At 64.0% G+C, this 57,671-nt stretch carries 47 protein-coding genes and 1 tRNA gene (2 of these 48 only partly in view); 15 read left to right on the forward strand and 33 right to left on the reverse strand.

Features of this window, described 5'->3' with window-relative positions:
* On the reverse strand, positions 1-296 hold the 5' end (the start) of the coding sequence (locus NTZ26_00500) for an MFS transporter (GenBank protein ID MCX6558967.1). Its footprint begins 1,036 nt before the window's first position; the window shows 296 of its 1,332 coding nt (coding positions 1-296); it begins with the start codon at positions 294-296; its stop codon lies off the left edge, out of view.
* Between the two features lie 52 nt (positions 297-348).
* A complete protein-coding gene (locus tag NTZ26_00505; protein ID MCX6558968.1) occupies positions 349-756 on the reverse strand; it encodes a hypothetical protein in 408 nt (135 codons plus the stop codon).
* A gap of 344 nt (positions 757-1,100) precedes the next feature.
* Here NTZ26_00505 and NTZ26_00510 point away from each other — a divergent pair, with 344 nt between their 5' ends.
* Positions 1,101-2,819 (forward strand): hypothetical protein, encoded by a 1,719-nt coding sequence (locus NTZ26_00510; protein ID MCX6558969.1) that lies wholly within the window; start codon positions 1,101-1,103, stop codon positions 2,817-2,819.
* 75 nt (positions 2,820-2,894) lie between these two features.
* Here NTZ26_00510 and NTZ26_00515 read toward each other — a convergent pair whose 3' ends face one another.
* From NTZ26_00515 to speB, 10 genes are all read right to left on the reverse strand, one after another.
* Complete coding sequence (locus tag NTZ26_00515) at positions 2,895-3,662, reverse strand: hypothetical protein (GenBank protein ID MCX6558970.1); 768 nt, start codon at positions 3,660-3,662, stop codon at positions 2,895-2,897.
* 160 nt (positions 3,663-3,822) lie between these two features.
* Positions 3,823-5,907 (reverse strand): hypothetical protein, encoded by a 2,085-nt coding sequence (locus tag NTZ26_00520; GenBank protein ID MCX6558971.1) that lies wholly within the window; start codon positions 5,905-5,907, stop codon positions 3,823-3,825.
* 737 nt (positions 5,908-6,644) lie between these two features.
* Positions 6,645-7,406 (reverse strand): Spy/CpxP family protein refolding chaperone, encoded by a 762-nt coding sequence (locus NTZ26_00525; protein MCX6558972.1) that lies wholly within the window; start codon positions 7,404-7,406, stop codon positions 6,645-6,647.
* Positions 7,407-7,861: 455 nt separating this feature from the next.
* Positions 7,862-8,929 carry a GHMP kinase gene (locus NTZ26_00530; protein MCX6558973.1) on the reverse strand — a complete coding sequence of 356 codons (1,068 nt, stop codon included), beginning with the start codon at positions 8,927-8,929 and terminating at the stop codon, positions 7,862-7,864.
* Positions 8,930-8,973: 44 nt separating this feature from the next.
* A complete protein-coding gene (locus NTZ26_00535) occupies positions 8,974-9,942 on the reverse strand; it encodes an ABC transporter permease (GenBank protein ID MCX6558974.1) in 969 nt (322 codons plus the stop codon).
* A gap of 4 nt (positions 9,943-9,946) precedes the next feature.
* Positions 9,947-11,452: a sugar ABC transporter ATP-binding protein gene (locus tag NTZ26_00540; protein ID MCX6558975.1), complete on the reverse strand. Its 1,506-nt coding sequence runs from the start codon at positions 11,450-11,452 to the stop codon at positions 9,947-9,949.
* Positions 11,449-12,453 carry a substrate-binding domain-containing protein gene (locus tag NTZ26_00545; protein MCX6558976.1) on the reverse strand — a complete coding sequence of 335 codons (1,005 nt, stop codon included), beginning with the start codon at positions 12,451-12,453 and terminating at the stop codon, positions 11,449-11,451. Before NTZ26_00545 ends, NTZ26_00540 begins: the two co-directional genes overlap by 4 nt.
* Before the next feature lie 96 nt (positions 12,454-12,549).
* Entirely contained in the window at positions 12,550-12,747 is a 198-nt protein-coding gene (locus NTZ26_00550) for a hypothetical protein (protein MCX6558977.1), read from the reverse strand.
* A 178-nt stretch (positions 12,748-12,925) separates the two neighbouring features.
* On the reverse strand, positions 12,926-13,207 hold the full coding sequence (locus NTZ26_00555; protein MCX6558978.1) for a DUF3467 domain-containing protein: 282 nt from the start codon (positions 13,205-13,207) through the stop codon (positions 12,926-12,928).
* 234 nt (positions 13,208-13,441) lie between these two features.
* Positions 13,442-14,287, reverse strand: a complete 846-nt coding sequence (gene speB, locus NTZ26_00560; GenBank protein ID MCX6558979.1) for an agmatinase — start codon at positions 14,285-14,287, stop codon at positions 13,442-13,444.
* A gap of 578 nt (positions 14,288-14,865) precedes the next feature.
* Here speB and NTZ26_00565 point away from each other — a divergent pair.
* The 6 genes from NTZ26_00565 to asnB all read left to right on the forward strand — a co-directional run bounded on the left by NTZ26_00565 (position 14,866) and on the right by asnB (position 22,369).
* The gene (locus NTZ26_00565) at positions 14,866-15,783 is read left to right on the forward strand and encodes an ABC transporter ATP-binding protein (GenBank protein ID MCX6558980.1); all 918 of its coding nucleotides are present in this window, start codon (positions 14,866-14,868) and stop codon (positions 15,781-15,783) included.
* The gene (locus NTZ26_00570; protein ID MCX6558981.1) at positions 15,780-16,547 is read left to right on the forward strand and encodes an ABC transporter permease; all 768 of its coding nucleotides are present in this window, start codon (positions 15,780-15,782) and stop codon (positions 16,545-16,547) included. Before NTZ26_00565 ends, NTZ26_00570 begins: the two co-directional genes overlap by 4 nt.
* A 3-nt stretch (positions 16,548-16,550) precedes the next feature.
* Positions 16,551-17,390, forward strand: a complete 840-nt coding sequence (locus NTZ26_00575) for a hypothetical protein (GenBank protein MCX6558982.1) — start codon at positions 16,551-16,553, stop codon at positions 17,388-17,390.
* Positions 17,378-18,475 (forward strand): A24 family peptidase, encoded by a 1,098-nt coding sequence (locus NTZ26_00580; protein ID MCX6558983.1) that lies wholly within the window; start codon positions 17,378-17,380, stop codon positions 18,473-18,475. The genes NTZ26_00575 and NTZ26_00580 overlap by 13 nt, the downstream gene beginning before the upstream one ends.
* 209 nt (positions 18,476-18,684) lie before the next feature.
* Entirely contained in the window at positions 18,685-20,460 is a 1,776-nt protein-coding gene (locus NTZ26_00585) for a hypothetical protein (GenBank protein MCX6558984.1), read from the forward strand.
* A gap of 1 nt (position 20,461) precedes the next feature.
* Positions 20,462-22,369, forward strand: a complete 1,908-nt coding sequence (asnB, locus tag NTZ26_00590) for an asparagine synthase (glutamine-hydrolyzing) (protein ID MCX6558985.1) — start codon at positions 20,462-20,464, stop codon at positions 22,367-22,369.
* On the opposite strand, the gene tilS is transcribed toward asnB, so the two are convergent.
* Positions 22,370-23,356, reverse strand: coding sequence for a tRNA lysidine(34) synthetase TilS (gene tilS, locus NTZ26_00595; GenBank protein MCX6558986.1), 987 nt, complete (start codon positions 23,354-23,356; stop codon positions 22,370-22,372).
* A gap of 86 nt (positions 23,357-23,442) precedes the next feature.
* A tRNA-Met gene (locus tag NTZ26_00600) sits at positions 23,443-23,516 on the reverse strand.
* 103 nt (positions 23,517-23,619) lie between these two features.
* Here NTZ26_00600 and NTZ26_00605 point away from each other — a divergent pair.
* Complete coding sequence (locus NTZ26_00605; protein ID MCX6558987.1) at positions 23,620-24,723, forward strand: hypothetical protein; 1,104 nt, start codon at positions 23,620-23,622, stop codon at positions 24,721-24,723.
* 72 nt (positions 24,724-24,795) lie between these two features.
* Here the strand turns inward: NTZ26_00605 and NTZ26_00610 are convergent, their stop codons facing one another.
* The gene (locus NTZ26_00610) at positions 24,796-25,752 is read right to left on the reverse strand and encodes an NGG1p interacting factor NIF3 (protein ID MCX6558988.1); all 957 of its coding nucleotides are present in this window, start codon (positions 25,750-25,752) and stop codon (positions 24,796-24,798) included.
* Between the two features lie 101 nt (positions 25,753-25,853).
* Between NTZ26_00610 and NTZ26_00615 the strand changes: the two genes are divergently transcribed.
* Entirely contained in the window at positions 25,854-26,450 is a 597-nt protein-coding gene (locus NTZ26_00615; GenBank protein MCX6558989.1) for a hypothetical protein, read from the forward strand.
* 3 nt (positions 26,451-26,453) lie between these two features.
* Here NTZ26_00615 and NTZ26_00620 read toward each other — a convergent pair whose 3' ends face one another.
* Together NTZ26_00620 and NTZ26_00625 are read right to left on the reverse strand one after the other, a co-directional pair.
* A complete protein-coding gene (locus NTZ26_00620; protein MCX6558990.1) occupies positions 26,454-28,289 on the reverse strand; it encodes a Na+:solute symporter in 1,836 nt (611 codons plus the stop codon).
* A 13-nt stretch (positions 28,290-28,302) separates the two neighbouring features.
* Positions 28,303-31,362 carry a DUF5107 domain-containing protein gene (locus NTZ26_00625; GenBank protein ID MCX6558991.1) on the reverse strand — a complete coding sequence of 1,020 codons (3,060 nt, stop codon included), beginning with the start codon at positions 31,360-31,362 and terminating at the stop codon, positions 28,303-28,305.
* An 81-nt stretch (positions 31,363-31,443) separates the two neighbouring features.
* Between NTZ26_00625 and NTZ26_00630 the strand changes: the two genes are divergently transcribed.
* Positions 31,444-32,340 (forward strand): alpha/beta hydrolase-fold protein, encoded by an 897-nt coding sequence (locus NTZ26_00630; GenBank protein MCX6558992.1) that lies wholly within the window; start codon positions 31,444-31,446, stop codon positions 32,338-32,340.
* A 41-nt stretch (positions 32,341-32,381) separates the two neighbouring features.
* Here the strand turns inward: NTZ26_00630 and NTZ26_00635 are convergent, their stop codons facing one another.
* Positions 32,382-34,502 carry a prolyl oligopeptidase family serine peptidase gene (locus NTZ26_00635; GenBank protein ID MCX6558993.1) on the reverse strand — a complete coding sequence of 707 codons (2,121 nt, stop codon included), beginning with the start codon at positions 34,500-34,502 and terminating at the stop codon, positions 32,382-32,384.
* Positions 34,503-34,623: 121 nt separating this feature from the next.
* On the opposite strand from NTZ26_00635, the gene NTZ26_00640 reads away from it, so the two are divergent.
* Complete coding sequence (locus NTZ26_00640) at positions 34,624-34,983, forward strand: hypothetical protein (protein MCX6558994.1); 360 nt, start codon at positions 34,624-34,626, stop codon at positions 34,981-34,983.
* A gap of 380 nt (positions 34,984-35,363) precedes the next feature.
* Entirely contained in the window at positions 35,364-36,497 is a 1,134-nt protein-coding gene (locus NTZ26_00645) for a hypothetical protein (protein ID MCX6558995.1), read from the forward strand.
* A 12-nt stretch (positions 36,498-36,509) separates the two neighbouring features.
* Here the strand turns inward: NTZ26_00645 and NTZ26_00650 are convergent, their stop codons facing one another.
* The 12 genes from NTZ26_00650 to NTZ26_00705 form a co-directional block, all read right to left on the reverse strand.
* Complete coding sequence (locus NTZ26_00650) at positions 36,510-37,832, reverse strand: class II aldolase/adducin family protein (GenBank protein ID MCX6558996.1); 1,323 nt, start codon at positions 37,830-37,832, stop codon at positions 36,510-36,512.
* Positions 37,829-39,691 (reverse strand): aldehyde ferredoxin oxidoreductase family protein, encoded by a 1,863-nt coding sequence (locus tag NTZ26_00655; GenBank protein ID MCX6558997.1) that lies wholly within the window; start codon positions 39,689-39,691, stop codon positions 37,829-37,831. Before NTZ26_00655 ends, NTZ26_00650 begins: the two co-directional genes overlap by 4 nt.
* A gap of 70 nt (positions 39,692-39,761) precedes the next feature.
* Positions 39,762-40,037 carry a MoaD/ThiS family protein gene (locus tag NTZ26_00660; protein MCX6558998.1) on the reverse strand — a complete coding sequence of 92 codons (276 nt, stop codon included), beginning with the start codon at positions 40,035-40,037 and terminating at the stop codon, positions 39,762-39,764.
* Positions 40,021-40,551: a hypothetical protein gene (locus NTZ26_00665; protein MCX6558999.1), complete on the reverse strand. Its 531-nt coding sequence runs from the start codon at positions 40,549-40,551 to the stop codon at positions 40,021-40,023. Before NTZ26_00665 ends, NTZ26_00660 begins: the two co-directional genes overlap by 17 nt.
* Before the next feature lie 105 nt (positions 40,552-40,656).
* A complete protein-coding gene (locus tag NTZ26_00670) occupies positions 40,657-42,804 on the reverse strand; it encodes a cohesin domain-containing protein (GenBank protein ID MCX6559000.1) in 2,148 nt (715 codons plus the stop codon).
* Positions 42,801-43,322, reverse strand: coding sequence for a hypothetical protein (locus NTZ26_00675; protein ID MCX6559001.1), 522 nt, complete (start codon positions 43,320-43,322; stop codon positions 42,801-42,803). The genes NTZ26_00670 and NTZ26_00675 overlap by 4 nt, the downstream gene beginning before the upstream one ends.
* On the reverse strand, positions 43,312-43,872 hold the full coding sequence (locus NTZ26_00680; GenBank protein MCX6559002.1) for a hypothetical protein: 561 nt from the start codon (positions 43,870-43,872) through the stop codon (positions 43,312-43,314). The genes NTZ26_00675 and NTZ26_00680 overlap by 11 nt, the downstream gene beginning before the upstream one ends.
* Positions 43,856-44,419, reverse strand: a complete 564-nt coding sequence (locus NTZ26_00685) for a hypothetical protein (protein ID MCX6559003.1) — start codon at positions 44,417-44,419, stop codon at positions 43,856-43,858. The genes NTZ26_00680 and NTZ26_00685 overlap by 17 nt, the downstream gene beginning before the upstream one ends.
* Positions 44,416-45,366, reverse strand: a complete 951-nt coding sequence (locus NTZ26_00690; GenBank protein MCX6559004.1) for a hypothetical protein — start codon at positions 45,364-45,366, stop codon at positions 44,416-44,418. Before NTZ26_00690 ends, NTZ26_00685 begins: the two co-directional genes overlap by 4 nt.
* 3 nt (positions 45,367-45,369) lie before the next feature.
* Positions 45,370-46,980: a GspE/PulE family protein gene (locus tag NTZ26_00695; GenBank protein MCX6559005.1), complete on the reverse strand. Its 1,611-nt coding sequence runs from the start codon at positions 46,978-46,980 to the stop codon at positions 45,370-45,372.
* A gap of 1 nt (position 46,981) precedes the next feature.
* The gene (locus NTZ26_00700) at positions 46,982-48,187 is read right to left on the reverse strand and encodes a type II secretion system F family protein (GenBank protein ID MCX6559006.1); all 1,206 of its coding nucleotides are present in this window, start codon (positions 48,185-48,187) and stop codon (positions 46,982-46,984) included.
* A gap of 405 nt (positions 48,188-48,592) precedes the next feature.
* A complete protein-coding gene (locus NTZ26_00705) occupies positions 48,593-49,210 on the reverse strand; it encodes a hypothetical protein (protein MCX6559007.1) in 618 nt (205 codons plus the stop codon).
* Between the two features lie 213 nt (positions 49,211-49,423).
* Here NTZ26_00705 and NTZ26_00710 point away from each other — a divergent pair, with 213 nt between their 5' ends.
* The 3 genes from NTZ26_00710 (at position 49,424) to NTZ26_00720 (ending at position 53,971) form a co-directional block, all read left to right on the forward strand.
* On the forward strand, positions 49,424-49,648 hold the full coding sequence (locus NTZ26_00710; protein MCX6559008.1) for a hypothetical protein: 225 nt from the start codon (positions 49,424-49,426) through the stop codon (positions 49,646-49,648).
* Between the two features lie 77 nt (positions 49,649-49,725).
* Positions 49,726-52,581, forward strand: coding sequence for an ATP-binding protein (locus tag NTZ26_00715; protein ID MCX6559009.1), 2,856 nt, complete (start codon positions 49,726-49,728; stop codon positions 52,579-52,581).
* 4 nt (positions 52,582-52,585) lie between these two features.
* Entirely contained in the window at positions 52,586-53,971 is a 1,386-nt protein-coding gene (locus NTZ26_00720) for a sigma-54 dependent transcriptional regulator (GenBank protein ID MCX6559010.1), read from the forward strand.
* On the opposite strand, the gene NTZ26_00725 is transcribed toward NTZ26_00720, so the two are convergent.
* The 3 genes from NTZ26_00725 to NTZ26_00735 form a co-directional block, all read right to left on the reverse strand.
* Positions 53,972-56,608: a M1 family aminopeptidase gene (locus tag NTZ26_00725; GenBank protein MCX6559011.1), complete on the reverse strand. Its 2,637-nt coding sequence runs from the start codon at positions 56,606-56,608 to the stop codon at positions 53,972-53,974.
* A 153-nt stretch (positions 56,609-56,761) separates the two neighbouring features.
* A complete protein-coding gene (gene speD, locus NTZ26_00730; GenBank protein ID MCX6559012.1) occupies positions 56,762-57,205 on the reverse strand; it encodes an adenosylmethionine decarboxylase in 444 nt (147 codons plus the stop codon).
* A gap of 404 nt (positions 57,206-57,609) precedes the next feature.
* Positions 57,610-57,671 carry the 3' portion of an Lrp/AsnC family transcriptional regulator gene (locus NTZ26_00735; GenBank protein MCX6559013.1) on the reverse strand. Its footprint extends 382 nt past the window's final position, so the window shows 62 of its 444 coding nt (coding positions 383-444); the start codon falls outside the window, past its right edge; the stop codon is at positions 57,610-57,612.

Below are 57,671 nucleotides of genomic sequence, written 5' to 3' on the forward strand. Positions count from 1 at the left end.
ATGAGCACCAGGACCGAGAACAGCAGGCTGGCCTTGCGCGTCCCGAGCTTGTCGATCAGCATGCCGCCGAGCAGGACGGCCATGATGGCGGCCACGCTGTAGGCGGTAAAAAAGGCCCCGACCGTGCCCCGCGAGGCACCCAGCTTTTCGACCAGCGTGGGAGCAATGGCGCCCACGATGTCGTAGGCGAAGTAGCTCCCGAAGGAGAGCATGGCCACGAAGATGAGCAGGCTGAAACGGTAGAGGGGCTTGGTCGGATGGAAGGGGCCGCCGATAGCGGTCGGGATTTCGCTCATGGGATATCCTTGCCGAAGAGCGTCCCGGCGCGGGACGCCTGTCCAGTCGCGGTTACTTCTTCGTCCCGGTCACCGGCACCGTCATCCCCATTTCCTCGATGGTAAGGGTGCCGACGAGCTTGGCCTGGTCGAGCTTGAATTCGAACTTGCAGATCCGCTCGGCCCCATCCGGCGGAGTGGGGATCTTGGCCGCGAACTTGAGGGTTACGCCGTCCCACTCGAAATTGGTCAGAGGAACGTTCGTGAACATCCCGCTCTGTTCGCTGACCCCGCCGGCCAGCTTCTCTTCGACTAATTTCAGCTCGAGCGGCAGGAAGTAGGATTCGCCGCCGGCGTTGACTTCGAGCAGCCAAGTGCCCAGCAGGGGGGCCGGGCTCGGTTTGGTCTGGGCCGCGAGGCCGGCCGCCAGGACGACCGCGAGAAGCGCGACGAGAAGAGCTTTTTTAGCGAGTGTCGGCATGTCAACCTCCAAATAAATATCGGAACCATAGATCAGGCCACCCTAATATGGGGTTTTCGGGAGGAATAATCAAGCCCTCGCGAGGACGTTCGAAGCGATGTCCCGACAAGGACGATCAAAGCCTCGCCCTCATAGGGATATGCGAGGCGCCGTCCCAGTGAGGACGATCAAAGCCTCGCCCTCGTCGTGACGGGTGAAGCGCTGCACTCGCGGGGACTCTCGAAGCGATTGTCCCAACGAGTACGACCAAAGCGTCGCCCTCGCGGGGTCTGTTCCGACATGGTCGAGCCAAGCCCCGCTCTCCCGTTGAAAAACGGCCCGGCCCGGATTACAATCGGGCGGACATGAACGCATCCGATCTCCGCTTGGCCGGCGTCCCCTCCCCGCCCTTGGATCAGTCCCTGCGCGAGGCCCTGGCCGGCCTGGACGCCGAGAAAGCCGTCGACCGGGTCTGGGCCAAGGACTTCACCCTCTGGAAGAACCGGGACGAGGAGATCTCGAACCGGCTCGGCTGGCTGGACGCCGCCGTCGAGACGCAAGTCGCCGCCGCCGATCGCGAAGGGTTCGTCCGGGAACTCCGGGCGGAAGGATTCACCCATGCCCTCGTCCTGGGCATGGGCGGCTCGAGCTTGGCGCCCGAAGTCTTCGCCCGCGTCTACGGCCCCTCCCGCGGCGGCCTCAGCCTGAGTGTGCTCGACAGCACCGATCCCGCCGCGGTTGAGCGCATGCGGTCCGCCCTGCCGATCAACCACACCCTTTTCATCGTCTCTTCCAAGTCGGGCACGACGCTGGAGACAAGCTCCTTCCTGTCCTATTTCTTTGCCGAGACGGCCTCCGTCGTCGGGCCGGAGCAGGCGGGACGGTCGTTCATCGCCGTCACCGATTCCGACACGCCTCTAGCCCGGCTGGCGGAGAGCCTTGCCTTTCGCCACATCTTCCACGGCGATCCGAACGTCGGCGGCCGATTCTCGGCCCTGACCCCGTTTGGACTGATCCCGGCGGCGCTGCTGGGTGTCGATATCGTTTCGCTCCTCCTCTCGGCCAGGACGGCGGCGCGGGCCTGCCGGATCGCGGAATCCGACCGCAACCCAGGCGCCTATCTGGGGGCCATCTTGGCAACAGCGGCCCGCCGGGGAATCGACAAGCTGGCTTTGTTCCTTCCCCGTCGCCTGGAAAGCCTGGGGGCATGGATCGAGCAACTCGTGGCCGAGAGCACCGGCAAGGAAGGCCGCGGCATCCTGCCCCTGCCGGGCCGGCGGCCGGAAGACGAATCTGGCGCCGGAGGGCTTCTCGCGGGCAGCGCCGATGTCCTGCCCGTCTTTTTCGAAGATGCCGACGACCGGAGCTGGACGGGGGTGAAGGATCGGGCCCTGCAATCCGGCCGGCCCTGCCTCCTTCTGCGGACAGAGGGCGAGGCCGGGCTGGGCGGACAGATCTTCCTCTGGGAATTCGCCACGGCCGTAGCCGGCCGGCTGCTGGGCGTCAACCCGTTCGATCAGCCGGATGTCGCCTCGTCCAAGAAGAGGACCATGGAATCGCTGGCCGAGGCGATCCGGGAAGGCCGGGTCCCGATGGAGGCCCCTACGGTCCGAAACGCCGATGTCTCGCTCTGGGCCGGATTCGAAGCCGCCGACGCGATCGACGCCCTGCGGCGCCTGAGCGCCTCGGTAGAACCGGGCGGCTATGCCGTGTTCCAGGCCTTCCTGCCGCCCCAGCCGTCCGTCCGGGACGCGCTGCGGGCCCTGGCCTTCCGCTTCCAAGCCCTGTCCGGCCATCCCTCCGCCTTCGATTTCGGGCCCCGCTTCCTCCATTCCACGGGGCAGCTTCATAAAGGAGACCAGGGCCGGGGGATCTTCATCCAATTCACAGCCGATCACCCCCGCGACTTGGCCGTTCCCGGGACCCCGGGCGGGCCCGCCTCGTCCTATTCCTTCGGCACCCTGATTGATGCCCAGGCCGCCGGCGACCGCCGAGCGCTCTTGGAAAAAGGCCGTCGCGTTCTCTCCGTCCGCTTCCACGGCGATCCGGCCGCCGGCCTCAAGGCCCTAGCCGAAGCCCTATAGCCGGCGCACGAAAAAAAAGAGCCGATCCCCGCAAGGGAACCGGCTCGTAGCGTTCGGGTCGGATCGGGTCCGGGCTCAGTAGAGGCCGGCGAAAACGACGTCGGCGTGGAAGACTTCCTTGGCCTTGCCGCGGAGATTGGCCGCGACACTTTCCTTGACCGTCAGGTAGAAGTAGAACTTGTCGAACAGGCGGAGCTTTTTGAGATAGAAGTTGGAATACTCGCTCATCGTGTCGACAAGGACCTTGGCGGTCTCTTTGCCCTTGTCGTCCAGAACGGAGATGGCCGCGGCCGACTTGTCGGCGGCCGGGAGGTATTTTCCATAGAGCTTGACCTTGCCCTTGCCTTCCCAGTCCGCGGCTTTCATGATGTTGGCGATCTTGATCTCGGCGAACTCGGCCCGGGCCTTCTGATCGAAGAAATCCTCGGGCGAGGCGGGCGAGGCGGCCGTGAAGACGTTGGCGAAAGCGCCGCCATCCTGCTTGACCTCGATGCTCTGGGCCAGCAGCAGGGAGGGCCGATCGCGGTGGAACTCGGCCTTGACCTTGACTTCCTTATCGACCAGGGTGGCGGCATCGAACTGACCGACGGCGGCCAGATCGAATCCGGGCATCTGGGAGATATAGAAGTACTTGCCCAGGGCGCTCTTGACCGTGCCGGCGATATCGTTCACGCCTTCCTTAATGCTCATCTCCTGCGAGACGGGAGCAACAACTTCACCCCCGGCGGGAGCAGCGCCTTCCGTCCCGGCTTTCTTGCCGGAACAGGCCATATTCCCGAAGAGGGCGAGCCCGGCGGCCAGGGCGAGGACGAGGAATAGCCCGGTATGTTTCTTAATCGACATGACGGATACCTCCATGGACGAAGTCATTCCGAAAGACGAAGAAAGATTTATACCATTGGACGCCCGAAAAGTAAAGGGCGGGAGGGGTAAAAAGGCGGCGGCCGGGCGCCGCTCTCGAGACGCCCGGCCGCCTATGATGAAAGGAGGCTTCGGAACCGTATCAACGCCGCCGGGACGAACCCCCCGAGGAGCGGGAGGACGATCCCGACGAGCTGCGGGAGCTGCTACCGCCGCCCGAAGACCTGGAAGAGGAACCGGAGGACGAGGAGCTCCGGGACGGAGCGCTATAGCTGCGCGAGGAAGAAGAAGAGCTGCGGGAAGGCGCACTGTAGCTCCGCGAGGACGAGGACGGCGCCGAGTAGCTGCGCGAGGAAGACGAGGAGGACGGGTACTCGCGGCTGGACGAACGGGAAACCGCGCCCGAGGACGAGCTTGAGCTCCGCGAAGAGCCCGAGCTGATCCGGGAAGCTGACGAGGAGCTTCGCGAGGACGAGGAGGACGGGTACTCCCGCATCGAGGAGCCCGAAGCACGGGAAGAGGTCCCGCGGGACGAGCTAGAAGACGAGCTCGAGATTCGCGAGGAACCCGAACTATTCCGGGACGAAGAGGATCCGCTCGACGGGTAGCTGCGGATCGTCCGGGCGGAGGAGGACGAAGCAGCGCTGCGCTCGTTGCTGCGGATAGCGCCGCTCGAACTTATCCGGTTCTCGGAACCGGACTCGATCCGTCGAGTCGAAGACGACCCGGCGGAAGTTCCGCGATCGCCCTGCGTAGGATAAGACCGGATGGTCCGGGCACTGCCGTCCTGGGTCCGGCCGGAGACGGCCCGGCCCGGATCTTCGGTCCGCGCGGCGCTGCCGCCGTCGCGGATGACTCGGGACCCGGCGCCGGTCGCGGCTTCGCCGCCCCGGGCGCCGGACGATCGGATCTGGTCGGCGGACAGCCGCTGCCCGTTGCCGGTATAGCCGCGCTCGACCGTCCGGGCGTTGCGGCCGCCAAACGCCTGGTTCGCCCTGGCGTTGATGGCGGCGTCGCCGCCGGCGGCCGACCGAACGTTAGGTTGATCGGCTCGGAAGTTGATGTTGTCGGCCCGACCGGCGAACCGGTCCGCTCCGACCATGGCGCCGTTGAGGCGCCGATTCTGGAATTGATTGCGGTTGACCACGTTCAGCGTCCGGGAGTAGCTCCGGAAGTCGTAGCGGTCGTAGCGGTCGTAGAAGCGGTTATTGAGGATGACACAGGGGCGGTTGTAGTAGCTCAGAGGGCACCAGCCGATGTAGTCCCCGTCGTACCACCAATTGACCCAGGCCGGGCCCCAACCCCAATGGTTGCGGGGGATCCAGTACCAGCCCAGGTTCATGCCCCAGCCCCAGCGGCCGTAGTGATCCGTGCACCAGCCCCAGGAATCGTAAGAGACCCAGGTCCAGCCGATGATCGGGTACCAAACCCAGCGGCCGGAGCTGTAAGGCCGCCAGACCGAGTCGAGGACGCGCGGCACCCAGACGTAGCCGTAGTCGGCTTCGTTGACCCAACTGCCGTTGTCATCGAGCTCGGTGGCGTAGTCCGAATACTCGGCCGGCAGATAGGAGGCGGACTGGCCCGAGGAGCGGGCGAACAGAGCTTCCCGGGTGTCGTTCCAGGCGGAAAAATCATCCCGCCGGGCCATCAGCGAAAGAGGCTCGGAGGTGAAGCGCCCGTCGGCGGCCGAGACGCGCTGGCGCTCGGCGACCGCGATCGAGCCTTCCTGCCCGGCCGCCTCCGCCGCGCCTTCAAAGACGCTGAGCTCGGTCTCCCGGCTCTGGCGGACGTCGATCCGGTACAGGCCTTCCCTCAGAATATAGAAGGAGGCGTCCGGGGTATGAATCTCAAAGCCCTTCTCGACATCCATCGAGGCGACGCGCAGATAGATGCCGCCGCCCAGGATATGGATCTTGGTGGGCTGGCCGTCAGCGGCCGGCAGCCCGGCCATTTCGACCTGTGTCTCGTTGTCGAGGCGCAGATAGTTGCGCAGCCCGAGCTGGACCTCCAATCGACCGGCCTTCGTCCCCAGCTTGTCGCCTTGGACGACGACCAGGTTGACCTGGCCTTGTTCGTAACCCAGGTCCTGGGTCCTCTGGACATAAACGTCCCCTTGGACATAGCTCATCCGCACATAGCTGCGGTCGTAATAACCGTTGGTCTGGGCTAGCACGGAGAGAGGAAGGACGACTGCCGCCGCGAGGGCGAGAACTGCTGTGCGTCTCATCTGTTTTCTCCTTACGCCCCTTTCAAATGCGAGAAGCGTGCCAATCGGCCCCCCCTGGAATCAGGGGTGTAGAGCCGGATAAGCCGTCCTTTTTTTAGGACACTTGCCGATTCCAGGAAATTCGGCCCGGACAAGAAAGGCTCATCTCCCATCTCCGGGAAACATCAGCGGTTCGGGGTGTGCCGTTGGGGGCAACGGTATCATGCTGCGTGAACAGTTCCTTCTTCAGCCGTGATCTTGGCGAGGGAACAACGCAGCAAGATCGGCCAACGGCGAAACCGCGCGGGTTCCGGCTTTTTACGCCTCTCCGCGAGGGCAGCCAATCCTCGCGGGGACTTTCGAAGCGACGTCCCTACGAGGACTGCGAAGCGCTGCGGGCGCCGAGGGCTGTTTGAGCACGCGACCATCTAACGGAATCGAAACGGAGTGGGTGTTCTCCAAGACCGAGAGATCTCGAATGCGGAGTTCCGCCCTCGCGGGGACTGTCGAAACGAAGTCCCGACGAGGACTGCGAAACGCTGGAGGCGCCGAGCGGATTGGCGTAAAAAGGAGTGGCGAACCCACGCCGCCCTCGCGAGGACCGTCGAAGCAACTGTCCTGGCGAGGACTATCAAAGCGTTGCCGGGAGGGCACTCCGGACCGCGTTTCCCGGAGATGGGAGAAGAACAAAAAAAACCCCGCCTCCCGCCCCCAGATAAGGGAGCGGGAAGACGGGGCGGAGCAGAGCCTCGTTTAAATCAGCGCTTTTTGTCGGCGGGAGGAGGCGTTTTCGCTTCCGGGGCGTCGCCGCGCATGCCCATGCGGCCTCTCATCATCTGACCGCGACGCATGCCCATACCCATCCGCATGCCGATCCGGTTTCTGATCATCTGGCCGATCCGCATGCCGATGCCCATCCCGCCTCTCATCATCTGACCGGGACGCATGCCCATGCGGCCTCGCATCATCTGGCCGGGACGCATACCCATGCCCCGACCCATGCCTTGGCCCTGGCCGGGAAGCATGCCCATGCCCATACCCCGGCCCATCGGCATGCCCATACCCATCCGGCCGCCCATCATCATGCCCATCCGGCCGAAGGCCTGGCGGCCGTTCTTCATCTTTTCGAGCTGTTCGGGAGTGAAGATCGTATTCCGCTCCTGCTCGTGCTTGAAGCCGGCCTTGGCCCGGTCAGCCTGAAGCTTGAACATCTGGTCGATCAGCCCGTTGACCTTGGCAGGATCGGCTTTGCCGTCCTTGCGCAGGGTCTGCATCTCGTCTCGCATCTTCTTCATCTGCTCACCGAAGGCCTGGGCTTCGGCCTGGCGGGCCTTCTGGAATTCCTTGAGCTTGGTTTCCTGCTCGGGAGTCAGGTTTAAGGCTTCCTTGACCCGTTCGAGCGGAGCCCTCATAGCCGGAGCCGCCGGCTTGGCCGGGGCGGCGGGCTTCTCCTGGGCGAATACGCCCAGGCCGAAGGAAACGAGGGCGATCAAAGTGACTATAACGGCGAATTTCTTCATTTGGGGACCTCCTGAGTCCGTTTTCGAGTATTTAGACCTGGCCGACGTCAAATCCTTGGCGATTTGGCGCGACCGGTTGAATCGGCGATCCTGGGGGAAGGGCATCTTCATTCTCCACCCTTTGGACGCCCCAGCGGGGGGAATATTCCCTTTTATATGGCTCATCTCCCATCTCCGGGAAACATCAGCGGTTCGGGGTGTGCCGTTGGGGGCAACGGTATCATGCTGCGTGAACAGTTCCTTCTTCAGCCGTGATCTTGGCGAGGGAACAACGCAGCAAGATCGGCCAACGGCGAGGAGGCGCCGAGCGGATTGGCGTAAAAAAGGAGTGGTGAACCCGCGCCGCCCTCGCGAGGACCGTTGAAGCAACTGTCCTGGCGAGGACTATCAAAGCGTTGCCGGGACGACACCCCGGACCGTGTTTCCCGGATGTGGGATGATGAACCTTTTTATTATTATCTGAGGACGGCGGCATCCCAGGCTTGGACGCCGCGGGGAGACAACCGGACGGGGATGATCCGGATTCCCCCGCCAAGGCGCTCGATGGCCTCGACGAGCGCCAGCCGCCGGACGTCGTCGGGGCCAGCCAGGACGGCCATCGAGCCACCGGCCCCGCCTGCCCCGTTGACTTTCCAGCCGGCCGCCCCGTGCCGCCGGCAGACGGCGGCGACCCCGTCCGCGGCCGGCGAGATCAGGCCCGCGCCAAGGCGCCTCTGCCCTTCGTGGTTGAGGATCATGGCCTTTCCGTAGGCCTCCAGATTCTCCACCCGGAGCGCCCGGCGGGCCTCCTCCGCGAAGTCCGCCAGCTCGCGCAGGACGGCGAACTGAGGACTGCCGCCCTCCAAGGCGGCGATCACGTCCTCGTGGATGGCGGAAGAACGGTGGGGGGCTCCGAGATAGACAAGGAGCAGGCGGCGGTCGAGCTCGGCCCGCAGATCGGAGGATAAGGCCACGGCCGTCGTTCGCGCGTCCGGGTACTCCCTCATCTCGATGAAGCTCGTCCCGCCATGGGCAGCCGCGATCTGGTCCTGGATCCCGCTCTGCTGGCCGAGCTTCTCGGTCTCCACCCGGTGGGCCAGCCGGGCCAGATCCCGCCAAGCCAGGGGCTTCGGCCGCAAGGCGTTCAGAATCCCGAGCAGGGCGATGGTGACGGCCGCCGAGGTTCCCGTGGAAATCCCGGCCGGGACGTGGGAATGGAGCGTGATTTCGAGCGCCTGGTCCGGATCAGGCGGCAGGATCGCGACGGCGAACTGCAGCAAGCCGTGGGGTTCGGGTCGGGGAGCCGCCGGATCGATCCGAATGGTCTGGTCGTAGTTGGAGGCCCGGATCGAAACCCGGGATCCGGGCCGGCCGGTCCTTTTAAAAACGAGAGCCTGGGCTTCGACCGCCGGATCGACAGCCAAGTTGAGGACTTTGCCTCGGCTCGCGAACCAGGTATCCGTCCAACCGCCGATGTCGTTGACCCGGAGCGGGGCCCGGGCGTGGATGATCCTCAGCAGTTCGCGCTTGTTCGTTCCGGCCATGGCGGGCCTCCCGTTTCCGTCCGCGGGTCGCGGCCCGGGATCGCTCAAGCCGCGGCCCGGTGCCGGACCCGGTCCAGGCTGACCGCAGCGACGATGATGACCCCGATGATGATCTCCTGGATGTAATTCGGCCAGCCCATCATGGTGCAGCCGTTGCGCAGGAAGGACATGATGAAGACGCCGATCATCGAGCCCAGAATGCTGCCTTCGCCCCCGCTCAGGCTGCCGCCGCCGATGACCACGGCGGCAATGATGTCGAGCTCCAGCCCGACGGCCACGGTGGGATCGCCGACCGTCAGGCGCGAGAACTCCATGACTCCGGCCAACCCGCAGAACAGTCCGCCGATGGTGTAGATCGCGACTTTGGCCGCGCCGACCCGGACCCCGCAGAGTCGGGCCGCGGACTCGTTCGAGCCGATGGCGAAGGCATGGCGGCCGAAGACGGTCCGGCGCAGGAAGACGGCCATGATCAGAGCCAGGACGATCATCAGCCAAACCCCGGGGGCCAGGAGGAGCCACGAAGGCCGCGGCGATTTGGCCATCAGCTCGTTGACCCAGCTTAGGGGGGCGTCGATCTTCTGGTTGTGGGCCAGCCATTTGGCGACGCCGCGGGCGATGCCCATCATCCCCAGGGTGATGATGAACGGCACGAGCCGCAAGCGGGTGATGAGCAGGCCATTGACGAACCCGACCAGGGCGCCCGTCAGGACGCCCAGGACGATCGCGAGCAGAGGCGGCAGACCCCGGTTGACGGCGTAGGCCGTGATGACCCCGGCCAGGGCGATGTTCGAGGCGGCCGAAAGATCGATGCCGCCGCTGATGATAACCAGGGTCATGCCCAAAGCACCCAAGGCGACGATGACGGACTGGGTGGCTACGGCCTTCAGGTTGGCCAGCCGCAGGAAGCGCGACGAGACCTCCGGCAAAGCGGAGAACAGGGCGATCACCAGGATCAGCCCGAGGAACGGGGCCACCAGGTTGACCGCGGACTTGAGCTTGTTCGGGGGATTCATGGTCTCACGCCTTTCCGGTAGTCGCGGCCGCCATCAGCCGCTCGTCCGTCCATTCCCCGGTCGGCCGGTCGGCCGTGATCCGGCCGCGGTAGAAGACCACGATCCGGTCACAGACGCCGAGCAGCTCGGGGAAGTAGGAGCTGACGAACAGGATGCCCTTGCCCTGGGCGGCCAGGCGGCCGATCCATTCGTAGATCTGGGCTTTGCTCATGACGTCGATGCCCCGAGTCGGCTCGTCGAACAGAAGGACATCGGCCTGCTGATGGAGCAGCCGAGCTAGGGCCACCTTCTGCTGGTTTCCGCCCGAGAGCGATCCGGCGGGGCCGCGCGGGCCGGCCGCTTTGATGCCCAGCAGCCGCATCAGGTCGGCCGCGGCGGCCTCGCGCCCCTTCTCATCCAGAAGGCCGTGCCGGCGGTAGGGGCCAAGGCGGCTCAGGGTGATATTATCGGTCAGGCTGCGGGTCAGGGCCAAGCCTTCGCCTTGGCGGTCTTCGCTCAACAAGCCCATCCCCTGCTTGATCCGCGCGCCCGGATTCGAGGCCCCCGGTCGGCCGCCGACCAACGCCGCTCCTCGCTCGACGCCGTCGAGCCCGAAGATCGTTCGCAGGGTCTCGGTTCGGCCCGACCCGATCAGGCCGGCCAAGCCGAGGATCTCGCCCCGGCGAAGCTCCAGCGTCAACGGCTCGGTCATGCGGACGCCCTTCAACCCGCGAAGCGACAGCAAGACCTCGCCCGGGCTGTGCGCCACCCGCGGGAACAGCTCGTCCACGGGCTTCCCGACCATGAGATGGATGATGGTCTCAAGCGAGGTCCCGGCGATGGGCCCGGTGCCGGCGTTTCGCCCGTCGCGCAGGACCGTGTAGACGTCGGCCACGGCCTGGACTTCCTCCAGGAAATGGCTGATGTAGATGATGCTGACGCCCTCGCCCTTGAGCTTGCGGATGATCTGGAACAGCCGCTCGGTGTCCTCGAGCGTCAGGCTGCTCGTCGGCTCGTCCATGACCAGGATGCGGGCCTTGTCGAGGAGGGCCCTGGTGATCTCGACGATCTGGCGGGCGCCGACACTCAGCCGGCGGACCGGCTCGTCCAGCCCGATCTCGGGATGGTGGAGAAAGGCCAGGGTTTCGCGGATCCGGCGACGGGCCTCGGCCCGGACCAGGAAGCCGGACCGGTTCGGCTCGCGGCCGAGGCAGATATTTTCCTCGACCGTGAGATGGGGGGCCAGGTTGAGCTCCTGGTAGATCATCGAGACGCCGCCGCGACGACCCTCCAGCGGACCCTCGGGCGCGTAGGGCCGGCCGGCCAGGGCCATCGTCCCCTCATCGGGCCGAAGCGCCCCGCTGAGGATCTTCATCAGGGTGCTTTTGCCGGCGCCGTTCTCGCCCAGCAGGGCGTGGACCTGGCCGGGGCCGAGGTCGAAGCTGACGCCGTCCAGGGCGACGGTGGCGCCGAAGCGCTTGCGGACTCCCTGCATCGAGAGGACGGGGGCGGAGGCGGGCGGGCGGGTCATCGCTCGAGAATCGACAAGTCCGGCGTGAGCAGGCTCTTGATCTCGTTCGTCCCCATATTGGCCTTGGTGGCCATCGTCACGCCGGTATCGATGAGCTGGGCGATGGTCTCGCCGCGCAGATACTGGACCATGGTCCGCACGCCCAGATATCCCATCTTAACCGGGTTCTGGAGAACGAGCCCGTCGAGATCGCCGTCGGCCAAGGCCTGAACCAGCTTGGGCGAGCTGTCGAATCCGACGAAGCGGATCTTGCCGGCCAGCCCGGATTCCTGGACGGCGCGGAGCGCGCCGAAGGTGCTGGACTCGTTCGGACAGAACAGGCCGGTGGCGTCAGGGAAGCGGCCGAGCAGGTTTTCGGCGGTCTGGTAGGCGGTCTCGGTGGTCGGGCCGGCGTACTGGTCCTTGGCTAGAAGCGTCAAGCCGGGCAGCTCCCGCTCCAGCGTCTCCAGGAAGCCGCGCTCGCGCTCCGTCGTCGAGGCCGAGCCGGCCTGGTAGCGGATGACGAGGACCCGGCCCTTGCCGCCGAGCAGGCCGCCCAGCCGGCGCGCGGCCAGGACGCCGCCCTGGTAGTTGTCGGTGGCGATGAAGCTGACATAATCCTTGCCCTGCAGACCTGAGTCGATGATCACGACCGGGATCTTGTCGCGCATGGCATCCTGGACGGGGCGCACCAAGGCCCGGTCGTCCAACGGCGCCAGGACGATGCCGTTGACACCGCGGCTGATGACGTCTTCGACGACGGTGATCTGCTGGGCTCGATCGTCCTCCTTCTGGGGGCCTTTCCAAATGATCTCGACACCGAGCTCGCGGGCCGCCTGGACGGCGCCGGCGTGGATGGATTTCCAGAACTCGTGGGTCGTGCCCTTGGGGATGACGGCGATCTTGAGAGTCGCGGCCGGAGCGGCCGAGCCGCCGGAGTCGGGACGGCCACAGGCGGCCAGGGCCAACGCCGCGCCCAAGCCGAGAACGAGGCAGCGGAGAAAGAGATGTCGAGGCTTCATGGTCTCGAGTCTATAACGGAATTCGCGGCCGAGTCAAAGAAGCTTAAAAGCGGGAGGAGGCGGTTCGACGAATCGACCCGGCGGAAAGGGAGACCGTTATTTTTTTTTCAGGATGGGCATACCGGTCTTGGTCGTCTCGACGACCTGGAGGCCAGCCGGCACCGCATCGATGGCGCCCTCTTTGATCTCGCGGCCGAAGTAATAGATCATCTGCTGGCGGCCGCCCTTGAGCGTGACGTTCTTGCCGTGCAGGTAGTAGACCGAACCCCTTGAATTTTTAAACTCGAATGCCATGATGAAACCTCCTCGACAAACGTCGTTCCCGGGGAAACACCCGCGGCCGTATCAACCCGCGCCGTTGGAGTTTTCTTGGGAACTCTCCTAATTTTGATCGAATCATTCCCTGTTGTCAAGGCGGCTTCCGCCGCGGCGGGCCGGCGGGGCGGGACGAAAAGCCCCGGCCGGCGGCGCATCAATGAGTGAAACCGACGGCCGGAGGAGCGGCGCCGGGATCGATCTCGCCATAGCCGGCTTCGTAGCGCTGGACGTTCGAGCTCAAGGCCTCCAGAAACCGCTTGGCATGGGCCGGGCTGAGGATGACCCGACTCAACAGCTTGCCCGCCGGCCCGTCGGGAAACAGGATGGCGAAGTCGAAGATGAACTCCTCGCGCGAGTGGCGGATGGCGGCCAGGTTCGAATACAGCCCGACGGCCACGCCCTCATCCACTTTGATGTCGATTTTTTTCTCGTCCACGCCTGCCTCCTTGACAAAACCCAAATTATTTTAAAAAAAGACTTGCCTTTGGTTGTTAGAGTCGTATAATGAACATGGCTTTCTTGCGCGGGCTGGAGAGAGCCCCCACCTTTTTGGTTCCCATCATCAACCCCCCTTTTGCTGACAACAGCCCGCATAAAACTCCCGGGGGGGTTGAAGGGAAAAAAGAGACTCCCAAGCTGCCGTCGCCGTGCGATTCGTCCATCCGCGCCGTCACGGCCGGACCATGCGTCCGGCCGTCTCCTGAATGATTTTAAAGGCGGCGGCCGCCGTGATCCCGGAGACATCCCGCCCGGGGTTGAGCTCGACCACATCCAAACCCACGATCGTCGCCCGTACCGTCTGCAGAACGCTTAGCGCCTGGCGCATGGACAGCCCGCCCGGCTCATGATGGGAAACCCCCGGCGCAAAGGCCGGGTCAAGCGCGTCGAGATCGAACGAGATATAGAGCGGGTGGACGAAGGCGAGTTCCAATCCTTCCCGGAAGTCCTTCATCTCCACCCATCGCACTCCGTACCGCGCCGCCAACGCGCGGTGCTCCTCGGTCGCGGTCCGGATGCCGACCTGGACCAGGTTCGCGGCCAGTCCATCCTCCAGGATGCGGGCCAAGGGGCAGGCGTGCGACAACCGATCGCCGTAGAGGTCTTCATAGAGATCCGGGTGGGCGTCGAAATGGAGCACGTCGAGCTTGGGGTATACTCCGGCAAAAGCCTGCAGGATGGGATAGGTGATGGAATGATCGCCGCCCAGGACGATCGGCTTGGCGCCCTTGGCCAGAATGGCCCGGACGCCTTTGGTGATCAGGGCGAACGATTTGTCGACGTCGCCGGACGTGTCCACGTCCCCGACGTCGACAAAGACAGTATCCCGCTCCAGGTTGACGCCGAGCTCGGTCTCGGGGTTGTAGCACTTGCCGGTCGAGACCGCCCGAATGGAGGCCGGCCCGGCAGCCTGGCCGCGCTTGTAGCTCGACTTCTCGTCGAAGGGTACGCCGAGGACGGCGATGTCGTAATCGGGGTGTTCGGATAAAAGCTTCAAGGCGCCGCCGAAATCGCTCATGGACGACCTCCCGGTGAGTCTTCGAATCGCGCTTATTATAGCAGAAATGACAGACTCCCCCGATCCTGGGAGGACCTGGGGAGCGCTGAAAGGAGGGTTGAGAACTTGGCTCCATTGTGGGCCGGGACCGGCTTTCCGTCCATCGCCGGAGGCGGTCAATCGGCGGGTGAAACCGCATCCCCCTCCCGGCAACCGAAGCCGCCGGAGAGCTAGCCGCGCGGGGTGAGAATGGATTTAAGGTGCTTCTCCCATCTCCGGGGATGGTGAAGCGTCACGGTACTCGGCCAACGGCGAAACCGCGCGGGTTTAGCCTTCCTGCGCACCTCTTCGAGGGAACCCAACGGGCGCCGAGGGATGTTTGAGCATGTGATGTTCAAACGAAAAAGAGATAGAGTGGGCGATCTCTCGAGTCCGGAGAATCAATCGTGCGGAGTTCCGCAGGCGCCGAGAAGAGAAGGCGCGAGGAAGGCGTGAAAAACCCGCGCCGCCGGGCCGAATACCATGACGCAGGCCCGGAGATGGGAGAAGGACCTTTGAAATTCCCTCTTCATCTCATTATAATACGCGCGGAATCGATCATGAAGCCGGTCCTCGAGCTCGACAACGTCCGCAAATCGTTCAAGATCGGATTCATCCCCAAGACCCACGAGATCCTCAAAGGCATCTCCTTCTCCGTCGAGGAGGGCGAAGTCTTCGGCTATCTCGGCCCCAACGGCGCCGGCAAAACGACGACCATCAAGTGCGCCTTGGGCCTGATCTTCCCGGACGCCGGTACGATCCGGCTGTTCGGCCGCCCCCACCTCGATCCCAAGGCTAAGGCCGGGCTGGGCTTCCTGCCGGAAAACCCCTATTTCTACGACTATCTGACGGCCGTGGAGTTCCTGGACTTCTACGCCCGGCTGTTCGGGATCCCGGCCGAGATCCGGGCCGAGCGCATCCCCCGCCTGCTCAAGCTGGTGTCCATGGAGCGGTCCGCCGGCCTCCAGCTGCGAAAGTTCTCGCGCGGCATGCTGCAGCGGGTCGGCCTGGCCCAGGCCCTGATCAACGACCCCGCCCTCGTCATCCTGGACGAGCCGCTGGGCGGGCTGGACCCGATCGGGCGCAAGGAGATCCGCGACATCATTCTCGGACTCCGCGACGCCGGCAAGACCGTCGTCTTCACCTCGCACATCCTGCAGGACATCGAGATGATCTGCCGCCGGGTGGCCATCATCGTCGGCGGCCGCATCCTGAGCCAGGGCCGGCTGGCGGACCTCGTTTCGGAAAAAGTCCTCTTCACCGAGATCACCGTGTCCGGCATCCCCGAGGCCGAGCTGGCCGCCCGCGGCGCCTGCGTCACCGAACCCGGCGGGCGGGTCATGGTCAAGGTCGCCGACGAGGCGGATGTGGCGGCGGTGCTGGAGGCCGTGCGGGCCCGCAAAGCCCGCCTCCATTCGTTGGTCCCCCGGACCCAGACCCTCGAGGACATCTTCGTCGACATGGTGAAAACGACATGAGCGCCGTCCGGACCATCGCCCTGAACACCTTCAAAGAGGCGGTCCGCGACCGCGTCCTCTACCTCCTGCTGTTCTTCGCCGCCGCTTCGATCGGCCTGTCCCGGGTGCTGGCCCTGCTGACCGTCGGCGACCGGGTCAAGATCGTCAAGGACGTCGGGCTGGCGGCCATCGCCTTCTTCGGCGCCCTGATGGCCATCCTGATCGGCACCGGCCTCGTCTCCAAGGAGATCGAGAAGCGGACCATCTTCACCCTGCTTTCCAAGCCCATTCGCCGGTCCGAATTTCTGCTGGGCAAGTTCGCCGGCCTGGTCCTGGTCCTGCTGGTCATGACCGGACTGATGAGCCTCATCCTGCTCGGGCTCGTCTTCGCCCATACCCTGGCCATTGACCTGAAGCTTCTGGCCGCCGTCGCCTTCCTGATCATGGAGTTCGTCCTCCTGACGGCCGTGGCCATCCTCTTCTCCTGCTTCTCCACCCCCATCCTGAGCTCGCTTTACTCGCTCGGGTTCTATCTGATCGGCCACTTCAGCTGGAGCCTGATGACCCTGATCAAGAAGATGCGCCCCGGCGCGGGCCGGACGGTCGTGCGGGCCCTCTATCTGCTTCTACCCGACCTGGAGGTCTTCAACTACAAGACCGAGGTCGTGCACGGCCTGCCCATCCCGGCCGCGGCCCTGCTGACCGGGCCGGCCTACGCCGTAGTCTACACGGCGGTTGTCCTGTCCATCGCCGTCCTCGTCTTCCGCCGGCGCGACTTCGTCTAAGCCATGAAGCGGAGCCCCGTCCCTGCCGTCGTCCTCATCCTGGCCCTAGCCTGTACGGCCGGACTGAAGACGGCCAACGACGCCCTGCACCGGACCAAGGTGCCCGGTTCCGGCATCATCTACATCCCCTCGGGCCAGTATTTGAAGCCGATGACTTTCGGATTCCCCTCGCTGGCCGCCGACATGATCTTCCTCTGGTCGATCCAGTATTTCGGGAACCCGGCCATCCCCGACAAGTTCAAGTACTTCACTCACATCTTCTCGATCATCGCCGAGCTCGATCCGCGCTATGTCGACCCCTTTGAAGTCGGGGCCCTGATCGCCCTTTACGACGCCCGGGACCTGCCGCTGGCCATCCGCATTCTGGACCTGGGGCTGGCCAAGAATCCGGACTTCTGGATCTTCCCGCTCGAAGCCGGCCACTACGCCCAATATTACGCCAAGGATATCGAGCTGGCCCGGACTTACTACAAGAAGGCCATGGACATCCCCGGGTCGCCCCCGATCGCCAAGCGGCTCTACGCCAATGCCGCCTTCAAGACGCTGGACTACAAGACGGCCTGGGAGACATGGACCGAGGTCCGCGACACCTCGACGGACGAGGCCGTGCGCAAGATCGCCGCCAACCACCTCTACAACATCAAATCCGTCATCGACGGCGAAGCGGTCAAGAACGCCGTGTTCGACTACCGCACCCGCAACGGCCGCAACCCGGCCGGCTTGGAGGATCTCGTCCGGGCCGGCCTGCTCCGCGAAGTCCCGCTCGACTTCGACGGCCACGACTACATCTACGACCCGCGGACCGGGGGGATCATGACCCGGGAGAACCCGTGGAAGCGCTGATTTTCGTCGGCCTGCTCGGACTGTGCTGGGGCAGCTTCCTGAACGTCGTCATCCATCGCGTCCCCCGGGGCCTGAATCTGTCCCGCCCGCCCTCGGCCTGCCCGGCCTGCGGGACCCGCATCCGGCCCTGGGACAATATCCCCGTCTTCTCCTACCTCCTGCTCGGCGGCCGCTGCCGGGCCTGCCGGGCCAGGGTCTCGCCGCGCTATCTTTTCGTCGAGCTTCTGACGCCCGCCCTGCTTCTCGTCCTCTTCGTCCGGCTCGGCTATGGGCTGCCGTTCTTCGCCGCCGCCGTTTTCACCAGCGCCCTCATCGCCCTGGCCTTCATCGATTTCGACCATAAGATTCTGCCCGACAAGATCGTTTTCCCGACCGCAGCTCTCGGGCTTCTCTATGCATTTTTCAGGGACGATATGAACGTCGGCCAGGCTTTGCTGGGAGCGGCCGTGGGGGCGGGGTTCCTGCTCCTGGTCTTCGGGGCCTACTATCTGGTCCGGAAAAAAGAGGGGCTGGGCATGGGCGACGTGACCATGATGATCATGGTCGGCTTGTACCTGGGCTGGGGCAAGACCCTGCTGACGCTCATCCTGGCCAGCTTCGTGGGCGCCATCGTCGGCGCCGTCATCATGGCGGTCCGCAAGAAGGACCTGCAATTTGCTCTGCCGTTCGGAACCTTCCTGGCGCCGGCCGCCTATGTCGCGCTGGTCTGGGGCGATCAGATCATCGCCGCGTATTTTCAAGACCTAGGGCTGCGAAGCGCTATCCTAGGCCTTGAAGGGCCTGGGGCTGCAAAGCACCGGTGCGGTTGTGAGTCGCCAGCTAAAGTTTGCAATCCTAATGCCGCTCGGACAGGGCTTGGAAGGCCACCGACAGGATCGCATCATAGGGCCGGCCGACCCGATGGAAGAACGGCTCCGCTTCCAAGCCGGCCGGTTCGACGATCTGCATCTTTTCGAACTCGTCGCCGTCCAGCCAAACGCGCTCCCCCGAGCTTCGAATCACGACGGACTCTTGGCGGTGATCATCGTAGCAGATGCGGACGGATAATTCCCCCGGAGCGGATTTGCGGTTTGTGTGAAGCATGAAGGCGGACTCCTTGCGTATGATTCGTGCTCTGCCCCCCATCCATCGACATGGATAGGTCCGCTCTCAAGCAAGCAAATTCCATGCCAAGAAGTCCCGCCTGGAACGGTCGCCGGCGATGGCCTCCCCAAAGGACGATTGTCCCTCCGCATACGCACCTCGACCGGTCCGGTTTGAATTGCCGGACGGGAATATGGTATTGCTTATACTCATGTTGAACGAGCGACGCTCCGCCCTGACGGCTATCTTCCTGATTTCAGGGATTTTCCTGGGATACGGCCTGTTCGCCAATATCCCCGCCCTGTACAAGTACACCTCGCAGGACCTCGTCCGTTATCATGAGGATTTCTGGGCCGGCCCAAATGGGGTTTTCCTGAAGAAAGTCGTCAAGGGCGGACGGGAACGGCTGTTTTACGCCAAATCATTCGCTTACGCTCTTTTCGCGGCCCCATTCGTCCGGGTGTTCGGCCCCAACGGCCCGGCCGTTTTCAACGGGCTGATGCTCTTTCTGCTCCTGTTGATGGGCTGGAATTATTTCGCCTTGGCCAACAGCCCGGGCCTCGCCCTGGGCAAGATGGCGACTTATATCGGCGCTTCCGTCGCCTTCCTGTATGCCCTGTGGATGACGCCCGAGTTCTTCAACATGTTTCTTGTCTTCACCGTCCTCTTCCTCTGGCGCTACAAAGCCGAAGTTCGCAAGTCCCGAGCCGAGGCGGCGCAGGCGGCAGGGCAGGCGCCTGTATGGACAGGACGCTGGAAACGGTTTCTGCTCTCCGGAAGCTCCGATTACCTGGCCGCGGCCATCGCCGGCCTGGTCGTCTTCTCCAAGCCGACCAACATCGTCCTGACCGCGCCGATCTTTCTTTCGGCTCTGCTGGTCGGTAAAAAGTTCTGGAAAGCGGTGGCCCTGGGGCTCGTCAGCCTCGCTGTCGCAGCCGCCTTCTTCGCCGCCAACAAGGCCTGGACCGGCGAGTGGAACTACCAGGGCGGGATGCGCAAGAGCTTCGTCTATCACTTCCCGATGGAAAAAAAGGACGTTACCTTCGACAGCGCCCCCGGCCGACCGATGTCGACGGACGGCTATACGAACCGACTTAAAGGCACGCTGGGGCTCCTCCCCTACAATATGTTCTGGTACATCTTCGGAAGGTTCACCGGGATCATGTGGTATTTCTTCCCGGCCGTCCTATTCTTTTTGGCTTTCCTGCGCGGCCGCAAGAGCCTGGACGCCTGGCTCATCCTGGCCGCGGCCTTTGGCCAGATCCTGGTCTACCTGGTCATGATGCCGGACAACTACGGCGGCGGCGGCGGATCGATGGCCAACCGCTATTTTATGAACATCTACCCGATGTTTTTGTTTCTGCCGGCGCTCAAGATGCGCAAGCGCGAGCTCGTCTGGCCCTGGGTCATGGCGGCCGTCTTCATCGCCCCCATCCTTCTCTCGCCCATGGCCACCACGGCCCAGCCGGCTATACACGCCAAGCACTTCCCCTATACGCTTTTGCCGGTCGAGCTGACCCTGATCAACGACCTGCCGACCAACGCCGAACAGTCCGCCTTCCGCCAGCAATGGGGCATGCCCTACTTCCAAGACCGCTTCCTCTACTTCCTCAATGACGGATACGAGAAGAAGCAACGGGAGGAGAACGGTTGGTGGACTTACGGCGACAAGACCGCCGATATGGTCCTGCGGACCTTCTTCCCGGTCAAGGAAGTGATCGTCCACCTGCTGAACAACCCGCGCCAGGACAACGAGATCACCGTCAAGCTGGACGGCCGGACCCAGCGCATCGTCCTGCAGCCGATGGCCAAGGGGACGCTGCGTTTCGCGGTCGGCAACGGCTTCCAGATCTCCGAAAGCCACCAGTACCGGTTCAAGGTCAAGGCGGCCAAGGCCTCGATCCCCTTCTTCGAGAGCCGCACCAGCGATGAGCTCCGCCACCTGGGCGTCTTCTTCGAGCTCGAGCTCATCCCGAGGACGCCCTGACATGTGCGGCATCTGCGGCCTGGCCCGCCCCGTGGCGGGCGCGTCACCCGTCCCCGAGGACCTGGTCGTCCGGATGTGCCGGACGATCGTCCACCGCGGCCCGGACGATGAAGGCGTCTATGTCGACGAGCGGGTCGGGCTGGGCAACCGCCGCCTGAGCATCATCGACCTGGTCACCGGCCACCAACCCCTGTCCAACGAGGACGGCTCGGTCTGGATCGCCTATAACGGCGAGGCCTACAACTTCGCCGGGATCCGCGACGATTTGATCGCCCGCGGCCACGCCATGGCCACCAAATCCGACACCGAGACGCTCGTCCACGCCTATGAGGAATGGGGGGCGCCCGCCTTCCTGGACCGCTTCCGAGGCATGTTCGCCTTCGCCCTGTGGGACAAACGGATCGGGAAGCTGTTTCTCTTCCGCGACCGCCTCGGCGTCAAGCCGCTCTATTACACCCTGACCCCGGGCGGCACGCTCGTCTTCGGGTCGGAGCTCAAAACCATCCTGACCCACCCGGCCGTCGAGCGCGAGCTCGAGCCGCGGGCCTTGGATCTCTACCTGACCCTGGAGTACGTCCCCTCCCCGTTCTCGATCTTCAAAGGCATCTACAAGCTCCCGGCGGGGCACTACCTGGAGTACGAGGCCGGGAAGATCACAATCCGTAAATACTGGGACATCGAGCCCGAGGCCGGCCCGCCGCGGCAGATCAAGCCGGCCGAGCTTCCCGGAATCTGCGACGAACTCTACGCCCTGCTCAAGGAGAGCGTCAAGCTTCGATTGGTCAGCGACGTTCCTCTGGGCGCGTTCCTGAGCGGCGGCATCGACTCCTCGACCATCGTCGCCCTGATGCGCGAGCTGGGAGCCTCGCCCCTCAAGACCTTCTCCATCGGTTTCGCCGACCAGACCTACAACGAGCTTCACCATGCCCGGCGCATCGCCGAGCTGTTCGAGACCGAGCACGAGGAATTCATCATCGAGCCTCGGGCCCTGGAATTGACCGAGACGCTGATCCGGCACCTGGATGAGCCTCTGGGTGATTTCTCGATCTTCCCGACCTACCTTGTCTCCCAAATGACCAGGGCCCACGCCACCGTGGCTTTGTCGGGCGACGGCGGCGACGAGCTGTTCGCCGGCTACGAGCATTACCAGGCCCAGCGGATGGCCCGCCGATTCGCGGTCCCGGCCGGAGGGAAGGCCGTGGGCGCGCTGGTCGGCCGCCTGCGCCCTTCGGACAAGAAGAAAGGGACCTGGAACAAGCTGCGTCGGTTCACTGAGGGGTTCGACCACGAGGCGCATTTGCGGCACCTGCGCTGGATGATGTTCTTGAGCGCCCGCGACAGGCGTAGGCTTTACGCGCCCGGCCTGGTCGAGTCGCTGGGCGGGATCAAAGGGGTGGACGAAGGCGAGCCGTTCGCCGGGCTATTCGAGAAGGCGGCCCGCTTCGACGACATCACCGGCGAGCTCTATCTCGACCTCAAGTCCTATCTGGTCGACGACATTATGGTCAAGGTCGACCGCATGAGCATGGCCGTCTCACTGGAGGCCCGCGAGCCGCTCCTCGATCACAAGCTGGTCGAGTTCGCCTTCCGCCTGCCGGGGGACCTGAAGCTCCGCGGCGGTCAGACCAAGTGGATTCTGAAGAAGACCATGGAACGGGTCCTGCCGGCCGAAAACGTCTGGCGCGGGAAAGAGGGCTTCAGCATCCCGATCAAGCACTGGCTGAAAACCGACCTGCGCGACCTGATGAAGGACGTTCTGGCCGAGGACCGGTTAGCAAAGGACGGGCTGTTCAATCCCAAGCCCGTACGGGCCATGATCGACGCCCACCTGGCCGGCCGCGAGAACTACAGCCACCAGCTTTGGGCCCTGATGGTCTTCCAGATGTGGAAGAGCCAGTACTTGGGCTGATCAGCCCGGTAACAATCGGCCCGCGCGCCGCCCGATTGTCAGCCCCTTCCAGAGCGTCAGCCGCTTGCCTTCGGCCAAGGCGCGGATCGCCTCGACGTCGTCGAAGGAGACGTCGCGGAGGTCCCCCTTAAGCGCTTTAATATAAGCTCGGACCATGCGGCGGGCCAGCGCGGGAGGCTGGCGGCGGAGCGCGGCGGCATCGAGGGTCGGAGCGGAGGACGGGCCGCCAAGAAGCTTCTTCATTCGGGACGCCGCGGCCGCTTCGAGCCAGACCTCTTCATCGCCGGCGATCCGGGCCAGCCGGGCCAGCGAACGGACGATAGCCGGCTCGAAGCGCTTTTCAAGATAGGGAATGAGCAGATGGCGGACGCGGTTGCGGAGGATGTCGGTGTCGGAATTTGTTTCGTCGCGGCGATAGGCAATTCCGCGATCGGCGAGGTAGGACAGAACTTCCCGGCGCTCCAGCGCCAGGATCGGCCGAACGATGACGAGCCCGCGCCGCGTCGGGATCCCGGCCAGCCCCGCGGGGCCGGTGCCGCGCAGAAGGCGCAGGAGGACGGTCTCGGCCTGGTCGTTCATGGTGTGGCCGGTCGCGAGCCGGGCCGCCCCGGCCTCGGCCGCCGCCCGTTCGAGAAATCGGTAACGGGCCAGCCGCGCCGCCTCCTCGACCCCCAGCCTCTGGGCACGGGCGAGCGAGCGGACATCCTCGCGGCCGGCGAAATAGGGAATATCGAGCTTGAGGGCCGCCGCCTCGGCGAACCGTTCATCCGTCGCGGCGCGGGGCCGCAAGCCGTGATTGAAGTGAGCCGCGGCCGTCGCGAATCCCTCATCGCCGCCCAGTTCCAGGCAAAGGTGGAGGAGGGCCATCGAATCCGGCCCGCCGGAACAAGCCACAAGGACGGTATCACCCCGTCTGATCAAGCCTTGGTCGAGGACGGTGGCCCGGAACTTGCGGTAGGCGGGATGGAGTCGGCGCTTGGGGGGCATTCCGGAAAAATTCTATCACAGATCGCAACCGGCTGATCCGGATATGTTTAACCGCCGCGAAGGGGCGCGGGGGGGAGGAAGAAGAATGGCGGCGCAGGGATTTGAACCCCGGACACTACGGATATGAGCCGTATGCTCTGACCGACTGAGCTACGCCGCCAAAGCGCCAAGATTCTAAGCGAAAGGCCCCTGGAAGTCAATTTGGCGGACGGGTTTAGAGGGAAACTTGAATCCAGAGGCGTCCTGCCTATACAATCCGGGAGATGACCCGCCGCGAGATCCTGACTGAAATCTGCCGGCACAAGCGCTGCCCGGAGCGGGTGGGTCTATTCGAGTGGTTCTGGCAGGACACCCAGGCCGAATGGGAGAAGCAGGGTTTGCCTCCGGGAGCCGATTTAGTCGATCATTTCGGCCACGACGTCCGCGAGATCAAGGGTTCGATGTTCCGCACGACCGGCCGCCCCATCGATGATGTCATCGTGGACGAGGACGCCGAGACTTTCGTCAAACGCAACGGCTGGGGCGCCCTCCATCGCGAGTGGAAGTCCAAGCCGGGCGTCCCCGAGCACCTCGGATTCGAGATGACGAGCGCAGCCGTTTGGAAGGCCGAGTTTCGCGACCTTCTCCTGGGGCTGGGCAAGAGCCGTTTCCCCGATTGGGACGGCCTGGTCGCGGCCTACAAGGCCGGGATGGCTTCGGACCGCTTCTGCGTTTATCAGCAGATGCTGGTCGTCGAGATCATGCGCCGGGCCATGGGCGACGTCGTCTTCCTTGAGTCCATGGTCCTTGATCCCGCTTGGATTCATGATTTCTGCTCAGTCGTCACCGACAACACCATTCTTCATCTCGACTATCTCATCCGCGAAGTCGGCAAGCCCGACGGGATCTGGACCTATGACGACATGGGCTACACCCGGGCGCCGTTCTTCTCCCCTGCCATGTACCGCGAGTTCATTTTCCCCAGCCACAAGAAGATCGCCGGCTTCTGCCACGACCACGGGCTGCCGTTCATCCTGCACGCCTGCGGTTTCATCCGGCCCTTCCTGCCCGACCTGATGAAAGCCGGCGTTGATGTCTTGCACCCCCTGGAAGCCAAGGGCGGCCAGCATGTGGCCGAGTTCTCGGAGACGGTCCGGGCGCTGGGCGGCGAGATGGCCTTCGCCGGCAATATGGACATCCGGGCTTTCGAGTCAAACGATTCGGCCATCCTAGAAGCCGAGATTCTGCCCAAGCTCGAAGTCATCCGTAAGAAGCGAATCCCCTACATCTTCATGAGCGATCACTCGATCCCCAAGACGGTCAAGATGGGGACCTACGAAAAAGCCCTGAAGCTGTTGGGGGAAAACGGACTGTATCCTAAAGGATAGCCGCTAGACGCATCGTCAAAATCGAGTGAGCTCCAACAACCGAGCGTTTTCTAATGATGCCAAACGGGCTCTTTAGCGCCGGATCCGCTCGAAGCCGCTGACGCCGACGAACTCCAGCGGCGCCTCCTTCTCGATCTCGTCGAAAAGAAGATTGAGCCCCAGCACGTCGCTGGCGATATGGCCGGCGATGACCACATTCAGGTTGGCCTTCTTGGCGTTGGTCAGATGCTCCTCGCTGATGTGCATGCCGACGAGCGTGCTGACGCCGGCCGCCGCGAGCTTGTCGTAGATATCCTTGGACCCCGACGTCCCGCCCGTCATCTCGAGCAGGATGCGGCCGCAGGAGGCTCCCTCGGAGCCGCTGACGATCTTGGGCGCCATCTGCAGGCCCACGGCCTTGTCGTATTCCGGGACGGCCCGCAACAGCTTGAGCAGGTCCTTCAGCCGGGCCGGCTTCTCCCGCTCGAACAGGCCGGTCAGAAAATGGTTGACGCAGTTGTCGGCCGCGGTGTGGATGCACATCAGCGGCAGGCCCAGCAGGCGGGCCGCATCGATCTCGCGGGTGGCGTTGATCGGCAGCAGCCGCCGCTCGACCTCGCCCATCCGCTGGTCCATGAGCTGTTCGGCGACGCTGACGGCGACGCCGTGAAAAGCCAGCAGGCTGGATTGCAGGCGCATGACGTCGAACATCCGGACCAGGGCCTCGCCCATGGGATGATGGCCGAGAACCAGGTCGATGCCGGCCTTGTGGTCGCGGTTCAGGGTGTGGGCCAGCAGGAGCTCGGACGTGTCGATGTCGATGCCGACCATGATCCGGGTCACTTCCGCCCCCAGGTCGCCGTGAAGCACCCGCGTGTCGGCGAAGGGATTGAACAGGCGGTCCTTGTCGTAGGCCTTGCGATCGTCTTCCTTGATGTCCTTGAAGGATTCGGCCTCATTGCTTAAAAGACGCTTGATCTCGTCCGCGCTCCGCGGATCGTTGGCGATGCCGACCTCGACGGCTTTCTTGTAGAATCGTTCGAGCTTCATGCGTTGTCTCCCTCTCTTGAATCGCATTTTAGCACGAATTGACAAGCCCCGATGCTCAAGGCTATAAATCAGGCAGCCCCTATCATCGAGAGGAGTCCGATATGCGCCACACTCTGCCCATCCTGATCGCAACCGTCGCCCTGCTCACCCTGGCCTCGTGCCGGGCGCCCCAAAAAGCGGCGCCGGAGCCGCAGGCTGAAGCCGTCGAACAAGAAACCGCCGGACCGATCTGGCGGGACATCCTGTTCGAGGATCTGCCGCTCCTCGGCCACCGCAACTGGATCGTCGTCGCCGACGCGGCCTTCCCGCTTCAGATCAGCCCAGGGATGGACGTCGTCGTTTCGGGCGAGGATCATTTCGTCGTCCTGGACGAGGTGCTCAAGGCCGTCGCCGCCGCCGGCCATGTCCGGCCCAAGATCTGGCTGGACAAGGAGCTGGATTTCGTCCCCGAGGCGCTGGCCCCGGGCGCAGATGCGGCGCGGAAACGACTCCACGAGGCGCTGACTGGCTTCGAGGTCAAGCCTCTCCTGCATGAGGAGCTCATCGCCCGCCTGGACCAAGTCGCCAAGACCTTCCGGATCCTGATGATCAAGACGAACCTGAAGATCCCCTACACCACCGTGTTCATGGAGCTGGACTGCGGCTACTGGAGCCCGGAGTCCGAGGCCAAGATGCGCGAGGCAATGAAGGGCAAATAGGCTTTAAGCCGTCTCGGGGACAACTTTTTTATTCTCCCAGAGCTTGTTGATGACCCTAATCAGGATGAAAGCGCTGATCAGGAAGACCCCGAACAATCCCGCGGCCCAGGACCAGCGCCCGTAGAGGACGTTGCCCACGGTGAAAAGGGCCGACCAGATCGTCGCGACGCCCGAAGCCCAGCCGACCAGGGCCAGCGGAATGTTCTCGTGCGAGCCGTGGGCCTCTTCCTCGGAAATCCCGGCCTCCGCCCGAACCGCCTTCCAGCCCGGCCCGAACGGCCGCACTTTGCGGTAGAAGGACAACAGCGTCTTGGGGTCGGTGGGCTTGGCCAGGAACGCGGTCAAGACCCAAGTCGCCGTGGTCACGGCGATGGTGATCAGCAGAGCGATGTGGGTCGGGAGAACGAGTCCTTGCCGCAGGATGAAATGTGGTCGTCTCAGGGCTAGGAAGGCGATCGATATCAGGAACGAGCTGACCATGGCGTTGACTTCGCACCAGGCGTTCACCCGCCACCAGAACCAGCGGATCAGGTAGAGCAGGCCCGTCCCCGCCCCGACTTGGAGAATGATATCGAACGAATCCTTGGCCGACTCCATGAGAAAGACCATGCCCGAGGCCACCACGAACAGCAGGACCGTGGCGTAGCGGCCGACCTTGACATAGTGCTTTTCCGTGCCATCCCGCTTGATGAAGCGGCGGTAGAAGTCGTGCACCAGGTACGAGGCGCCCCAGTTGAGGTGGGTTAGGATGGTCGAGGAATTGGCCGCGATCAGGCCGCCGACCATCAGCCCGATGAACCCGACCGGCAGGAACTTGAGCATGGCCGGGTAGGCGATGTCGTGGCCGATGAGCCGCGGGTCGAGCCCCGGATAGGCTTTTTGGATATCCGCGAGCTGGGGGAAGATGATCAGCGAGCACAGCCCGACCAGGATCCAGGGCCAGGGCCGCAGAACATAATGGGCGATGTTGAAGAAGAGGACCGCGCCCAGCGAGTCTTTCTCCGACTTGGAGGCCAGCATGCGCTGGGCGATGTAGGAACCGCCGCCGGGCTCGGCGCCGGGGTACCAGACCGCCCACCACTGCACGGCGATGGGCATGATGAAAATGGCCAGGGCCATATCCCAGTTGTTCCTGAAATCCGGCAGGATGCTGAGATAGTTCAACCCGTTCGGCCCCGCTTTCGCGGACAGCTTGGCCACCATCACCCCCAGCCCCCCGACCTCCCGAACGGCGAAATAGGCGGCGGCGATGACGGCGGTCATCTTGATGAAGAACTGGATCATGTCGATGACCAACACGCCCCACAATCCCGAGACCGCGGCAAAGGCCACGTTGAGGACGAAGATGAAGAGCAGCGTCTGCCAGCGCGGCAGATTGAATAAGACGGCCGCGATCTTGCAGGCGGCCAGGTTGACCGTGGCCATGATGATGCAGTTGAAGAAGAAGCCCAGGTAGACCGAGCGGAAGCCGCGCACCACACCGGCGGCCTTGCCCGAGTAGCGCATCTCGTAGAACTCGAGGTCGGTCATGACCCCGGACCGCCGCCACAGCCGGGCGTAGAAGAAGACCGTGGCCACCCCGGTCAGGGTAAAGGCCCACCAAACCCAGTTGCCGGCCACACCGTTGCGGCGGACGATATCGGTGACGAGGTTGGGGGTGTCGCTGGAGAATGTCGTGGCCACCATCGACAAGCCCGCCAGCCACCACGGCACGGCCCGGCCGGAGGCGAAGAACTCGGAGGTGCTCTTGCCGGACCGCTTGCTGAAAAATAGGGCCGGGCCGAAGCAGACGATCAGGATGCCGGCGACGATCAGCCAATCGAGGAGCTGGAGGTGCATGGTCCGTGTCCTTTCAGTTGCCCAGGGCCTTCAGCGCGTCCTGAAGGTCTTTGGCCGGCGTGGCTGCCGTTTTCAGAACCGCCGCGCTCTGGGCTGCTTGCCCGGCCCGCTTCAAGGCCTGGCCGCCGAACCAGGCCCCGGCCCCCCGCGCTTCGGGATATTTGGTCGTGTAATCCACGACGGCCTGAAAAGCCGCCGCCGACTTGGCCTTGTCGCCAAGCCGGGCTTGGATGAGCCCCAGGAGATAGTCCTGAATCCGATAGTCCGGATCGAAGGGCTTGCCGGTGCCGAGCTTTTCCGGAAACTCCTTGGAATGCTCGAGCGACTTGACGGCCCCGGCCCAATCCTTCCTGCCGATGGCGTTCAAGCCGAGCTGGAGATGGGTCCGGGCGAATAGGGCGTGGATTTCGCCAGCGCCCTCGAACGGCAGGGCTTCAAGAGTGTCAAGGACGGCGGCCGCCTCGCTGTGCTTGTCGACAGCCATGAGGGACCGGACCAGGTCGACCTGGATCGGGACCTCGGTCGGGAAGATTCCGGCCGCCTGGCGGGCGGCGACGAGGGCTTCCTTGGGCTGCTGGCTCTGGGACCGGAACTCGATCAAAGCGTGCCAGTTGCGCCAGGTCTTCTCGTCGATTTGAACGGCCTTCTCGTAGTCGGCCAGGGCCGCGGCCGGATTGACGGTCCGCAGCAGCATGGCCCGGGACAGGAAGAAGGGCGCGAAATCCGCCGCATCGCACTGGGCGAATAGGGCCCGGGCCTCGTCGACCCGGCCCTTGGACCAGAGGATGAGCCCCAGGTAATAGCGTGGCTTCCAGTCGCCCGGCCGCCGGCTGATGACCCATTCGTACAGGGGAATCTCCTCCTCGCGGAACGGGAAGACCAAGCTCGGCGAAAGGCTCATGGCCTTGTCCAGCCAGGCCTTGCTGTCCGCGGGCGCGTCCTTATATTTTAAGAACGCGAGCATGGCATAGACGGTCGGGTGGGCGGGCGCGTGGGTCAGGAGCTCGACCGCGTCCGCGTTGAGGTTCCAGCGCGTGTAAGCCAGAGCCATCTCGAGATAGCTCTCGTGCGGCATCTCGTTGCGGATCATGGACTGGAAGGCCTCCAAATTCTTGGGGCTTTTATCCAACAAGTAGAGCTCGAAGCGGCCCAGATGATCGAGGGGATCGAGGTCGAGGAGCTGGGTCAGGGCGGCTCGGGCGGCTTCCGGCCGGCCGGCCTTGCGGTGAGAGGCCGCCAGGATCTCGTATCCGCCGCTGTTGTACTTGTTGACGTCGATCGAACGCTGGGCATAATCGGCAGCCAGGTCCGTGTTGCCCTCGCCCAACGCGATCTCCGCCAGCCGCATGTAAGCGGCGGAGCGGTAAGCGGCCGAACGGGCCGCCCAGCCAAGCGTCTCCTTGGCGTCGGTGAGCTTGCCGATGCGGCGGGCCACGACGCCGTAGACATAGTTCGCGGCCGGATCGTACATGTCGTAATCGAGGGCCTTGGCGGCGAAGGTCAGGGCTTTGGCATATTCGCCGCGGCGAAAATAGAGCTCGGCGCTGCGGGTCAAAGCGCCCATGTGGGAGGGCGCCTTGGCCAAGCAGGCGGCGTATTTGCCCAAGGCCTCGCCGAAGTAGCGGGCCTTTTCGTTGCGGGTCCCGCTCAAGTAGAGGCCCTCGGCGGTCGATTCGTCCACCGGCTTGAACCGGAGCGGCCGCTCGAGGTCGTCGGCCGCCGGGTCGGAGCGGTAAACGAGAGTTTCGCCGAGACTTACGGTGAAGGGCTGGCCGGAGACCGCCAGGGGGAGGTCTTTCTTGATCGGCTTGGCCGGATCGGCCTTGATCCGCTCGCGGTGGATTTCCTTGCCGCCCGAGGTGACGACCAGGTCGTCGTCGACGGCCTTGAGCGGATAAATCCCGACGGCCAGCGTCTTTTCGGCCGCGGCGACGTTGAGGACGCCGGCGGGCGAGGACGAGGTCATGGGGCCGATGCCGTTATAGGGAAACCAGAGTTCGCGCCAGCGGTCGGCGGCGCCGGAGGTCAGGAACTCATGGTCCGACTGGTTCAGCAGGCGCCCGGCTTGGGGCTCGGTGTATTGGCCGTCCGTGTCGGTCAACAAGTCAACCCAGATCTCGCCGGCCCGCGACAGGTCCCAGATCCAAACCTTGCGGCCGGGCATGTCGTCGTAGAGAGCCCAGTGGCCGAACCCGGCGTCGCTCTTCTCGTACCAGGCGCCGTAGAAGTCCTCACGCTCGCCGAGGGTGAAGTAGCTCTTGGAGCCGGGGAAGGCGTTGTTGCGGTACCAGGACAGATCGCGCCCCAGCGAATCGACCGGCCAGGGCTCGAGCGGGACGCTGTAGTCGTGGCCGATCTGCCAGCGGCCGGGGAAGATGTAGCGTAGGTCATCGGCCGTCTTGATGGCCCCGCAGGACCAGTAATAGTAGGACTGGCTGAAGGGAGTGGGGTTGTACCAGGCGCCGTTGGTCTCGAAGTAGGCCTTGTCCTTGGGCAGGCGGATACTGACGCTCCAGCGCGTTCGCGAGGGCAGGTCCATGGCCCCGACGACACAGCTGACGCTGCCGTCGGGGTCACGGCGCAGGAAGTAGTCCACGGGCGAAGCCGTGGTGGGCGCGTGGCCGACGATGCCGAAGTTGAACTCGATGCCGCCCGACGTCCAGGGGCCGCGCAGGGCGATCTCGCGGAACTTCATGACGTGGTTGGTGTAGAGGAAATCCCGGCCGGTCGCCTTGTCGGTCGCTCCCCAGACCTTGCCGCCGACCTTGGGCAGGACGGCGACCGAGATGTAGGGGTTCTCCAGGCGGACGACGGGCCACTCCTGGTCAATGCCGGCGCCGCTGAACTTGTTGAAGAAATAATACGGGTAGAGGCGGGCGCCGCCGCCCCACATAGTCGAGCGGGCGAAGATGGGCACGGGGTCGGGGTCGCCGTAGGGGTAGGTCTTGAAGACCTCGTTCTTTTCGGAGATGGCGGCAGCGCCGGAGCCCGCGTTCGAGCCGCGGCAGGAGAGAAGACCGGCCGCGAGGAGGGAGGAGACGATGAAGAGGACGGCGATTCGGGAGGATTTCATGAGCACCTTCCTTGTCGGAGGAATCATCTTATTGATTTCGTCGGGGAGGCACAATACCCTAAGGAGCAGGAGGCGAAGCCAATGAAAAGAATCCCCATCATCCTCATGATTGGTCTTGTCGTCGCAGCCGGCTTGACTGTCCCCGCGGCCGCCGGCCAAGTCGTCGCCCAGGGCCAGGTCCTGGAGGGGCTGAAGCTCCAGAGTCCCACCCTCGGCCGCGAGGTGAAATTCGCTGTCTACCTGCCGCCGGACTATGCGGCCTCGACCCGGCGCTATCCCGTCGTCTATCTTCTGCACGGCTATTCGGATGACGAGTCCGGCTGGATCCAGTTCGGCGAGATCAACCAGGCCGCCGATAGGGCCATCGCCGAGCGCGAGATCCCGCCGATGATCATCGTCATGCCCGACGGCGGAGTGGCCTGGTACATGAACGACTATCAGGGCAAGGTCCGCTGGGAGGACATGTTCGTCAACGAATTCATCCCCCTCATCGACAAGACCTATCGCACCCGCGCGGCCCGCGAGTTCCGCGGCATATCGGGCCTGTCCATGGGCGGCTGGGGTTCGCTGACCTTGTCCATGCGCCACCCCGACCTGTTCGCCGCCTGTGCCGCGTTCAGCGCCGCCGTCTGGGCCGAGGAAGACGCGGCGGTGATGGAGGCGCCGAACTACGACCGGATGTTCGCCTCATTGTTCGGCCCTCGAACGGACGGCAAGGCCACGGATCACTTCAGGGCGTACAACCCCATCAACCTGGCCCAGGCCAAGCCCGAAGCCGAGCTCAAGAAAGTGCGCTATTACATCGACTGCGGCGACGACGATTTCCTAATCAAGGGCAATTGCCTGTTGCACATGACGCTGTCGGAGCGCAAGATCCCGCACGAGTTCCGGGTCCGCGACGGCGCCCACACCTGGTCCTATTGGCGGACGGGAATCGTCGACGGCCTTAAATTCATCGGCCAGAGCTTCCATCGCTGAAACAAATAGGGGGACGGGCTTTAGCAGTCCCCCTATTCTTTTCAGTTGTACTTCGGCTGGGCCCCCACATTAAATAGGAAGAAGGCGTACTCGTCGGCCGTCGACTCGATGGCCTTGGTCACGTTGCTCGAACCGTGGCCCGAGCGCGTCTCGATTCGAATGAGAACGGGGTTCGGCCCCTTGTGCCTCTCCTGCAGGGTGGCGATGAACTTGAAGGAGTGGGCGGGCACCACCCGGTCGTCGTGGTCGGCCGTCGTCACCAGAGTGGCCGGATAGGCGGTGCCGGCCTTGATGTTGTGGAGGGGGGAATAGGCGTAAAGCCACTTGAAGTCGGCCTCGTTGTCGCTCGAGCCGTATTCGACCACCCAGCCCCAGCCGACGGTGAACTTATGGAAACGGAGCATATCCATGACCCCGACCGCAGGCAGGGCCACCTTGAACAGGTCGGGCCGCTGGGTCATGACCGCGCCCACCAGCAGGCCGCCGTTGGACCCGCCCTCGATCCCCAGCTTGTTCTTGGCCGTGTACTTCTCGGCAATCAGGTACTCGGCCGCGGCGATGAAGTCGTCGAAGACATTCTGCTTCTTGCCCAGCATCCCGGCCTTGTGCCAGGTCTCGCCGTACTCGCCGCCGCCGCGCAGGTTGGGCTCGGCAAAGACGACCCCCTGCTCCAAAAGGGCGATGAGCAGGGGGCTGAAATACGGCTGGCTGCTGATGTTGAAGCCGCCGTAAGCCGTCAGGAAGCAGGGATTCGTCCCGTCCAGGGCCAGGCCCTTCTTATGGACGATGAACATCGGCACCTTGGTCCCGTCCTTGCTGACGTAAAAGATCTGCTTGGTCTCGTAGCCCTGGGGATCGAACCTGACCTCAGGCTTGCGGAAGACCTCGGACGTGCCGCCGGCGATATCGTACTTGAAGATCGTGGGCGGATAGGTGAACGAAGTGAACGTGTAGAAGATCGTCTTGTCATCGCGCCAGCCGCCGAACCCGCCGGCCGTGCCGAGGGCCGGCAGCACGATTTCCCGGACCATCTTGCCGTCCAGGCCGTGTTGATATATTTTCGTGTTGGCGTCCTTGAGGTAGTTGCAGAAGAGCTGGCCTCCGGCCGTCCCGGCGCCGGCCAGAACTTCGGGCTTTTCGGGAATGACAACCGCCCAGTTCTTTTTATCGGGCTTGCGGGGGTCGATCAGAATGACCTTGCCGTTGGGCGCCTCGAGATTGGTCTGGACCAGGAACTTGTCGCCGACATTGTCGATGACGCCGCTGTCGTGGTCGAAGCCCTTCATCAACAGCTCGAACGAGGAGCCCCGCTTGGCCAGGTCGCGCCAGTAGAGCTCAGTCCCGGATGTGCCCTCGCTGACGGTTAGAAAAGCATATTTCTCGTCCTCACTGACGCCGACGCCGAAGTAGCGCAGGGGGTGCTCTTTATCCTCGTAGACAAGCGCGTCATTGGCCTGCGGGTCACCGAGCTTGTGATAGAAGATCTTCTGGAACTCGTTCTTGGCCGTCAGCTCCTTGCCCGCCTCGGGTTTTTCATAGCCGCTGTAGAAGAAGCCGTCCTTCCACCAGGCCGCGCCGGAGAACTTGACCCACTTGATCTGGTCGGCCAGCTCTTTCTTGCCGGCGATGTCCATGACCCGGATCTCGGACCAATCCGAGCCGGCCTCGCCGCGGGAGATGGCCATGTACTTCTTGTCGCCGGAGGGCCCAATCAGGCCCACCCGGATCGTTCCGTCGGGCGAGAGCGCGTTGGGGTCGATGAAGACCTCGGGGGCGCCGTCCAGGCCTTTTTGCACGTAGACGACGGACTGGTTCTGCAAGCCGTCGTTCTTGCCGAAGAAATAGTATTCGCCCACGCGGAAGGGCGAAGAGTAGCGGGGATAGTTGAAGATATCGGTCAACCGCTTCTTCAGCGCCTCGCGGAAGGGGATCTTGGCCAGGTAGCCGAAGGTGACGTCGTTTTGGGCCTTGACCCAGGCCGCCGTCTCGGTCGACTTGTCGTCCTCCAGCCAGCGGTAGGGGTCGGCCACCTGGGTGCCGAAATAGTCGTCGACCTGCTCCGCCTTGACGGTTACGGGGTATTTCATGGTTGCAGCCTTTTTGCAGACGGGGATGACGATCAGGGCCAGAATGGCCAGGACGAGAAGGGATTTTTTACCCATGCGGTTCCTCCTGCGGAGACTCGAAAAGAAATTTGTATCATAGCGGCGGGGAGGGGTCAAACACGCCTCCGGCCGCCCGACTCGGATATAATAGGCGGCGAACGGTCATCAGGAGAAGGCCATGAAATTCGCCGGGATATTCGCCCTCGTCGTGGGGATGCTGATGATCGGGCAATGGGCCGCCAACCTGGCCACGAACGGGATTCCCGAGCTGGCCACGGCGCCTTTATCGATCGGGTTCCATCTTGCGGCCGAAATCCTGACGGCGCTGGCTCTCGTCCTGAGCGGCCTGGCGATTCTCAAAAAGCTCTCTTGGGGCCGATCTCTCTTCCTTGTCGCCGGCGGCATGGCCCTCTATTCGATCATCAACAGCCCCGGCTATTTCGCCCAGAAAAGCCAATGGCCGATGGTCGCGCTGTTCGGGGGATTGTTCTTCGCCGCGGTCTTCGCCCTGATGGCAGCCGCGTTCGATCACGACTAGTCTCGATGCGAATCAAGCGCTAAATTTCGTTCATCTCCCATCTCCAGGAAACGAGCGCGGTTCGGGGTGTTGGCCGACGGCGAAATCGCGAGGGCGGCGCCTTTTTCCACAACTCTCCGAGGGAAGCCAGCGGCCGCCGAGGGCTGTTTGAGCACGCGACATTCTAACGGAATCGAATCGGAGTGGGTGGTCTTCAAGACCGGATGATCTTGAATGCGCAGTTCCGAGGCGCCGAGGAGAGTGGTGGGAAAAGGCGAGTAGAGCCCGAAGCCGCCGGGCCAACACCCGGACCGCGTTTCCCGGAGATGGGAGAAGAACCTGAATTTTCTTGCTTGTTCCGGCCGGCCCTCGGGCCTAGAATAATGAAGAAGGGGGACCGTATGAACAAGCGCTCATTTTTTCTCCCGATTCTTCTTCTCCTCCTCCTGGCGAACTGCGCCGGCCCCAAGAGCCTCGTCCAAAGAACGACGGAAAACGGCGTCGAAGTCGTCCTCAACCACTTGTCGCCTTACCCGGCCGGCAGGGTCCGAGGGATGACTCTGGAGCGCCTATTCTCCATCGATACAGAGAGCGCCGAAATAAGGGATGCAGGCCTCCCCGACATCTTCGGCTTCGACGTCGATTCCCAAGGCCGAATCTTCGTCCTGCGGACGGAGAAGGGTGAGGGCCCTTTCTTTTTTCTCTTCGACGACCAAGGCCGCTTCCTCAAATCATTCGGCCGCAAGGGGCAGGGGCCGGGGGAGCTTCAATTCCCTCGTTTTCTGGCCCTGGACGACTTGGACCGGGTCCTCATTCATGACAACGGGAGCCTCAGCCGGTTCGACAAGGACGGGAATTTTCTCGCGGCTGAAGCGCTCGTCGATCCCGGCCCGGTCCAGTGCGGCCCGGGCGGCGATCTTCTGCTTAAAAGCACGTCGATGAATCCCGAGGGCGAAAAAGTGATCTTATCTTCCACCATTATGAGGCTGGGCGCCGATAACCGGGCGCAGGAGGCTCTTGATTCGTATAGGATCGCCATCAAGCCGGACGAAATCAATCCCATCGAGCCGTCGTTCTGGGCCGCGGCGTCGCGGGAGCGGACCTTCGTCGCCAACGAAAGCCGCGGCTACGAAATCCGAGTTTACGACCGGAATGGCTCGCTCGTCCGAATCATCCGGAAGGACTATCAACCGGTCCCGGTCAGTGAGGCGTACCGGGAGAAAACCATCAAGTTATTTGGGCCGAGGTTCAAAGACAGACTCAATTTCCCGAAAAACCACGCCCCGTTCCAATCCCTGACCGCCGACAAGAACGGGCGGCTTCTGGTGGCCACCTTCGAACCCGGCGACAAGCCTGGGGAATTTCTCTATGACATCTTCGATGAGGACGGCGTCTTCGTGGCGCGGAAAAGCCTGAACGCGGTCATTTGGGAAGGATCCCTATGGGCTCGCATGAAGGCCGATAAATTCTATTGTCTGCAGGAAAAAGAAGACGGCTTCAAAGAGATCGTCGCCTATCGGCTGAAGTGGGAGTAAGGCCCCTCCCCCTCACCACTTCTTGGCCTTCTTCGGCTCCATCGCCCGCAGGTCGAGCCCCCGTTCGTAAGCGCCGATCCGGTAGAGGCAGATCTCGCGCACGGACGAAGGATGGTGGAGGACTTCGCTCAACGACTGCTGGCCGACCGCCCAGACCCCGCCGCCGCGCACGACCGCAACCTTGTAATCGAAGAGCTTGCGGATGAGCGTCTCCTCGTCGACGTCGGCCGGGAGAACCGGGATGACCAGGTAGAGAAAGCTCCCCTCCGCGTCCACGGGGACGATGCGATCGGAAACTTCGGTGTCGCCGGGATACTTGAAGTAGGAGTGGGCCTCGGCTTCCGGCAGCCAGCAATGCATGACGGTCTGGAAGTCCGTCTCGGCGTAGATCGTCTTGTGCAGGCGAAGAATGGCCGAGTCCCCCGCGTCGGCCCGTAGCGGGAGCTTGCGCAACGGCCCGCCCACTTCACGCGGCATGGAGGCCATGGGCGCGTAGAGCATATCCCCCACCCCCCGCACCGACATCGTGCCGGTGTGGAAAGGCGACAGCCGCGACTCGTAGATGCGGGCCCCAGCCTTGCGGAACTCGACCCGGATTTCGCTCTCTTCTGGAAAATCGCAGCCTTCCGCGTCGTCCAGGTCGTAGTCGTCGGGCGGGATGGCGAAGAAGGCAGCGGGTTCGGCCTTGATGCGGGCCCGCAGGGCCTCGACGTCCACCCCGAGCTTGCGGGCGCCCCGGACGACCTGGCCGGCATTATTGGCGACGCAGAGCAGGAAGAAGGCCTCAGTCAGGGTTCGGGCCCGGACGAAGGTGCCGTGGCCTTGGATCGTCGTGGCCGGATGGTCGTGCAGCCGTTCGGGGATGCGGGCGGCCATTTCGGGCGAGCCGCTGGGCACGGCGAACCAATCGACGTGGACGTGGTCGCCCAGGAACTTCCAGCCCAGCGGGTCGATGGGGACGAAATCGGGCGGCTGGGCGGGCTTGGGCGCGTCGTCCATGGTGGCGATCGTGATCTCCTTGGTGTGGGCGTGCATCGAAGCGCCGACGCCGGGGATGCTCAGGATCTTCTGATGAATGTCGGTTTCGGAGGAGGCCTTGTAGTATCCGTAGTCGGTCTCGGTCGCCGACAGATAGCAAATCTGGCTGGCGTCGAGGTCGCCTTTTTGGGATCCGGTGGCGGTGATCAGGATCTGATCGCGGCCGTTCTCGTCCTTGATCTTGACGGCCATGTTGCCGCTGTGGCTGTCCTGGATGTCGTACAAGAGGCAGGCCCGGCCCAGCGACCGGAACATCTCCAGAGTCGCATCGCTCGTCTTCCAGGCACGGCGGGTCATGCTGTCCTCCCGGCCCGGGGGGCGATATCCAGCTCGTCCCGTAAGGCCTGCGTGGGCCGCCCGTCGAAGTCCCAGCCCCGGACGGCGTAGTAGTCGCGCCGCATACGTTCCTGCGCTTCCTCGGTCACGGCCCGCGGCTCACCCGCCACCGGGATCGACGACTCGGCGAAGCGCGGGGGCAGGGCGTCGTCGGCCGCAGTCGCACCGGCCTCGACGTTGAACATCCGCTCCAGGGCGGCCACCCGGTTCTCGATCCGCTCCAGCTTGGCCACGGAGAAGTCCATCCCCGTCGTTCCGCTCAGCATCCGGGCCCAGGGATCGCTGCCGAAGGCGTAGCCGGTGAAACGGCAGATGCCCAGGCTGTCCTGGAGGATGCCGTGGTTCTGCATGTTGCGGATGGCGATGGGCGATTGCAGCAGGCTGAAGCGCGGGATCTCCTTGGTGCCGCCGAAAAAGGCCAGCGAAACGGCATATCCCCCGCGCAAATGGCAGGCCCCCGAGGGCGAGGTCATGTAGCCGAGGGCCTGGGTCAACGAGGCCCGCGGGTCGTAGGCCGGAATCTCCAGCTTCTTGACGGTCATGGACAGATCGGGGCGCCCGCATGTCTCGCCCAACCGCCAGGATCCTTCGGCCAGGAGGTCGCCGATGCCGCGGCGGTGGGCCGTGGCGATGGCCAGCTTCTCCATGACCGCGGCGTTGCCGAAACGGATGTCCGCCGCCCCATCCAGCCCGCCCGGGAGAAGCCCCTTCTCCGCGAGCTCCATGGCGCAGGCGACCGTGCCGCCGAAGCTGATCGTGTCCAGCCCCAGCTCGTTGCAGCGGTAGTTGGCCGTGGTGATGGCGGCCAAATCGTAAACGTCGCAATCCGGCCCCATCAGGACGACGGTCTCGTATTCCGGGCCTTCGCCTTTCTGGGAGGTGCCGTCGGGCGCGTCGATCCGGGTGTGCCGCTGGCAGCCGATGGGGCAAAGGAAGCAGCCCGCCGCCCGCTCCAGGATGGTTTTGGCGATCGTCTCGCCCGAGACGCGGTCGAGGTCGGCCTCGTCGTGGGTGCAGTCCTGGAAGTTGCGGTGCGGCAGCATGTCGATGACGTTGATCAGCTCGACCAGCCCGGCCGTGCCCAGCTCGCGCATCAGACGCTTGGTCACGGGCGCCTGGCGCAGGAGATAGAAAGCTTGGTCGTAGCCGGATTGGAATTGTTCCTTGTCGTGCATCGGGGCCTTTTCCCGGCCCCGGACGCGGATGGCCTTGAGGTTCTTGCTGCCCCAGACGGCACCGGCGCCGCAGCGCCCGTAGACGCGGTTCTTGTCGTTGCCGACCACGGCGTAGCGGACCAGGTTCTCGCCCGCCGGGCCGATGCCCAACACGCGCGGCCGGTCGCCGGCCTCGAATCCCGCCGTGAGCGCGTCGTTCACGGCGTGGATGTCGCGGCCCCAGAGGTGATGGGCGGGCTCGATCTTGATCCCCTGCGGCGTGATGTCGACCCAGACGGGCGAGGACGCCCGGCCCTTGACGACCAGGGCGTCGTAGCCGGCCGCCTTGAACGTATGGCCCCAGCCGCCGCCCGAATTGGCCGTGCCGATGACCCCGGTCAGGGGCGACTTGAAGACCATGTGGCCGCGGGCGGCCGTGGGGGCGTTGGTGCCGATAAGCGGCGAGGCGGCGATGACGAAGGCGTTGTCGGGCCCCAGCGGATCGCACTGGGGGTCGATGGCGTCATAGAGCAGGCGGGTGGCCAAGCCCCGGCCGCCGAGATAATCGGCGACCGTCTCCGCGGCCAGCGGCCGGACGCGGACATCACCCGTGGTCAGATCGATCTCGGCGATCCGGCCGAAGAATCCAAAATGGGAGGAAGACATGGATAATCCCTTCAAAAAGTAAGGCTTAGGATACAGGAAGTCCCGATGGGACACAAGTCCGGAGCGGGGCTTACCCCCCGCCGAGCAGCGGAAAGATGGAGACGACGTCCCCGTCGCAAAGCGGCGCTTCGGCGAAGCCCGAGGGAGGTACCGGGGCGCCGTTGATCATGATGATCAGGTGGGGCTTGAGGGCCGCGCCGTCGAACAGCGCGGCCCGGCGGGCCGGCGAGTCGCACAGCCGTTCGATCAAGGCGCCGATCGTCGGGGCTTCGGCCGCCGGAAGCTCACGCTCCCGGGCCTCGAACAGCTCCCGGAACGTGGCGAAGAATTTAGCTCGGATGGACATTTGCCTGGATTTCGCGGACAACCTCCGAGACGTTGATCCGATCCTTGACCGAGAAAGTCTTATGCGGTCGGCCGTTGAGGATCCGCCCGAACTCCTCCAGGCAGGCGTCCCGGATGATGAACAGGAAATGGCGGCCTTTTCCGTCCAAGAGGGGCGCCAGAGCGGGCCAATGGCCCTTGCCTTCAAGCTCGAGAGGGCCGAGCTCGTCCACGATCAGCAAAGCCTCGGGCGCACTGGCGCTCAAGATGTCGAGGGCCGCGGCCTGGCCGGCCGGGTCCACTCGAAAGGGCCCGATCGCATCCTCGCCGTCGGACGCCTCCCCCTTGCGGAGGAAAGGATGCCGGTGCAGATTGGCCGCATTGATGAGGTCGTAGCCGACTAGTTCATCGTCTAGGAAGATGCGCTGGCCGAAAAATCCCGCCACCGCTACGCCCTCGGAGCCCAAGTAGGTGAGCAGCCGCCGCAGGAAGGATGTCTTGCCGGAGCCGACCGGTCCAGTCAGGATCAAGATCATAGTCACCCCGCGCGAGAACCCGGAATAAACTCTGCCCCCGCCATTTTATCCTGTCGCGCAACGGGAAGCAATAAACCCGATAGAGCGGCGTTCCAAGCCTCGCGCTTAGCGGACCGTGATCCTGGCGTCGCCGGTCTGGAACTGGATGGGGCCGCCGGCGGCGCTCATGCCCGAGACGCCGGCGACACCGATCGTCGCCAGGCCGGACCCCTTGGCTTCGAACAGCAGGGTGGCCAGCGTTCCGCCGCCCTTGGCCCCTTTGCCGGGCTGGGTGCTGGAAAAGCCGATCGTGCAGACGCCGCCGGGATCGATGTTCTTGAGGAAGGCGGGCGCGGCGCCGAGCTGGCGGCTCAAGCTGCCCTCGGCCACGTCCTTGAGCCCGACGATCCGCGGGTCGAAGGTCACGGTCAGCGACAGGGCGCTGATGTCCTGATCGGACCGGATGTTGACCGCCATCCGGAATTCGCGCCCGACGACACCCTCGAGATTGGCCGGGCTGAGCGAGATGAGGTTGGGCGCGTTTTCGGCCGCCCGGCGCCGCTGCAAGGCCTGCTGCGCGGCGTTCGGGTCCGGGTCGCGGTCGAACAGGCTCCCGTCAAAGACGCCGGCCGGCGCCGCTGCCGAGGCCGTATCGACGTCGACCCAGATCGCCTTAGCATCCTCGGCGCTTCTCGGGATGGTCCGGATGATGTAAGGCGTGATCGTGACGATGACGTCGGTCTGCTCCAGGTTGGTCGACTCCGACCCGAACAGCCGGCCCAGGCCGGGGATATCCTTGAGGCCCGGGATGCCCTTGATCACTTTACGCTCCTCGTCCCGGATCAGGCCGGCGATGAGCTGCGTCTCGCCGTCCTTCAGCCGAACGACGTTCTTGATCTCCCGGTTGTTGATGATCGGGATGTCGGCGTAGCCCGAGCCGCCGAGCGAAGTCACCTTGATCTCGGCGTCCAGGGTCACGTCCTTCTCCTGGTGGACGCGGGGGGTGAAGTTGATCTCGATCCCGACGTCCTGCTGCTGAAAGCTGGTCAACGGCTGGGAGGCGTAGCCGCCGGCCGCGATCGGGGTGTAGGTGGTTTGAGGGATGGGCACCTTTTGGCCGACCTTGTAGGTGATCTTCTCATCCGAGACGCCCCGCAAACGGGGCTGGGCGATGATCTTGGTGTCGGAGTCCGATTCCAGCATTTGGATGTAGGCCGAGGGCAGCGAGAGGGAATAGCTGCCCGCCTGACCCAGGGCCAGGCTCTTGAGGTTGAACCAGCTCGTCGTGTCCGTGCCGGTGCTGGCGGTGGAGCCGCCGTAGCGCAGGCCGGCGATGGCGTCGCCGAAGTCCACGCCCAGCTGGCGCAGCTTGACCCGCGACACCTCCATGATCTCAACGTCGATGATGACCTCGCCCTTGGGCTTGTCCCAGGACCGGATCAGCTTGTCGGCCAGCTCGACCATCTCGGCCGAGCCGCGCACGGTGACGGTGTTGAGGGCTTTGTCGGAGATGACGTTGGGCGCGGCGAACTGGCTCCGCAGCATCTGGGTCATGGCGGCGAAGACGTCCTGGGCCACGATGTTGGAGAGCTGGAAGGTCTTGATGCAGGAGACTTCGAACTGGACCCGCTTGAGGGGCTCGTCCGGAATCACCAGCACGGTCCGCTCGTCGACGATCCGGCTGAAGTTCTTGGTCGCCTGGCAGAGGCTTTTAAGGGCCTGCTCGAACGTCTGGCCGCTCAAGTCGGCGGTATAGGGGACGTCGCGGAAATTGGCGTCGAAGACGATGTTGATCCCGGCCGCCTTGCCCAGGGTCAGGAAGATCGAGCGCAGGCTGGACTCGAGCGGGACCTTGATCTGGAGCGCCTCGTCCTTGGCCCGCAGCTTGATCGGGAACTCGATCTTGGCCGACGGAGCGGGCGCCGCGGCCGGCTCGATCGTTTGCTGCCTGGCCTCCAGGGCGATCTGGGTGTCGCGGGGATTGTAGGAGAGGGCCTTGGCATACGCCGCCGCCGCCTCCTCGCGCCGCCCAGCGGCCACAAGCTTGCGGGCCTCCTGCAGCACGGACAGGCTGGCCGACAGCCGGGCCCGCTCCATGGCCATGCGGTAGGCCGGCTCCTTGGGGTGCTCCAAGGCCGCCTTCTCGTAATAGGCGATGGCCTCGTCGAACCGCTTGCCGAGCTCCGCTTCCGTCCCCAGCTTGTAGTTGGGGCTCAACGAGACGCAGGCCGCGGCGGTCAGGGCCGCCAGCAGGACGAGCGCGAATTTTTTCATTTTTCCACTCCTTCCAGGGCGAAGGTCAGGGTTTTCCCGTCGGGACCCTGGGTCTCGAGCTCGCGGCGGGTGAGGCGAATGATCTTGAGCCCGTTGGCCAGGCTCTCCCCCTCGGCCACCGCCGCAGCGATGCCGTCAAGGAGGATGAGGCCGACGATCCGGTTCCGGGAGGGATTGAAGATGAAGCCGATGAACCGGAGGTTGACGGAGGGGATGGGCGGGGCCTCGGCCGCAGCCGCTTCGGCGGTCGTCGCCGTCCCGGGGAGGACCGCTTTCCCTCCCACCATCCGGCCGGGGAGGTCGGGGGCCTCGAATCTGCCGGGGGAAAAAATGTCCCGCTTCGGGACTGCCGCCGGCTGGGTCCGCGGCTTGAGGTATTCCATCCGGATGAGGGCGGGCGGTACGGCCGCCGGCTTCTCGGTCGGAGCCGGGGCCTGGGCCGGGGCGGAAGCCGCCAGAGCGGACGCCAGGAGCAGGATCGCCGCCAAGGCCGGAGAAAAACGCCTGTCAGTTTTCATTGTATCCCGCCATGGTGACGCGAAGCTCCAGGAAGCCCGGCCGGCTTCCGATATCCAGGAAATCGACCTTCTCGACGCACAGCAGGCGCGGCCGCTTCTCGACCCGATCGAGGAAGCTCTTGAACGCCGCATAAGTCCCGGCGAACTGGAAGGAGGCGTTCATCCGACGGAGGCCGTCTTTGGCGAACTCGGCGTAGCTGAAAGCCAGGTCGCCGACGGATACGCCGGCCTCGTCGAACAGCGACTGCAGGTCGAGGCGGAAGTCGCGGTAGCCGTTGTCGCCGGTGTAGAACCGGGTCGCCTTGAGCTCGGCCAAGTCGCGGGCGGCCCCGCGCCACTGCGTCCATTCGGCTTCGGCCGTCCGCCACTCCCGGCTCAAGGCCCGGGTGGTCCGCTGCACCTCCTCCAGCCGCACGGTCAGGCGGCGGGCGGCAGGGCGTTCCTGGAGGAAGACATAGACGAAGACGGCCGCGAACAGAATGGTCGCCCCCAGCAGGGCGGACAGGATCGTCCGCTCCCGCGGCGTCAGGCGGTCAACGAATTCTTTCATAGGTCAGGGTGATCTCCGAGATGGTTTGGCCGCCGGCCTTCGTCTCGCTTTGAACGAGAGGCGCGCGGCCGACAGTGGAAGCCAGGTTCTGGACGAGCTGAAGCGTGTCGCCCAGGCTGGGCGAGACGACCTTGAAGCGGACCTCGATCTTGCCGTCGACCGAGGAAACCGGGGCCATGGAGGAAATGTAGCTCGAGGCCGGCAAGGCCTGCTCGAGCAGGCTGAAGAACTCGACCCAGCTGAAGCCCTTCATGGTCAGGGCCTGGTTGGCGATGGCCACCTTGTCCTTGAGCAGGGTCTTGAGCCGCCGGGACTCGTTCTCCCGCTCGGCCCGCAGCTGATCCTGCCGGCTCCGGTTCACCTCCAGGCGGTTCGTCTCGGCCGAGGCTTCGGTCTGGATTCTCCGGGCCCGGATAAACGAGCCGAGCCCCAGCCAGCCGGTGAGCAGCGCCAGGAGGAGCAACCCGGCGCCGGCGGCGCGAAAGAAACGGCGATTTCGTTTCGGCCGGGTGGCCAGGTTGACGGCAAGCTTGATGGTTCCATTCATGACAGATGCCCCAGTAACGGCGCGAAAACGATCTTGTCGGTGCCGGACGCGGCCAGCGCCAACGGGCAGGCCACGGGCACGACTTGGGCGGACAGGCGGCGGCGGAGAAACTCCAAAGCTTCGCCTGAGGTGGGGCTGATCAAGCACCGGACATGGACGGTCTCGTCCCGGCGGCCTTCGCGGTCCTCCAGGAAATGGAGGGTGTTCTCGATCTCGGTCGCGGCTTGTTCGAGCCTGGTTTCGGCCGACACGGCCCCCCCGGGCTCGCCCAAAAACGGCTTGAACCGGTAGAGGACGATCTCGGCGCCGGCCAGGGCCAGCAGCCCGATCGACTCTTCTTCGATGTCCGCCACTAGCGCCGTCCGGCCGGGTTCGCCGGGCGTGCAGCCGAGGAGCCCGAGGGAGGGCAGGCTGACGGAGCGCGGCCGCAAGCCGGCCCGCTCGAAGACGCGCTCGTACTCCCCGATGACCTCCGATCGGGCCAGAGTCAGAAAGACCTTGGCCTTGCCCTCGCCGGGGAGGACGTCATAAGCCAGGCGGGCATCCCCCGGGCGGAGGGGCAGGAGCTTATCCAGCCGGTGATTCAGCAGAACCAGCCGCTCGGCCTCCGCGGCCGGAAACTCGTCGAAGGCCAGGACATAGGCCTTGAAGCACGTCTCCGGCGGGAGCAGAAGGATATCCGCGCTGCCCAGACCGAGGCGGCGCGCCGCGTCCTTGACCTTGTCCTCCAGGACGCCGGGGCGGAGGATATTAGGCCGGTCGAAGGACGGCTCCACAACGCCCTCCGGCAGGGCCAAGGCGACATGGCTCGCGACCCGGGCTTCCTTGGCGGCCAGGGAAACGCCCAGCAGGCGGCCGCGGGACACGGCCAAGCCGGCTCGGGGCAGAATCGGCTCCCGGAAGTAGCGGCGCAGCCAAGCCAGCGGGCGGTCGATGAAGGTGAGCATGGCTTAATCCACAAACGTGACTTTGTTGAGGTCGCGCAGGCTGGTGATGCCCTGCAGCACTTTTTCCATCCCGACTTCGCGCAGCGAGATCATGCCCTCGGCCTTGGCCCTCTTGCGCACCTCGGACAGGGGCTTGCGTTCCAGGATCATCTCCCGGATCGGATCGCTCAGGTCGAGGACCTCACCGATCGCGGTCCGGCCTTGGTAGCCGGTCTGGGCGCACTCCGGGCAGCCCTTGGTCTCATAGAACGTCCGGGCGCGATAAGCCGCGGGATCGAGCCCGGACTCCCGGAGCTGTTCATCGGTGTAGTGGACGGCCGTCTTGCAGGCCGGGCAGAGGACCCGGACCAGGCGCTGGGCCAGAATGCAGTTGAGGGCCGAGATAAAGCTGTAGGTGTCGACCTGCATATGAAGGAAGCGGCCGATGACGTCGATGACGTTGTTGGCATGGACGGTGGTGAAGACGAGGTGGCCGGTCAGGGCCGACTGAATGGCGATCTGGGCCGTCTCGGGGTCGCGGATCTCGCCGACCATGATCTTGTCCGGGTCGTGGCGGAGGATCGAGCGCAGACCGCGGGCAAAGGTCAGGCCCTTCTTCTCGTTGACCGGGACCTGGGTGATGCCGTCGATCTGGTACTCGACCGGGTCCTCGATGGTCACGATCTTGTCCTCGGGCGAGCGGATCTCGGTCAGCGCCGCGTACAAGGTTGTCGTCTTGCCGCTGCCGGTCGGCCCCGTGACCAGGACCATGCCGTACGGCTGAGTGATGTAGCGGCGAAACCGCTTCAGCACTCCCTCCGAGAACCCCAGCAGGTCGAGCTTGAGCTCGGAGATGGCCTGGGTGATCATCTCCTTGTCCAGGATCCGGATGACCGCATCCTCGCCGTAGATCGAGGGCATGATCGAGACCCGGAAGTCGATCGTCTTGTCCTTGATCCGCAGGCGGAAGCGGCCGTCCTGCGGCACCCGCCGCTCGGAGATGTCCAGGTCGGACATGACCTTGATGCGGGAGATGATGGGCGCCTGAAAACGCTTGTCGATGGGCTCCATGACCTCGCCGAGGACGCCGTCGACCCGGTACTTGACCAGGACCCGCTCGTCGCGCGATTCGATGTGGATGTCGGAGGCCCGCTTCTGGACGGCGGTGAAAATGATGGTGTTGACCAGCTTCATGATCGAGCCGTCCTGGCCGGACAGGCTCTCGATCGAGATGGCCTCCTCTTCGTCCCCACCGTCCCGCTCGACGACTTTCATGATGAAGCCCTCGGTCGAGTCGCGCAGGACCTGGAGCACGGTCTCGCTCTTGCGCAGAGCTTCCTGGATGGCCCGCCGGGAGGCGGCCGCAACCACAACCTTCTTGCCCAAGAAAGACTCGATGGCGTCGATGGCGGCGATATCCGAAGGGTCGGCGATGGCGATGCGGACCGTCGTCGCGTCGGCGGCCAGGGGGATGAAGTTGGCCCGGTAGAGGAAGTCCGGCGGGAAGCCCCGGATCAGCTCGCGGTCCAGGGGCGAGGCGGTCAGATCGATATAGGGAACGTGATAGCGTTCGGCCAGAGCGCGGGATTCGCGCTCCTCGTGGGTGACGGCTTTAACGGAATCGGGGGGGTTCATGTCAGCGCACCACGCGGATGATATTGAAGATCGGGAGGTACACGGCCATGAGCATTCCGGCCAGAAGGACTCCCATAAAAACGATGATGACCGGCTCGATCAGCCCGACGAAGGTGTCGATTCGCGTTTGGATGCGTTCGTCGAAGACGTCGGAGGCTTCTCTTAACATGCCGCCCAGGTTGGCCGAGGTCTCGCCGATGCGGACCATGTCCAGGGCCAGCTGGGGAAAGAACCCCGCCTCGATCATACCTTGGGACAGGCTCTCGCCGTTGCGGATGCGGTCGGGGATGCCGGCTGCCCGCGAAGCCAGGTACTTGTTTGGGATGGCTTGAATGGCCAGGGGCAGGCTGCTCAGCACGGGGATCCCGGCCTGCAGCAGCAGGCTCAGCGTCCGGCTGAAGGCGGAAACGCCCGACTCGACCCAGATGAGCTTACCCAAGGGCAGGCGCAGCTTTTGGCGCTCCAGCCAGAGCCGGGTCGATTCGCGGCGGCGGAGCTGAAGGAAGATCAGGACGGCGCCGACCGTCAGCAGGGACCAGATGTACCAGTAAGCCCGGACGAACTTGGCGAAGCCGACCAGGGCCACGGTCAGGAACGGCAGGCGGGCCTCGAAATCGGCATAGAACGAGGCGAAATTGGGTAGGACGAAGTTGAGGATGATGCCCAGCAGGCCGATCGAGAAGACGAGCAGCATGCTCGGATAGATCAAGGCCGCCCGAACCTGGGAGCGGGTTTTGGAGATCGTCCGGGCGTACACGATATACTGGCCGATCGTCTCGGGCAGGTTGCCGCTCGTTTCGCCGGCCATGAGCGAAGCGATATAGATCTTGGAAAACCGTCTTTCAAACGGCGAGAAGGCCTCGCTCAGGGCCTTGCCCTGGCGGATGTCGGCCTCGACCCGGCGCAGGATATCCTGCAGGGAGGCGTTTTTGGTCCGGCCGGAGATGATCTCGACCGCGCGAAGAACGGGATAGCCGGCCCGGACCAGGGCTTGCAGCTCTTGATTGAAGGTGATGAAGTCCCGGTCCCGCAGCTTCCTGTCTCCGCCGAACGAGACGTTGAGCTTGCGCCAGTCCCGCCGGATGGAAAGCACGCAGAAGCCCTCGGACTCGAAGCGGCGGCGGCATTCCGCGGCCGAGCCGGCCAGGACGGAACGGCCGGAGATCTTCCCGTCCTCGGCGGCCAATCGGCACTTGAAATAGGGCATTAAGCTATCAAAAATCCTTTCGCGACAAGGCCCATCTTAGGCCGGGCTCGGCAGTCCTATTAGCCCCAGGCCACTGGGGATAATAGGAGAGGCCATCGCCCGTGTCAACGAAGCATAAGAATACCTCGGGCCCGTCTTCCTTTTATATACTCCGGGGGGGGGCACGGCGTTAACGCCCCTTTTTTTTTAAAATCATCTCCCAACTCCGGGAAATGAACGCGGATAGGAGTATCGGCCAACGGCGAAATAGCGAGGCCGGCGCCTTTTTCCATAGCTCTCTGAGGGAAGCCAACCCTCGCGGGGACGATCGAAGCGACGTCCCTACGAGGACTGCGAAGCGCTGGAGGCGCCGAAGAGAGCTGTGGGAAAAGGCGAGAAGAGGCCGAAGCCGCCGGGACGATACCCCTAGCCGCGTTTCCCGGAGTTAGGAGATGTGCCTTTTTTATGCTCCGTCCGGGCCTGCCACAAGACTGCGCCGGCCACCCCCGCCGCCATGCCCAGAAAATCGTGCAGGAAGTCCGTCATGAGGTTGTCGAAGGCGCTTTCGCGCCCGATGTCCCCCTCGCCGAGAAGAAACCAGCCTTCGCCCCGGCCGCCGATCCGGTAGCCGACAAATTCGACGAGCTCGTTGAAAAGCCCGATGCCCAGGGTGATCAGCATGGCCATGAGCGCCGCCTCGGCCTTGCGGACGGCGAATTTCTTCATGTATTGATAAGCCAGCAGGCCGACCGCGATGCTGTTATAGGTATGGACATAGGAATCGTATTCCAACCCGAAAAAGGTCATCCCATACAGCCCGGTGACGGCGGCGGCATGGAAGATGCCGATGCCCGCCGCCAAGGCGAAGAGCAGGGGCGTGAGGTTGAGCATCCGGCGCAGGAGATAGACGCCCCAGAGGAGGAGGCCGACCACCGTCGCGTCCAAGGCCCAGATGGGGCGGCCCAGGACGAAAGCCAGGCCGACCACGACCGCCATCAGAGCCCAGGCGACGCCCAAGATGATGCGGAAGGGGCGGTTCGGCATGGGGCGATTCTAGCACAGCCAGCGCACTCCGACCCAGCACTACAACTGACTTTGCCGTCCTAATAGGCTTAGACCACCGACCAACTTGGACGGATTGCGCAGCACCGTAGCACCGACGCTTCGGCAGAGTGGAGGTGTTGACTTCCCCGGGCCGTTGCATGTAACTTGGAGTCGATGTCGCCAATCGATCGCAGGCGGGGAACCGGATGGGCCATGATCCTGTGGCTCGGCTTGGCAACGCTTTCCGTGGCCCTCGCCCCGGCCGCAACGCCCCAGAACGATGCCCAAATCCGCCCCAAATCCGATTACATGGGCTCGATCCTGTCGCGCAACACAAAAACCATCGGGCTTCTCCAGGACCGGACGTTACAGCGGATGATGAGCCAGACCGGCCGCAAATGGGCCGTGCGGTCCAGCGCCCGCCATATCCTGGATTGACGAGAGCTCCCGGGGATGGGATTGACCCTTTATAATCTTTATTATAGACTGAATTCAATTTTTTGGATCAGTTCCTAATGCGGAAGAAAAACTACTGGCTCCTGGCCCCCATCGTCATTCTGGTGGCTTTGGGCGGATGGAACATCGCCCGCCGGATCGGTTGGCAGGAGCCTACGGATGGAGTGGTCTGGAAGCTCCGGCCGGAGGGGCTGACGGCGGTCAAGCTCGATCCCAACGGCCCGGCCTACCTCTACGGCGGGGTTAAAAAGGGCGACGTCCTCCTATCCATCGACGAGAACAGGATCCGAACCAAGATCGACCTGGTCAAGCAGCTCTGGATCGCCTCCCGATCCGGCCGCAAGGTCACCTATCAGATCAGCCGCGGCGGGTACCTGCTGCCGCCGACGCTGACCCTGGCCCAGAAGGGCACGCCCATCTACTATTATTACCTGGCTCTGATCGGGTTGATGACCCTGATCATCGCCCTGATCGTCTTCTTCAACTCGGGCCATCCCCTGGCCGCAACCAACATCTACTATTATCTTCTCTCCGTCCTGCTTTACATGTTCTACGTCTTCTCGGCCACGGGCGAGCTGGACGCGGTCGACAGCGTCTTCTACTGGCTGGACAAGATCGCCTTCTGCGTCTTCCCGCCGCTGCTGCTCCATTTCTTCCTCATCTTCCCCCAGCGCAAGAAAGTCATCAAGGACCGGCCCGGGCTCCTGCTCCTGCTCTACATCCCGGGCCTGCTGTTGCTCCTGGCCCGGGCGCTCTTTTTCCTGCCCCTGATTAAAAGCATGAGCGATGCGCTCGTCCTGCAGGTCAACGGCCTGTTGGCCAAGCTCGATCTTTTCCACTTCGCCCTCTACACCACGATCACCCTGGCCACCATCGCCCATAGCTATTTCCGCCACCCCTCCTTCCTCGTCCGCAAGCAGCTCAAGTGGATCGTCACCGGGCTGGGTTTCGGCGTCGTGCCCTTCACCATCCTGTACATCGTCCCCTTCCTGGCCGACCAGGCCCCTTCCCAGGTAGGCGAGCTGACCATTCTGCTCCAGACCCTCATTCCGCTGTCGTTCGCCTATTCCATCTCCCGCTACAAGCTGATGGACTTGGAAGTCATCCTGAAGAAGGCCGCCACACTCGTCTTCTCCTATTTCGTTTTGGCCCTAGTCTACCTCGTCGTCAGCTCCCAGACCCGGATCTTCGTCGAAAACCGGGTCAACGCGCTGGGCTTGGGCGTCGTGGCTCTCATCCTGGGCGCCACCCTGTTCGGCCCGCTGAAAAAGCTTTTCCAGTCGCTCTTCGACCGCGTCCTCTACCGGCGCAGCTACGAATATCGCCGGACCCTGCTCTCGATCAGCCGCGAGCTGAGCCGCGAACGCAACATGGAGTCCCTGGCCCAGTCGCTGCTGGAGCATATCGGCAACGCTCTGTCCCTGCGGACGATCGCGCTCCTTCTGCCGGCCGAGGCGGACAGCCCGGACTTCGTGGTCCTGGGGGCCCGCGGCGGCCCGGAGGCTCTGCCGGCCCGGCTGCGCCTCGACCCCGAGATCCACGACATCCTGCGGCGGCGCGACTCGCTGTCGCTCTTCGGCATGACCGAACGACGGGAGCTGCAGATCAAGTTCGAGCAGCTCTCGAGCTACGGGTTCGAGCACTTCCTGGCCCTCAAAGTCGAGGGCAAGCTGGTCGGCTGCCTGGCCATGGGCAAAAAGGCCGACACGAACTTCCTGTCCTCGGAGGACTGGGAGCTTCTGACCACCATCTCCTCGCCCGTCGCCCTGGCCGTCGAGAACGCCACGCTCTACCAGCAGGCGGGGGTCCGGACCGCCGAGCTGGAGCGGCTGAAGGACTACAGCGAGAACATCATCGAAAGCCTGACCGTCGGCGTCACCGTGCTCGACACCGGCGGCCGGATCATCGGTTGGAACCGGGTCATGGAAGGCTCGTTCGGCCTCCGTAAGGCCGAGGTCATCGGCCGGCGCCTGTCGGCCGTCCTCGACCCGGAAGCCTACGCCGCCCTGTACCCCACCAGCACGCAGGAAGCCTTCAACCTGCTGAGCGAGATCCCGATCGGCCTGCCCTCGGGCGAGAAGCGGATCTTCGACGTGGCCAAGACGCCGCTGCTGGACAACCGGCTGGCGCCCTACGGCACGATCATCGTCTTCGAGGACGTCACCGACAAGATCAAGCTGCAGCAGCAATTGGTGACCTCGGAAAAGCTGGCTTCGATCGGGCTGCTCTCGGCCGGCGTCGCCCACGAGATCAACACCCCGCTGACCGGCATCTCCAGCTATGTCCAAATGCTGCAGAAGAACCTGACCGACACCCACCTGGCCCAGGTCCTGGGCAAGATCGAGGCCCAGACCGACCGCGTCTCTCGGATCATCAAGAACCTGCTCAGCTTCGCCCGCAACCCGTCCGACCTGGCCTTCCACCGGGTCGACCTCAAGGACAGCCTGCAGGAGATCCTCTCGCTCATCGACTACAAGCTCAAGACCATGTCCATCGTCCTGGACCTCGACCTGGCCCCGGTCCGGCCGATCTGGGCCCAGGGCGAGCGCCTGCAGCAGGTCTTCATCAATATCATTCTGAACGCGCTGGACGCCATGCCCGAAGGCGGTCGTCTGCGGATCTCCCTGGCTGAGACGGAAGCCGAAGCCGTCATCGAGATCTGCGACAGCGGGTCCGGAATCGAGGAGCGGCACCTGGCCCGCATCTTCGACCCCTTCTTCACCACCAAGGGCGTCGGCAAGGGGACGGGCCTGGGCCTGTCGATCAGCCACGCCATCATCACCGAACACGAAGGCCGGATCGCCGTCCGCAGCGCCTCCGGCCAAGGCACCTGCTTCTCCATCTCCATCCCCAAGGACCTCGACCGCCGGCGGCGGGGCCTGCCCAAGCCCGATCCCACCTCTTCCCCCGCGTGACCCCATGACCCAGCCCGCCCGCATCCACGTCATCGACGACGAGCCCATCATCCAGGACGTCCTGCAGCAGCTTCTGACCTCGGAGGGCTTCGAGGTCGAAATCTCGGCCAACGGCGCGGAGGGTCTGGCCAAGCTCGGCCAACAGACGTTCGACCTGCTGTTGCTCGACCTGCTCATGCCGGGGATGAACGGTCTGGATGTCCTGCAGGCCGTCCGCCGGATCGACCCTCAGGCCCTGGTCATCATCATCACCGCCAACGCCTCGGTCGAGTCGGCTATCGAGGCCATGAAGCGGGGCGCCTTCGACTACGTCCAGAAGCCGTTCAAGCACGAGGAGCTTCTGCTGACGATCGAGCGGGCCCTGGAGCACAAGCGCCTCCAAGCCGAAAACGTCCGGCTGCGAGGCGAATTGGAGCGCAAGTTCAGCTTCGGCGCCATCCTCGGCCGGAGCAAGGTGATGGAAAGCGTTTTCGAGCTCATTCGAGCCGCCGCTCCGACCCGGTCGACGATTCTGATTCAGGGGGAGAGCGGGACGGGCAAGGAGCTGGTGGCCCGGGCCATCCACCAGAACTCCAACCGGGCCGGCCTGCCCTTCGTCACCGTCAACAGCGGTTCGCTGCCCCCCGACCTGTTGGAGAGCAACCTTTTCGGCCACGTCAAGGGCGCCTTCACCGGCGCCGTCAACGAGAAGCAGGGGCTGTTCGAGGCGGCCGACGAGGGGACGATCTTTTTCGACGAAATCTCCTCGGTCGGCCTGGAAACCCAGGCCAAGCTGCTGCGGGTCATCCAGGAGCGGGAGTTCATGCGGCTGGGCGGGACCAAGACCATCCATGTCGACGTCCGGATCATCGCCGCCACCAACACGGACCTGGAGGAGCTGATCCGCCAGAAGACGTTCCGCAGCGATCTCTATTACCGGCTGAATGTCATCAAGATCGATCTTCCTCCCCTGCGGGCCCGCAAGGAGGATATTCCACTCCTGGTCAAGCACTTCGTCGCGCACTATGCCAAGGAGAACGGCAAGGACATCGAGGGCGTCTCCGAGGACGTTCTGGAGATCCTGGAGAAAAGCTCCTGGCCCGGCAACGTCCGGGAGCTGGAGAATATGATCGAGCGGGCGGTCGTCTTCGCCAAGTCCCGCATCATCACCCGGGAGAACCTGCCGGCCTTCCTGCTGGCGCCGACCGGTCCGAACGGCCCGGAGGCTCCGCTCCCCGAAGGCGATCTCGACCTCAAGGAGCAAACCCTGAGCTTCCAGAAGCGGCTGATCGAGACCTCGCTCAAGCGGGCCAAGGGCGTGCAGAAAGCGGCCGCCGCCGCGCTCGGGCTGAAGCCGACGACCCTGAACGAGATGATCAAGCGTTTAGGGATAAATGTCGACGCCTTCTAGTCAAAGAATCCGGCCGGGGAAGATTCCGTCGGGATCGATTGAGATCCGGCTCGGACGGCCGCCGCAGGGCAGATCGAACGACTTGGTCGCCGTATCCACATCCAAAATCCGCCGGATCGTCTTTCCGTTCTCGACCCAGGAGACCCAGAGGGGGAAGACAAACGAGGGGCCGGTCTGGGTGACATGGAAGCGCAGGACCTTCGCGCCCTCGACCGTCTGGACGACATGGGACACCCGGATCTCCGGCAGCAAGTGGGAATTGAGCCAGAGGTCGAAGAACGGCTTCAAGTCGCGCCCGGCAGCGGCACTCATAGCCTGGATAAAGCCCGCGGTGCGGACGGCCCGGCCGCGGTTGGCCGCAAATACGCCGCGCAGGCCGCGGAAGAAGGGCTCATCGCCCAGCAGATCCAAGAGCATGCCCAGAACCAGAGCGCTCTTGTCGTAAACGATGGACTGGTAGGCGCTGAAATCGACTTGGCTCAGGCGCATGCCCATGGTGACGGGCCCGAAGTCGGACTTCTTGACCGTCCAGCGGGCGAACTTCTTGAGCAGGCTTCGATAGGCGCCCTCGCCCTCCTTGTCCCGCAGATAGAGGGCCGCGGCCAACTGGGCCAGCCCCTCGCTCAGCCACTGGTCCCGGTAGGTGGCCCAGGTCATTCCCTGGCCCCACCACTGGTGGGCGATTTCGTGGGCCAAGTAGCCGACCCGAAAGCGCCCCAGACTGACCGGCGTCTCCGCCTCCAGGGCAAACGTCCCGTCGGCCGAGCGCGGCAGCTCGTTGAAGACGACGAACGAGGCCGGGCTGTGCCCGCCCGCCGTCGGCCACTGCCGCTGGACGACGGTCAGCTTTTCGAATGGATAGGGACCGAACCAATCGCTGAAGGCTTTCAGGATCGACCGGCTCTCGTCCAACAAGGTTCGGCGGGGCAGGCGGATGTCGGAGGCATAGAAGGCTTCCACGGGGACCGGGTCGACGGAGACGCCGCCCCCGATGGGCGAAAGCCGGCCGACCAGGAAGGCCAAGGATTTCACGGGCGTCTTGGTCTCGAACCCGAAATAGGGATGCCCGACTTTCTCCAGCGCCGTGACCCGCCCGAGGCTGTTGACGACCCCCTGCTCCGTCGGCAGGCCGTTGGCGATGCAGGAGAATCCGGGCGGCACCACGATCCGCAGCTTGGCTTGGAAATAATCGTCCTGGGAAGGCGACGGGTACCAAGCCGCCGACTGACTGTAAAGGAACGTCTCGAACCGCGGAGTCGCCAGCGAGATCGAGGTGCCGACCTGACCGTCGGCCAGGGCGTCGATCGTCGGCGCCGGCGGGTCCAACACGCCCCGATAGAAGACCTCGATCCAGCCCGCGCCGCCCTTGGGCAGCGGCGTCAGCAGGTAGATATAGAGCAGGCCGCGCGACTTGTCCTGGGTGTAAAACAGGGATCGCCCGTCCTGGTCCTGGACGCGGAGGATGTCGAAAGCCGGATGGAGGTTGAACTTCAGGCTGTCCACGGAATCCAACCGGGCGGCGATGTCCACCCGGGCCCGGGCCGACAGGTACAGCTTGTCGGGCTGGAAATCGACGTCGATCTGATAGCCGAGGATATCCATCTGCTCGCCGAAGGAGACGAACATTCGTTTGAGCTCGCCCTCTTTCGAGCCGGGCGAGTAGAGGTTGATGATCCGGTCGGGGTTGCGGCCGGCCAGGTGGATCTCGTCCTCGGAAAAAGGCGAGAAGATGTAAGTCAGGTCGCCGGCCTTGCGGGCCTTCAGGTCGAAGACGACTTGATCTCCCTGCGGCAGGAACGTCATCGGCTCGCCGGTCAGGGAGTTCTCGACGGTGAACGAACCGGCATAGTCGGCGCTGTATAAGGCATAAGCCCTGTTGGCCTGGGCCTTGGATTCGTCGCTGGGCGGCCCCATGGGCTGTTCGCCCTCGATCCGGATGTGGGACTTGAAGTAGCTGGGCGAGAACCGCAAGTAGGCCGATTCGACCCGGTCCTCGAGCTCGGGTGTCCCGAAGCGGAGCTCGAGCTGATGGCGCTCGGTCTCGCTGGCGGGCGAGAACCGGAGGCGCCCGTCGCCCAGGACGATCAGCCCGGTCTCAAAATCCGGCAGGTTGTCGTAGTAGACGGTGGCATCGGTAAAAGTTAGGCGGAAGTCCTGATGGCCGATCTCGACTAGCCCGGCCCGCGAGGCGCGGCCGGAGGGGAGGCGGAGCTTGTAGAGGGTGCTGACGCTCCCGGACACCTCCTTCTCGACGATGCGCGGGACGCCGTCTTGCAAGACGAGGACGGCCCGCCAGTTCTCGAGCATGGCCGAGAGATCGTTCTGGAAGAAGACTTGCAGGAAGACCCGCTCCCGGCCGTCCGGTTCCTGGATCCGGCCGGCGACGCGGAAGAGGACGGACCTCATATGAAAAGTGTTCCGGAGATCGGCCGCTCGGCGCGTCTCCGACGCCCTTAAAGCGGGGGCGAAAGCGTCGGAGTACCCGTCGAGGTCGCCGGTCTCGAAGGCCCGCGACATCAGATCCCAAACGGCATCGGAAGGGGCTGCGGCGATAGAGGCGTTTTGGGTCGCGGCCAAGGGCGACGCCAGAAACAAAGCGGCGAGGAGAATCCAAATGTCCTGAGCCGGCCCTTTCACTCTTCCATTATATCCCAGTCGAGCGTGGGGCGATTTTCTCATGCGGTGTACCCGCCCATCTTAAAAGCATGAATTGTGCCAAGCGCCTGCGGCAGGTATTACGGACGGGAGAGGGATAGATTCGGGGAATTCGAGTAAAAATACTTTACAATTTTACTTCGCGCTTTTCTTGATCAAATGCTTGTTGAAGTCCTCTTCCCAGGTCACGAAGGAGTGGAAGAACCGGGAGTCGCCTTCGTCGATGCCGCGGGTGATCTCGGTGATGTGGGAAGAGGAGGCGCCGAAAGACTCCACGGCGTAGACCACGGCTTTCTCGGGATCGACGTGGCTGCCGCAGGTATAGATGTCCAGGGCGGCGTAGCGGCGCTCCGGCCAAGTGTGGGTGGAGATGTGCGACTCGGAGATGACCACGACGCCGCTGACGCCGCTGGGCGGGAATTTGCTGAAGGAGATGGCCCAGACCGTCGCCCCGGCGATCTCAGCCGCCTTGACCAGGATATCCTGAACCTTCTCGACGCTTCCGATGATCTTGGAATTACAGCCGGACGCCTCGACAATGTAATGATGTCCGACCGGTTCGTAGACTTTTTTTGGCAATCGTTCCTCCGTGGTTCGTGTGGCGCTTGAAGCAGGGGAATTATGGCACAATCCTCCCCCCTGTCAATAAAAAGGTTCGTCTCCCAACTCCGGGAGGCGCGGTCCGGGGTGCCGTCCCGGCGGCGCGGGTTTTTCACGCCTTTTTCGCGCTACTCTTCTCGGCGCCTGCGGAACTCCGCACATTCGATTTCTTCAATCTGCACGACACCCCACTCTGTCTCGTTCCCGATGATCATCACGTGCTCAAACATCCCTCGGCGCCGGGAAAGCCCGGTTCCCTCGAAGAGGTTCGCAAAAAAGTCTAAACCCGCGCGGTTTCGCCGTTGGCCGGCACCCCGAACCGCGTAGATCTTCCCGGAGTCGGGAGACAATCAAGTAAAAAGCCAATCGGGAATGGAGAGTATTTAAACGGCCAGGCGCCGCTCGTTCTTGATCGAGTTGAGGACGATGTGGGTGACCGTCCGGG

The organism is Candidatus Aminicenantes bacterium (genome assembly GCA_026393855.1).
Lineage (GTDB): Bacteria > Acidobacteriota > Aminicenantia > Aminicenantales > UBA4085 > UBA4085.

Excerpts from the sequence above, each read along its gene's own strand:
- NTZ26_00505 (MCX6558968.1), bottom strand. The coding sequence starts at position 756 with ATGCCGACACTCGCTAAAAAAGCTCTTCTCGTCGCGCTTCTCGCGGTC.
- NTZ26_00510 (MCX6558969.1), top strand. The coding sequence starts at position 1,101 with ATGAACGCATCCGATCTCCGCTTGGCCGGCGTCCCCTCCCCGCCCTTG.
- NTZ26_00515 (MCX6558970.1), bottom strand. The coding sequence starts at position 3,662 with ATGTCGATTAAGAAACATACCGGGCTATTCCTCGTCCTCGCCCTGGCC.
- NTZ26_00520 (MCX6558971.1), bottom strand. The coding sequence starts at position 5,907 with ATGAGACGCACAGCAGTTCTCGCCCTCGCGGCGGCAGTCGTCCTTCCT.
- NTZ26_00525 (MCX6558972.1), bottom strand. The coding sequence starts at position 7,406 with ATGAAGAAATTCGCCGTTATAGTCACTTTGATCGCCCTCGTTTCCTTC.
- NTZ26_00530 (MCX6558973.1), bottom strand. The coding sequence starts at position 8,929 with ATGGCCGGAACGAACAAGCGCGAACTGCTGAGGATCATCCACGCCCGG.
- NTZ26_00535 (MCX6558974.1), bottom strand. The coding sequence starts at position 9,942 with ATGAATCCCCCGAACAAGCTCAAGTCCGCGGTCAACCTGGTGGCCCCG.
- NTZ26_00540 (MCX6558975.1), bottom strand. The coding sequence starts at position 11,452 with ATGACCCGCCCGCCCGCCTCCGCCCCCGTCCTCTCGATGCAGGGAGTC.
- NTZ26_00545 (MCX6558976.1), bottom strand. The coding sequence starts at position 12,453 with ATGAAGCCTCGACATCTCTTTCTCCGCTGCCTCGTTCTCGGCTTGGGC.
- NTZ26_00550 (MCX6558977.1), bottom strand. The coding sequence starts at position 12,747 with ATGGCATTCGAGTTTAAAAATTCAAGGGGTTCGGTCTACTACCTGCAC.
- speB (MCX6558979.1), bottom strand. The coding sequence starts at position 14,287 with ATGAGCGATTTCGGCGGCGCCTTGAAGCTTTTATCCGAACACCCCGAT.
- NTZ26_00565 (MCX6558980.1), top strand. The coding sequence starts at position 14,866 with ATGAAGCCGGTCCTCGAGCTCGACAACGTCCGCAAATCGTTCAAGATC.
- NTZ26_00570 (MCX6558981.1), top strand. The coding sequence starts at position 15,780 with ATGAGCGCCGTCCGGACCATCGCCCTGAACACCTTCAAAGAGGCGGTC.
- NTZ26_00575 (MCX6558982.1), top strand. The coding sequence starts at position 16,551 with ATGAAGCGGAGCCCCGTCCCTGCCGTCGTCCTCATCCTGGCCCTAGCC.
- NTZ26_00585 (MCX6558984.1), top strand. The coding sequence starts at position 18,685 with ATGTTGAACGAGCGACGCTCCGCCCTGACGGCTATCTTCCTGATTTCA.
- asnB (MCX6558985.1), top strand. The coding sequence starts at position 20,462 with ATGTGCGGCATCTGCGGCCTGGCCCGCCCCGTGGCGGGCGCGTCACCC.
- tilS (MCX6558986.1), bottom strand. The coding sequence starts at position 23,356 with ATGCCCCCCAAGCGCCGACTCCATCCCGCCTACCGCAAGTTCCGGGCC.
- NTZ26_00605 (MCX6558987.1), top strand. The coding sequence starts at position 23,620 with ATGACCCGCCGCGAGATCCTGACTGAAATCTGCCGGCACAAGCGCTGC.
- NTZ26_00610 (MCX6558988.1), bottom strand. The coding sequence starts at position 25,752 with ATGAAGCTCGAACGATTCTACAAGAAAGCCGTCGAGGTCGGCATCGCC.
- NTZ26_00615 (MCX6558989.1), top strand. The coding sequence starts at position 25,854 with ATGCGCCACACTCTGCCCATCCTGATCGCAACCGTCGCCCTGCTCACC.
- NTZ26_00620 (MCX6558990.1), bottom strand. The coding sequence starts at position 28,289 with ATGCACCTCCAGCTCCTCGATTGGCTGATCGTCGCCGGCATCCTGATC.
- NTZ26_00625 (MCX6558991.1), bottom strand. The coding sequence starts at position 31,362 with ATGAAATCCTCCCGAATCGCCGTCCTCTTCATCGTCTCCTCCCTCCTC.
- NTZ26_00630 (MCX6558992.1), top strand. The coding sequence starts at position 31,444 with ATGAAAAGAATCCCCATCATCCTCATGATTGGTCTTGTCGTCGCAGCC.
- NTZ26_00635 (MCX6558993.1), bottom strand. The coding sequence starts at position 34,502 with ATGGGTAAAAAATCCCTTCTCGTCCTGGCCATTCTGGCCCTGATCGTC.
- NTZ26_00640 (MCX6558994.1), top strand. The coding sequence starts at position 34,624 with ATGAAATTCGCCGGGATATTCGCCCTCGTCGTGGGGATGCTGATGATC.
- NTZ26_00645 (MCX6558995.1), top strand. The coding sequence starts at position 35,364 with ATGAACAAGCGCTCATTTTTTCTCCCGATTCTTCTTCTCCTCCTCCTG.
- NTZ26_00650 (MCX6558996.1), bottom strand. The coding sequence starts at position 37,832 with ATGACCCGCCGTGCCTGGAAGACGAGCGATGCGACTCTGGAGATGTTC.
- NTZ26_00655 (MCX6558997.1), bottom strand. The coding sequence starts at position 39,691 with ATGTCTTCCTCCCATTTTGGATTCTTCGGCCGGATCGCCGAGATCGAT.
- NTZ26_00660 (MCX6558998.1), bottom strand. The coding sequence starts at position 40,037 with ATGTCCATCCGAGCTAAATTCTTCGCCACGTTCCGGGAGCTGTTCGAG.
- NTZ26_00665 (MCX6558999.1), bottom strand. The coding sequence starts at position 40,551 with ATGATCTTGATCCTGACTGGACCGGTCGGCTCCGGCAAGACATCCTTC.
- NTZ26_00670 (MCX6559000.1), bottom strand. The coding sequence starts at position 42,804 with ATGAAAAAATTCGCGCTCGTCCTGCTGGCGGCCCTGACCGCCGCGGCC.
- NTZ26_00675 (MCX6559001.1), bottom strand. The coding sequence starts at position 43,322 with ATGAAAACTGACAGGCGTTTTTCTCCGGCCTTGGCGGCGATCCTGCTC.
- NTZ26_00680 (MCX6559002.1), bottom strand. The coding sequence starts at position 43,872 with ATGAAAGAATTCGTTGACCGCCTGACGCCGCGGGAGCGGACGATCCTG.
- NTZ26_00685 (MCX6559003.1), bottom strand. The coding sequence starts at position 44,419 with ATGAATGGAACCATCAAGCTTGCCGTCAACCTGGCCACCCGGCCGAAA.
- NTZ26_00690 (MCX6559004.1), bottom strand. The coding sequence starts at position 45,366 with ATGCTCACCTTCATCGACCGCCCGCTGGCTTGGCTGCGCCGCTACTTC.
- NTZ26_00695 (MCX6559005.1), bottom strand. The coding sequence starts at position 46,980 with ATGAACCCCCCCGATTCCGTTAAAGCCGTCACCCACGAGGAGCGCGAA.
- NTZ26_00700 (MCX6559006.1), bottom strand. The coding sequence starts at position 48,187 with ATGCCCTATTTCAAGTGCCGATTGGCCGCCGAGGACGGGAAGATCTCC.
- NTZ26_00705 (MCX6559007.1), bottom strand. The coding sequence starts at position 49,210 with ATGCCGAACCGCCCCTTCCGCATCATCTTGGGCGTCGCCTGGGCTCTG.
- NTZ26_00710 (MCX6559008.1), top strand. The coding sequence starts at position 49,424 with ATGATCCTGTGGCTCGGCTTGGCAACGCTTTCCGTGGCCCTCGCCCCG.
- NTZ26_00715 (MCX6559009.1), top strand. The coding sequence starts at position 49,726 with ATGCGGAAGAAAAACTACTGGCTCCTGGCCCCCATCGTCATTCTGGTG.
- NTZ26_00720 (MCX6559010.1), top strand. The coding sequence starts at position 52,586 with ATGACCCAGCCCGCCCGCATCCACGTCATCGACGACGAGCCCATCATC.